General features: G+C 39.7%; 53 protein-coding genes, 1 pseudogene, 1 riboswitch and 1 other annotated feature (1 of these 56 only partly in view). Of the genes and pseudogenes, 50 read left to right on the top strand and 4 right to left on the bottom strand.

The genetic code is table 11. The features are described 5' to 3' along the window. Nucleotides 1-319 carry the 5' portion of a DDE-type integrase/transposase/recombinase gene (locus K364_RS0108480; RefSeq protein ID WP_028307679.1) on the bottom strand. Its footprint begins 1,115 nt before the window's first position, so the window shows 319 of its 1,434 coding nt (coding positions 1-319); the start codon lies at nt 317-319; its stop codon lies beyond the left edge, outside the window. Between the two features lie 175 nt (nt 320-494). On the opposite strand from K364_RS0108480, the gene tig reads away from it, so the two are divergent. The 7 genes from tig (at nt 495) to yihA (ending at nt 10,418) form a co-directional block, all read left to right on the top strand. Then, nucleotides 495-1,871 (top strand): trigger factor, encoded by a 1,377-nt coding sequence (gene tig, locus K364_RS23305; RefSeq protein ID WP_084295615.1) that lies wholly within the window; start codon nt 495-497, stop codon nt 1,869-1,871. Between the two features lie 55 nt (nt 1,872-1,926). After that, a complete protein-coding gene (gene clpP, locus K364_RS0108470; protein ID WP_028307678.1) occupies nt 1,927-2,529 on the top strand; it encodes an ATP-dependent Clp endopeptidase proteolytic subunit ClpP in 603 nt (200 codons plus the stop codon). A 43-nt stretch (nt 2,530-2,572) separates the two neighbouring features. Then, nucleotides 2,573-3,820 (top strand): ATP-dependent Clp protease ATP-binding subunit ClpX, encoded by a 1,248-nt coding sequence (gene clpX / locus K364_RS0108465; protein ID WP_028307677.1) that lies wholly within the window; start codon nt 2,573-2,575, stop codon nt 3,818-3,820. 281 nt (nt 3,821-4,101) lie between these two features. Continuing rightward, nucleotides 4,102-5,562: a transposase gene (locus K364_RS0108455; protein WP_242841672.1), complete on the top strand. Its 1,461-nt coding sequence runs from the start codon at nt 4,102-4,104 to the stop codon at nt 5,560-5,562. Nucleotides 5,563-5,619: 57 nt separating this feature from the next. After that, entirely contained in the window at nt 5,620-7,314 is a 1,695-nt protein-coding gene (gene lonB, locus K364_RS0108450; RefSeq protein ID WP_028307675.1) for an ATP-dependent protease LonB, read from the top strand. Nucleotides 7,315-7,471: 157 nt separating this feature from the next. Beyond that, nucleotides 7,472-9,841: an endopeptidase La gene (gene lon, locus K364_RS23300; RefSeq protein ID WP_051533888.1), complete on the top strand. Its 2,370-nt coding sequence runs from the start codon at nt 7,472-7,474 to the stop codon at nt 9,839-9,841. After that, a complete protein-coding gene (gene yihA, locus K364_RS0108440; RefSeq protein WP_028307674.1) occupies nt 9,828-10,418 on the top strand; it encodes a ribosome biogenesis GTP-binding protein YihA/YsxC in 591 nt (196 codons plus the stop codon). The genes lon and yihA overlap by 14 nt, the downstream gene beginning before the upstream one ends. A gap of 2 nt (nt 10,419-10,420) precedes the next feature. Here the strand turns inward: yihA and K364_RS0108435 are convergent, their stop codons facing one another. Together K364_RS0108435 and K364_RS0108430 are read right to left on the bottom strand one after the other, a co-directional pair. Continuing rightward, nucleotides 10,421-11,587 carry a PP2C family protein-serine/threonine phosphatase gene (locus tag K364_RS0108435; protein ID WP_028307673.1) on the bottom strand — a complete coding sequence of 389 codons (1,167 nt, stop codon included), beginning with the start codon at nt 11,585-11,587 and terminating at the stop codon, nt 10,421-10,423. Next, entirely contained in the window at nt 11,584-12,483 is a 900-nt protein-coding gene (locus tag K364_RS0108430) for a DMT family transporter (protein WP_028307672.1), read from the bottom strand. The genes K364_RS0108435 and K364_RS0108430 overlap by 4 nt, the downstream gene beginning before the upstream one ends. A 158-nt stretch (nt 12,484-12,641) precedes the next feature. Here K364_RS0108430 and K364_RS23295 point away from each other — a divergent pair, with 158 nt between their 5' ends. From K364_RS23295 to K364_RS25510, 37 genes are all read left to right on the top strand, one after another. After that, entirely contained in the window at nt 12,642-13,049 is a 408-nt protein-coding gene (locus K364_RS23295) for a hypothetical protein (RefSeq protein WP_035268420.1), read from the top strand. 56 nt (nt 13,050-13,105) lie between these two features. Then, the gene (gene meaB, locus K364_RS0108420) at nt 13,106-14,077 is read left to right on the top strand and encodes a methylmalonyl Co-A mutase-associated GTPase MeaB (RefSeq protein ID WP_028307671.1); all 972 of its coding nucleotides are present in this window, start codon (nt 13,106-13,108) and stop codon (nt 14,075-14,077) included. A gap of 8 nt (nt 14,078-14,085) precedes the next feature. Next, nucleotides 14,086-14,295 (top strand) — a binding site (T-box leader). A gap of 89 nt (nt 14,296-14,384) precedes the next feature. Then, on the top strand, nt 14,385-17,030 hold the full coding sequence (locus tag K364_RS0108415) for a valine--tRNA ligase (protein WP_028307670.1): 2,646 nt from the start codon (nt 14,385-14,387) through the stop codon (nt 17,028-17,030). Nucleotides 17,031-17,046: 16 nt separating this feature from the next. Then, nucleotides 17,047-18,354 carry a bifunctional folylpolyglutamate synthase/dihydrofolate synthase gene (locus K364_RS0108410; RefSeq protein WP_028307669.1) on the top strand — a complete coding sequence of 436 codons (1,308 nt, stop codon included), beginning with the start codon at nt 17,047-17,049 and terminating at the stop codon, nt 18,352-18,354. 95 nt (nt 18,355-18,449) lie between these two features. Then, the gene (locus K364_RS0108400) at nt 18,450-19,082 is read left to right on the top strand and encodes a redox-sensing transcriptional repressor Rex (RefSeq protein WP_028307668.1); all 633 of its coding nucleotides are present in this window, start codon (nt 18,450-18,452) and stop codon (nt 19,080-19,082) included. Nucleotides 19,083-19,165: 83 nt separating this feature from the next. Continuing rightward, a complete protein-coding gene (locus tag K364_RS0108395) occupies nt 19,166-19,747 on the top strand; it encodes a Maf family protein (protein ID WP_028307667.1) in 582 nt (193 codons plus the stop codon). Between the two features lie 39 nt (nt 19,748-19,786). Continuing rightward, nucleotides 19,787-20,446, top strand: a complete 660-nt coding sequence (gene radC / locus K364_RS0108390; RefSeq protein WP_035268808.1) for a RadC family protein — start codon at nt 19,787-19,789, stop codon at nt 20,444-20,446. 98 nt (nt 20,447-20,544) lie between these two features. Then, nucleotides 20,545-21,591 carry a rod shape-determining protein gene (locus K364_RS0108385; protein WP_028307665.1) on the top strand — a complete coding sequence of 349 codons (1,047 nt, stop codon included), beginning with the start codon at nt 20,545-20,547 and terminating at the stop codon, nt 21,589-21,591. 18 nt (nt 21,592-21,609) lie between these two features. Continuing rightward, on the top strand, nt 21,610-22,485 hold the full coding sequence (mreC, locus tag K364_RS0108380) for a rod shape-determining protein MreC (RefSeq protein ID WP_028307664.1): 876 nt from the start codon (nt 21,610-21,612) through the stop codon (nt 22,483-22,485). After that, complete coding sequence (mreD, locus tag K364_RS0108375) at nt 22,482-22,985, top strand: rod shape-determining protein MreD (RefSeq protein WP_028307663.1); 504 nt, start codon at nt 22,482-22,484, stop codon at nt 22,983-22,985. Before mreC ends, mreD begins: the two co-directional genes overlap by 4 nt. Nucleotides 22,986-22,990: 5 nt before the next feature. Next, on the top strand, nt 22,991-25,057 hold the full coding sequence (locus K364_RS23290) for a penicillin-binding protein 2 (protein ID WP_051533887.1): 2,067 nt from the start codon (nt 22,991-22,993) through the stop codon (nt 25,055-25,057). A 197-nt stretch (nt 25,058-25,254) separates the two neighbouring features. Continuing rightward, entirely contained in the window at nt 25,255-25,692 is a 438-nt protein-coding gene (minC, locus tag K364_RS0108365; RefSeq protein WP_084295784.1) for a septum site-determining protein MinC, read from the top strand. Nucleotides 25,693-25,722: 30 nt separating this feature from the next. Continuing rightward, nucleotides 25,723-26,514: a septum site-determining protein MinD gene (gene minD, locus K364_RS0108360; protein ID WP_028307661.1), complete on the top strand. Its 792-nt coding sequence runs from the start codon at nt 25,723-25,725 to the stop codon at nt 26,512-26,514. 23 nt (nt 26,515-26,537) lie between these two features. Further along, a complete protein-coding gene (minE, locus tag K364_RS0108355; protein WP_028307660.1) occupies nt 26,538-26,801 on the top strand; it encodes a cell division topological specificity factor MinE in 264 nt (87 codons plus the stop codon). Nucleotides 26,802-26,917: 116 nt separating this feature from the next. Next, the gene (gene rodA / locus K364_RS0108350; protein WP_035268416.1) at nt 26,918-28,063 is read left to right on the top strand and encodes a rod shape-determining protein RodA; all 1,146 of its coding nucleotides are present in this window, start codon (nt 26,918-26,920) and stop codon (nt 28,061-28,063) included. A gap of 11 nt (nt 28,064-28,074) precedes the next feature. Beyond that, a riboswitch (TPP riboswitch) is annotated at nt 28,075-28,178 on the top strand. Between the two features lie 70 nt (nt 28,179-28,248). Next, nucleotides 28,249-29,061 carry a bifunctional hydroxymethylpyrimidine kinase/phosphomethylpyrimidine kinase gene (gene thiD / locus K364_RS0108345; protein ID WP_156946426.1) on the top strand — a complete coding sequence of 271 codons (813 nt, stop codon included), beginning with the start codon at nt 28,249-28,251 and terminating at the stop codon, nt 29,059-29,061. Continuing rightward, entirely contained in the window at nt 29,058-29,699 is a 642-nt protein-coding gene (gene thiE, locus K364_RS0108340; protein ID WP_028307657.1) for a thiamine phosphate synthase, read from the top strand. The genes thiD and thiE overlap by 4 nt, the downstream gene beginning before the upstream one ends. Beyond that, complete coding sequence (gene thiM, locus K364_RS0108335) at nt 29,696-30,493, top strand: hydroxyethylthiazole kinase (protein WP_028307656.1); 798 nt, start codon at nt 29,696-29,698, stop codon at nt 30,491-30,493. Before thiE ends, thiM begins: the two co-directional genes overlap by 4 nt. 5 nt (nt 30,494-30,498) lie before the next feature. Then, entirely contained in the window at nt 30,499-31,500 is a 1,002-nt protein-coding gene (gene thiL / locus K364_RS0108330; RefSeq protein WP_028307655.1) for a thiamine-phosphate kinase, read from the top strand. A 105-nt stretch (nt 31,501-31,605) separates the two neighbouring features. After that, on the top strand, nt 31,606-32,283 hold the full coding sequence (locus tag K364_RS25515; RefSeq protein WP_051533886.1) for a murein hydrolase activator EnvC family protein: 678 nt from the start codon (nt 31,606-31,608) through the stop codon (nt 32,281-32,283). 12 nt (nt 32,284-32,295) lie between these two features. Next, nucleotides 32,296-33,156 carry a M50 family metallopeptidase gene (locus tag K364_RS0108320; protein ID WP_028307654.1) on the top strand — a complete coding sequence of 287 codons (861 nt, stop codon included), beginning with the start codon at nt 32,296-32,298 and terminating at the stop codon, nt 33,154-33,156. A gap of 191 nt (nt 33,157-33,347) precedes the next feature. Then, the gene (locus K364_RS0108315; RefSeq protein WP_242841671.1) at nt 33,348-35,219 is read left to right on the top strand and encodes a TIGR03960 family B12-binding radical SAM protein; all 1,872 of its coding nucleotides are present in this window, start codon (nt 33,348-33,350) and stop codon (nt 35,217-35,219) included. Further along, nucleotides 35,203-35,901, top strand: a complete 699-nt coding sequence (locus tag K364_RS23280; protein ID WP_051533885.1) for a TIGR03936 family radical SAM-associated protein — start codon at nt 35,203-35,205, stop codon at nt 35,899-35,901. The genes K364_RS0108315 and K364_RS23280 overlap by 17 nt, the downstream gene beginning before the upstream one ends. A 6-nt stretch (nt 35,902-35,907) precedes the next feature. Next, nucleotides 35,908-37,578: an Rne/Rng family ribonuclease gene (locus K364_RS0108305; protein WP_028307652.1), complete on the top strand. Its 1,671-nt coding sequence runs from the start codon at nt 35,908-35,910 to the stop codon at nt 37,576-37,578. 134 nt (nt 37,579-37,712) lie between these two features. Beyond that, nucleotides 37,713-38,024: a 50S ribosomal protein L21 gene (gene rplU / locus K364_RS0108300; RefSeq protein WP_028307651.1), complete on the top strand. Its 312-nt coding sequence runs from the start codon at nt 37,713-37,715 to the stop codon at nt 38,022-38,024. A 7-nt stretch (nt 38,025-38,031) separates the two neighbouring features. After that, on the top strand, nt 38,032-38,364 hold the full coding sequence (locus K364_RS0108295) for a ribosomal-processing cysteine protease Prp (protein ID WP_028307650.1): 333 nt from the start codon (nt 38,032-38,034) through the stop codon (nt 38,362-38,364). A gap of 3 nt (nt 38,365-38,367) precedes the next feature. Then, nucleotides 38,368-38,646 carry a 50S ribosomal protein L27 gene (gene rpmA / locus K364_RS0108290; RefSeq protein ID WP_028307649.1) on the top strand — a complete coding sequence of 93 codons (279 nt, stop codon included), beginning with the start codon at nt 38,368-38,370 and terminating at the stop codon, nt 38,644-38,646. A 138-nt stretch (nt 38,647-38,784) separates the two neighbouring features. Next, nucleotides 38,785-39,345, top strand: a complete 561-nt coding sequence (locus tag K364_RS0108285) for a Spo0B domain-containing protein (protein WP_028307648.1) — start codon at nt 38,785-38,787, stop codon at nt 39,343-39,345. Nucleotides 39,346-39,363: 18 nt separating this feature from the next. Next, a complete protein-coding gene (gene obgE, locus K364_RS0108280) occupies nt 39,364-40,629 on the top strand; it encodes a GTPase ObgE (protein ID WP_028307647.1) in 1,266 nt (421 codons plus the stop codon). A 17-nt stretch (nt 40,630-40,646) separates the two neighbouring features. Then, complete coding sequence (gene yhbY, locus K364_RS0108275; protein WP_028307646.1) at nt 40,647-40,940, top strand: ribosome assembly RNA-binding protein YhbY; 294 nt, start codon at nt 40,647-40,649, stop codon at nt 40,938-40,940. A 72-nt stretch (nt 40,941-41,012) separates the two neighbouring features. Further along, nucleotides 41,013-41,183, top strand: coding sequence for a hypothetical protein (locus tag K364_RS26630; protein WP_156946425.1), 171 nt, complete (start codon nt 41,013-41,015; stop codon nt 41,181-41,183). 10 nt (nt 41,184-41,193) lie between these two features. Further along, nucleotides 41,194-41,853 carry a nicotinate-nucleotide adenylyltransferase gene (nadD, locus tag K364_RS0108265; protein ID WP_277995559.1) on the top strand — a complete coding sequence of 220 codons (660 nt, stop codon included), beginning with the start codon at nt 41,194-41,196 and terminating at the stop codon, nt 41,851-41,853. Next, nucleotides 41,831-42,400 (top strand): bis(5'-nucleosyl)-tetraphosphatase (symmetrical) YqeK, encoded by a 570-nt coding sequence (gene yqeK, locus K364_RS0108260; RefSeq protein ID WP_028307644.1) that lies wholly within the window; start codon nt 41,831-41,833, stop codon nt 42,398-42,400. Before nadD ends, yqeK begins: the two co-directional genes overlap by 23 nt. A gap of 6 nt (nt 42,401-42,406) precedes the next feature. Then, nucleotides 42,407-42,763 carry a ribosome silencing factor gene (gene rsfS, locus K364_RS0108255; protein ID WP_028307643.1) on the top strand — a complete coding sequence of 119 codons (357 nt, stop codon included), beginning with the start codon at nt 42,407-42,409 and terminating at the stop codon, nt 42,761-42,763. 104 nt (nt 42,764-42,867) lie between these two features. Beyond that, nucleotides 42,868-45,342 carry a leucine--tRNA ligase gene (leuS, locus tag K364_RS0108250; protein WP_028307642.1) on the top strand — a complete coding sequence of 825 codons (2,475 nt, stop codon included), beginning with the start codon at nt 42,868-42,870 and terminating at the stop codon, nt 45,340-45,342. Between the two features lie 172 nt (nt 45,343-45,514). Continuing rightward, nucleotides 45,515-46,093 (top strand): helix-hairpin-helix domain-containing protein, encoded by a 579-nt coding sequence (locus tag K364_RS26625; protein ID WP_028307641.1) that lies wholly within the window; start codon nt 45,515-45,517, stop codon nt 46,091-46,093. 33 nt (nt 46,094-46,126) lie between these two features. Next, entirely contained in the window at nt 46,127-48,478 is a 2,352-nt protein-coding gene (locus K364_RS25510) for an MASE3 domain-containing protein (RefSeq protein ID WP_051533883.1), read from the top strand. Nucleotides 48,479-48,667: 189 nt separating this feature from the next. Here the strand turns inward: K364_RS25510 and K364_RS0108235 are convergent, their stop codons facing one another. Beyond that, entirely contained in the window at nt 48,668-49,582 is a 915-nt protein-coding gene (locus K364_RS0108235; RefSeq protein ID WP_028307640.1) for an AEC family transporter, read from the bottom strand. A 233-nt stretch (nt 49,583-49,815) separates the two neighbouring features. Here K364_RS0108235 and K364_RS0108230 point away from each other — a divergent pair, with 233 nt between their 5' ends. The 6 genes and pseudogenes from K364_RS0108230 to K364_RS27075 all read left to right on the top strand — a co-directional run. Further along, entirely contained in the window at nt 49,816-52,281 is a 2,466-nt protein-coding gene (locus K364_RS0108230) for a DNA internalization-related competence protein ComEC/Rec2 (RefSeq protein ID WP_028307639.1), read from the top strand. A 346-nt stretch (nt 52,282-52,627) separates the two neighbouring features. Beyond that, nucleotides 52,628-54,052 (top strand): extracellular solute-binding protein, encoded by a 1,425-nt coding sequence (locus K364_RS23270; protein ID WP_207640838.1) that lies wholly within the window; start codon nt 52,628-52,630, stop codon nt 54,050-54,052. A gap of 27 nt (nt 54,053-54,079) precedes the next feature. Then, entirely contained in the window at nt 54,080-55,741 is a 1,662-nt protein-coding gene (locus K364_RS23265; protein ID WP_051533882.1) for an ABC transporter permease subunit, read from the top strand. 31 nt (nt 55,742-55,772) lie between these two features. Beyond that, a complete protein-coding gene (locus tag K364_RS0108215; RefSeq protein WP_028307638.1) occupies nt 55,773-56,861 on the top strand; it encodes an ABC transporter ATP-binding protein in 1,089 nt (362 codons plus the stop codon). 247 nt (nt 56,862-57,108) lie between these two features. Beyond that, a pseudogene (locus tag K364_RS27560) lies at nt 57,109-57,318 on the top strand (MBL fold metallo-hydrolase RNA specificity domain-containing protein); the annotation flags it as partial. Nucleotides 57,319-57,468: 150 nt separating this feature from the next. Next, nucleotides 57,469-57,671 (top strand): hypothetical protein (locus K364_RS27075; protein WP_035268406.1); only part of this gene is annotated, 203 nt, incomplete at its 3' end.

Genomic DNA, 57,671 nt, shown 5'->3' with positions numbered 1-57,671 from the left:
CGTAAAGATAAGTATGAGGAGCACCACAGCGGTGGCAAGTAACATCAGCTGATACAGGACTACCACCACGGGACTTTACAGGCTTAAGTTCCTTCCCGTGCTGGGACGAATACTCACGAAGTAACTGCTTGTAATCAAGCTTCTCCGGTTGCTTGATAAAAGGGAGCCTGTCCACAGTATGTTTACAATACTTTGGACTATAGATATCTTGCTTAGGGCCCTTTAAAGGAATATTTCTCACGATAAATAAAAGTAACTGACGAATTTGTTTAAGTAAAAATTGATTATATAGCAGTAAACCTGATATAATTGAGCTCACAATGACACACCCTTTCTTGGGATTTTTGTTTGGTGAGACACTCAATTATACCAAAAACAGGGGGGTCATTGTTTTTATTTACTAAAAAAACTTGAAACCCTTGATATATAAATGTTTTATTGTCTAGAGATTTAAAATAGGTTTACAAAACGGAATAGAATTAAGGGGGAACATAATGAAAACTAGTATTAAAGAAAAAGTAAACGGCAAAATCACACTAGAGGTTGAATTAGAGGCTGCAGAATTTCAAGTTGCAGTAAACAAGGCTGCCAAAAAGCTGGCAAATAAAGTTAACATACCTGGTTTTAGAAAGGGGAAGGTTCCCAAAACTGTTCTTGAGAAATTTATTGGAAACGAAGCCATATGTGCCGAGGCAGTTGATGATATCTTACCCAACACTTACATAAAAGCACTTGAGCAAGAAAAAATTGAACCAATTGATCAACCAAGCATAGATATGGTTCAGTTTGAAGAAGGGAAACCAATGGTATTTACAGCTGAAATACCAGTTAAGCCTGATGTGGAACTGGGAGAATACAAGGGCGTTGAAGTTGAGCATAAAAATGCAGTAGTAACTGAAAAAGAAGTGGAAAATTACCTTGGCACAATGCAGCAAAGACATGCTCAAATTGAAACTGTACCTGATAAGGCTTTAGAAGAAGGAGATACTGCAATTATAGATTTTGAAGGCTTCTTGGATGGAGAGCCTTTTGAGGGTGGCAAGGGAGAAAATTACAACCTACTAATTGGTTCAGGAACATTCATTCCTGGCTTTGAGGAACAATTAATTGGAATGCAGCCTGGAGATGAGAAGGAGATTGTAGTAACTTTCCCGGAGGATTATCAAAGTGAAAGCTTAAAGGGAAAAGAGGTAGCCTTTAAGGTCAAGCTTAATGAAGTCAAAATAAAGAAATTAATGCCTATTGATGACGAATTTGCAAAAGATATCAGCGAATTTGAAACCTTAGAGGAATTAAAGCAGGATGTGGAGAATAGATTAAAAAAGATTGCTGAACAGGAAAATGAGCAGCAGCTTCGAAATAAAGTATTAGGCAAGGTAGCCGAACGCTGTGAGGTGGAGGTTCCAAATATTTTAATTGACAGAAAAATTGATGATTTAATTAAAGAAATGGAATTTCGTATTAGACAGCAGGGATTAACTTTGGAAAACTATCTAAAGTTTACTAATAGTAGTATGGAGCAATTAAGGGAACAGTATAAAGAAAGTGCTTCAACCAGTGTTAAAGTGGACTTGATTTTAGAAGCTATTGCCAAGGCAGAAAACATTGAGGTTACTGATGAAGAGCTAGATCAGGAAATTGAAAAGATTGCAGAGCAGAATAATCAGCCGCCTGATCAGATTAAGCAGTACTTATTGGTGCAGGGAAGATTTGATTCCTTTAAAGAAAGCCTAACTTTTGATAAGGCTGTTAGATTCCTTTTAGAACATGCAAAGGTTATAGAGCCCCAGGCTGGAGAAGCTAAAGCTGAAGAAACCAATAAAGAAGAAATTAAAGAAGAAATTAAAGAAGAAATTAATAAGAAAGAGTAACCTAATTGATGTTTAATAATAAAAATACAATTAACAGGAAAGTTGGTGTATTACTATGTCTGTGCTTGTACCAATGGTAGTTGAACATACTAACAGAGGAGAAAGGGCTTATGACATATATTCCAGGTTGCTCAAAGATAGAATTATATTTTTGGGCAGTGAAATAAATGATTATGTAGCCAACCTGGTTATAGCTCAATTGCTTTTTTTAGAAGCAGAAGATCCAGAAAAGGACATACACCTTTATATTAATAGTCCTGGTGGATCCATTACTTCTGGAATGGCTATTTTTGATACAATGACATATATTAAACCAGATGTACAAACAATCTGTGTTGGTTTAGCAGCCAGCATGGGTGCTTTTCTACTTGCGGCAGGAACAAAAGGAAAAAGATTTGCTTTGGCAAATAGTGAAATAATGATTCATCAGCCCTTGGGAGGAACCCAAGGTCAGGCAGTTGACATTGAGATTCATGCTAAAAGAATTATTAGGATAAGACAAAGACTAAATAGCATACTGGCTGACATTACTAAAAAATCAATAGAACAAATTGAAAAAGATACAGATAGAGACTATTTTATGACTGCTGAAGAGGCAAGGGATTATGGTATAATAGATAAGGTAATGACAACAAGGGATTTGACGGGGAAGAAATAGTGAGCTCTTAAAAGGCGTGCTAAAAAGTTGGTGAGGTGAAATAATGTATAAGTACACCGATGACAAAGGGCAATTGAAATGTTCATTTTGTGGTAAACTACAGGATCAAGTTAAAAAACTTGTAGCCGGACCTGGGGTATATATTTGCGATGAGTGCATTGAACTATGTAACGAGATCATCGAAGAGGAGCTTAGCGAAGAGCTGGGTTTAGAGATGGGCGATGTTCCTAAGCCAAAAGAGATTAAGGAAATACTTGATCAATATGTAATTGGACAGGAAAGAGCAAAAAAGTCCCTGGCTGTAGCTGTATACAATCACTACAAGCGAATTAATATGGGGATGAAAATTGATGATGTTGAGTTGCAAAAAAGCAACATTGTAATGCTTGGTCCAACTGGTAGTGGTAAAACTCTTTTAGCTCAAACATTGGCTAAAATATTAAATGTGCCCTTTGCCATTGCAGATGCAACTTCCTTAACAGAAGCAGGTTATGTTGGAGAAGACGTAGAAAATATTTTGTTGAAGCTAATACAGGCGGCGGATTATGATGTTGAAAAAGCAGAAAAGGGAATTGTATACATTGATGAAATTGATAAAATAGCTCGCAAATCTGAGAACCCATCTATAACAAGGGATGTTTCTGGTGAAGGTGTTCAACAAGCCCTGTTGAAAATTTTAGAGGGTACAGTAGCTAGCGTACCTCCTCAAGGCGGTAGAAAGCATCCTCATCAAGAATTTATTCAGCTTGATACTACCAATATTCTCTTTATTTGTGGTGGAGCTTTTGATGGAGTTGACAAAATTATTGGCAACAGAATTGGCAAAAAGGGAATTGGTTTTGGCTCAGAAGTAAAGGGTAAAAAGGATAAGAATATAGGGGAGATATTAAACAGCATTCTACCCATTGACTTATTAAAATTTGGCTTAATACCTGAATTTGTGGGCAGATTGCCTGTGATTGTTACCCTAGAAGCGTTAGATGAACAGGCCCTTGTACGGATTCTTACTGAGCCTAGAAACGCTCTGGTCAAGCAGTACCAAAAGCTCTTTGAAATGGACTCTGTTAACTTGGAGTTTGAAAAAGAAGCTTTGGAAGCTATAGCCAAGGAAGCCATTAAGAGAGAGACAGGTGCGAGAGGCTTAAAGGCCATACTAGAGAATATCATGTTGGATGTAATGTACGATATCCCGTCTAAGAAGGATATTAAGCATTGTACCGTGACTAAAGCAGTTGTAGACGGCAAGAAGGCGCCCATATTAACATTAGAGAAAAAGGAAGAAACAGCATAATATAAAAAATAAAAAAAGAAGGTTCTCACATCAAGTTGAGAGCCTTTTTGTTTGCTAGACTACAAAACCTGTTTATCTATTCGGATAAAAAACATCCCATTGGCAATAATATTTAAATAACAGGACTTATGCAGTTGATGGAAAATAACACCAAAGCATAATCCAAAAATATTTTCAAAATGCAACCAGATAATCCCAAAAACACTTGACAATTGCAAAATGTCCCCATAATCGAAATGGATGGTATTATTTACCATACCCTAACGATATGGGTGATGCAAATGAAAAAACTCTGTAAACCAACTTTCAAAGAGAAGGATCACGGTCAAGGTGCCGGGATTCCAGTACTTAAGACCATCTGGGATTTGTTTGATCTTTCTTTGCTCTTTTCTCAAACAGGAATCCGTAAGCACTCCGGGGTTCCAACATGGCTTTTGGCTTTTGCCTACATCTGTGGTCTGGTAAGTAATGCGAGCTCTGCAAACCAAAATGCTAAGTTTTCAGCGGATGCCCCTTTCTTAAAACAGCTTCTTTCCGGGCAATTAATCTCGCAGAGTGCTTTTAGCCGGTTCCTGTCTAAGCCTTTTCAGTGGCTTCAGTTCTCTATTGGTAGAATTTCTAGACTGCAGGAACGTACAGAGACCCGGTTGACCGACGGTGATATAATTGCCTTAGACGATACTAAAATTGAACATCCTTATGGTAAAAAAATCCCCTTTCTCTGTTGGCTTTTTGATAGTTCAGATAAGCGACATGTATGGTGCATTAATCTTGTATCGACTCTAGCTGTCTTAAAAAACGGCCTTGAATATCCTATGTTGTGGCGTTTCTGGGTTAAAAAAGACCAGGATAATGAAAAACAAACCAAACTCAATCTTGCTATAGAGATGTTAAAAGAGCTACGTCAATTTAACAACGCTAGACTATGGGTTGCCATGGACCGCTGGTTTTTATGCAAGAAGTTTTTAACTTGGCTTATGGATAACAATTTTGATTGGGTTACCAAGGCTAAACGCAACACAGTATTATTTAGGAAAATCTATGACCCTGTTCTAGGTAAGGAGCGCTTTGTCAAACTTAATGCTAAACAATTACTGCAAGAGATTTATCCTAAAATTAGGGTTATTGGCAAAAACTCAGTTCTTAGTATTCCCGATATTTACATCAAAGTGCCTTATGAGACACTGACCCGCAAAGGAAAACCTATTACCAGACAACGATTTTTACTCGTTGCTGCAATTGGGGCCACTTATGGGGAACAGGTGGTTGGGAAACTTGTGGTTCTTCCAGAAGAAGAATACCAGGTGGCAACCTTTAAAGGTACGTATCTCCTGCTAAGCAATCGAGCAGATGCACCAGAAGAAGCAGCTAAGGCCTATACTAAACGATGGAAAATTGAAGTTTTTTATCGTACAGCTAAGCAGAACCTAGGATTAACTTCATGTTATGCTCAATCGGAACCAGCTCACTTCGCACATGTGGAACTATTGTTTACGGCGCAAACTCTTCTTTGTTTTGCTACTTGGGAATGCAATAAAGAAGGCGTCGAACAAGCCCCATCCCTCTGCGAAGTGGTAAGGTACTTTTTCAACGCCGGTTGTCGGATCCACTGTCACAATCAGCTGATCCAAGTCTATTTTGACATAGCAACCGAGCGCTTTGCAAGGATTATTGATAAATTTTGGCCAAAATTTTTATCACTAAGGTTATGGAACTGGGATTATTATCCTGGAAGTGCATAACTACTGTAAATAAGGGAAGATAAAAGTTTTATTGGGAAAAGGAGTTGTTTTGCAGCCATGTATCCATATGGAACAGGATTGGGAAGTATACTGGGTTTTGTACAAATATTTTTTGCCATTGTTATAGGGCTCTATTTCTGGAATCTCTTGAAGAATCAACAGGGTAATAAAATTGCTGTAGAAAGAGAATCAAAAAAGGAGCTGGAAAAACTCCAAAAAATGCGTAGGGTATCCCTAAGTCTCCCACTTTCAGAAAAAACCAGGCCTACCTGTTTTACTGAAATTATTGGCCAGGAAGAGGGACTTAAGGCTTTAAAAGCAGCCTTATGCGGACCTAATCCCCAGCATGTGATTATCTACGGGCCACCCGGTGTAGGAAAAACTGCCGCGGCAAGACTGGTGCTGGAGGAGGCAAAAAAATCTGCGGATTCGCCTTTTAATAGTGACGCAAAATTTATAGAGATTGACGGGGCTACTGCAAGATTTGATGAGCGGGGAATAGCAGACCCTCTAATAGGGTCAGTTCACGACCCAATATACCAGGGCGCCGGCGCCATGGGCATGGCGGGAATTCCTCAACCCAAGCAGGGTGCAGTTACCAAGGCCCACGGTGGAATGCTCTTTATAGATGAAATAGGGGAATTACATTCTATTCAAATAAATAAGCTTCTTAAGGTACTGGAGGATAGAAGGGTCATTTTAGAAAGTGCTTATTATAGCTCTGAAGACAATAACATACCTAGCCATATCCATGATATATTCCAAAATGGTCTGCCGGCAGATTTTCGCATGGTTGGAGCCACCACTAGACTGCCAAATGAAATTCCACCGGCAATAAGGTCAAGATGTATGGAAGTTTTTTTTAGGCCTTTATTAAGCAATGAAATAGAGAAAATAGCCGGTAATGCAGCCAAAAAAATAGGTTTTGAGATAGAACAAAATGCAATTAGGGTAGTTGCCCGATACGCTACTAATGGTCGTGATGCTGTAAACATAATACAAATAGCTGCTGGCTTGGCTCTTGGTGAAGGACGCAAGAAAATTTTCTGCTCAGATGTAGAATGGGTTGTAAATAGTGGACAATATTCGCCAAGACCAGATAAGAAAGTGCACCCCAAGCCCCAGGTTGGACTTGTTAACGGTCTTGCTGTTTGCGGGCCTAGTGTTGGAATGCTGTTGGAGCTAGAGGTAAGTGTTTTACAAGCAGAAAAGGGACAGGGTAAGGTCATAGTTACAGGTGTAGTGGAAGAAGAAGAAATGGGTTCCATTGATGGTAAGAAGCTCCGTAGAAAAAGTATGGCTAAAGACTCTGTTGAAAATGTTTTAACAGTACTTAGAAAAAATCTTGATGTAGATCCCTATAATTATAATATTCATGTAAACTTTCCTGGAGGTGTACCCATAGATGGTCCATCTGCCGGAGTAACAATAGCTACGGCAGTATATTCAGCTATAAAGGACCTTCCGGTAGATAATAAGGTTGCCATGACTGGAGAAGTATCAATAAGAGGCTTTGTTAAGCCTGTGGGTGGAATTGTAGCTAAAGTAGAGGCTGCTCGTCATGGAGGGGCTCAAACAGTAATTATACCAAAGGATAATTGGCAGGAGATGTTTAGCCTTCTAGATGACATAGAGGTGAGACCTGTAGAAACCCTTGAGGAAGTATTAGAAATAGCTATTCCACAGGCAAATCTACAAAAATCCCATGACGCCGCACCAAAGGTAGAGGTGCTGTCAGCCTCCCAAATGTAATTTAAGCTTTATGCATTATTAATCCAACAAAGGAAACCTTTGCAGGAAATATTAATATCATGTAGAATAACACTAGGATTGTTTTCCCTGGGTATTTAAATCTAACTGTTATATATTTTGACCATTTATTTACTTGAAGTCACCAGGAGGTGTTCATATGAAAATTAAAGCATCTAATGTAAGAAAAGGCATTCCATTACTTCCATTAAGAGGGGTCTTAGTATTTCCATATATGGTTATCCATTTAGATGTTGGCAGGGAAAAGTCAATCAGTGCAATTGATGAGGCAATGCTGACAGATAGAGAAATCTTATTGGTAATGCAAAAGGATGCCCAGACTGATGAACCTGCAGTTGAAGATATTTATCATACCGGGACTATTGCTGAAATAAAACAGTTGTTGAAGCTGCCTGGTGGTACAATTAGAGTGCTAGTTGAAGGAAAAGCAAGAGCAAGAATAATTAATTTCATAGAAAATGAAGATTATCTGCAGGTTGATGCAGAAGAATATCCTGAGGAAACTACTATAAACCCTGAGGTTGAAGCCTTAATGAGAACCTTGGTGGACAAGTTTGAGAACTATGTAAAGGTCAGCAAAAAAATACCACCCGAAGCTGTAGTATCAGTTGTTACTGTGGATGAGCCTAATAGGCTAGCAGATGTAGTAGCAGCTCATTTAACCCTAAAACCCAATGACAAGCAGCTGGTATTAGAAAAACTTGTTATTACTGACCGACTAGAGTTTTTGTGTGAAATTATTACCAAAGAGATGGAAATCCTTGAACTTGAACGAAAAATCAACATGCGTGTAAGAAAACAAATGGAAAAAACCCAAAAAGAGTATTATTTAAGGGAACAAATGAAAGCTATTCAAAAAGAACTTGGGGAAAAGGATGATTTAAAAGCCGAAACAGAAGAGCTAAAAGAGAAGATAGAAAAGGCACGCATGCCAAAAGAAGCCAAGGAAAAGGCATTAAAGGAATTAGACCGTTTGGAAAAAATGCCTCCAATGGTTGCAGAGGCGACAGTTGTAAGAAACTATCTTGACTGGATGCTGTCAATTCCATGGCATAAACAAACCAAGGACAGACTTGATATTAACAGGGCTCAGGCAATACTTGATGAAGACCATTATGGACTTGAAAAGGTCAAGGATCGTATTATTGAATATCTTGCTATTAGACAGCTTGCCAAAAAGATGAAGGGACCTATAATATGCTTTGTTGGTCCACCTGGGGTTGGAAAGACATCATTAGCAAAGTCTATTGCCAGGGCCTTACAGAGAAACTTTGTAAGAATGTCCTTGGGGGGTGTAAGGGACGAAGCTGAAATAAGGGGGCATAGGAGAACCTATGTAGGAGCCATGCCAGGCAGAATAGTCCAGGGTATGAAGCAGGCAGGTACAAAGAATCCTGTATTCTTATTGGATGAAATTGATAAGATGAGCATGGATTTTAGAGGAGATCCATCTGCTGCACTTTTAGAAGTATTAGATCCTGAACAGAATAGTACTTTTAGTGATCATTACATAGAGGCTGCCTATGATCTATCCAAGGTAATGTTTATTACAACGGCCAATGTTCAGTATAATATACCTAGACCTTTATTGGACAGAATGGAAATTATTTACATTTCAGGCTATACTGAAGAAGAAAAACATAAAATAGCAAGTATTTACCTGCTGCCAAAGCAGTTAAAAGAGCATGGTTTAACTGAACAGCAGTTGGACATATCCGAAAATGGTCTGCGTAGAGTCATTAGAGAGTATACAAGAGAAGCAGGTGTAAGGAATTTAGAAAGAGAAATTGCCACCATATGCCGCAAAACTGCCAGAGATATTGTTGCCAAAAAAGAGGAAAGTGTTAAGGTAACTGCTCAAAATGTTGAAAAGTATCTTGGGGTTCCACGGTACAGATATGGGATAGCCGAAAAGGAAAGTGAAGTAGGAGTATCTACTGGTTTAGCATGGACAGAAACAGGGGGAGATGTTTTATTTGTTGAAACTACCCTGTATAAAGGAAAGGGTAATTTAATGCTAACTGGTAAATTAGGGGATGTTATGAAAGAATCAGCATACGCTGCCTTTAGCTATATTAAGTCTAGAGCTGAGAAGCTGGGTCTTGATCCTACGCAGTTTGAAAGTCAAGATATTCATATTCATGTTCCTGAAGGTGCAATTCCCAAGGATGGGCCTTCAGCAGGTATTACAATTGCAACTGCAATGGCATCTACATTATCAAACAAGCCTGTGCTAAAGGATTTGGCAATGACAGGGGAAATAACCCTTAGAGGTAGGGTACTCCCTGTGGGAGGAATAAAAGAGAAGGTTATAGCTGCCCATAGAGCAGGAATTCGAAAAGTGGTTCTTCCTAAAGAAAATGAAAAAAATCTTGAGGATGTACCTCAATCAGTTAAGAGAAGGATGGATTTTCACTTGGTGGGACATATGGACGAAGTCCTATCCCTTGCTCTATTAGAAGCATCAACAGAAAAAGCAGCTAAAGAGGGAGAAAATGAAGGTAAATAGTGCTAGTTATATAGGAAGTGCTGTAAAAAAGGAACAGTATCCTTTAGGTGAAAAACCGGAGGTTGCATTTGTAGGAAGATCTAATGTAGGTAAGTCATCCCTTATTAATACTCTGGTGAACAGGAAGGGACTTGTAAAGACCAGCGGAAAACCTGGCAAAACCCGTACCATTAATTTCTTTGATGTAAATGGTGAACTTAATATGGTTGACCTTCCAGGGTATGGATATGCTGCTGTATCTGGAGGTATTAAAGAACAGTGGGCGGGATTTATAGAGGAGTACTTAAAGAAAAGGGAAGAATTAAGGCTGGTTATACAGCTTATAGACATTCGTCATGAGCCTACAGTCCTTGATGTGCAAATGCATTCATGGCTGCAGAGCTCTGGAATATCCTATTTGCTGGTTGCCACAAAAGCTGATAAAATAGCCAGGGGAAAGTGGGCAAAACATTTAAGTGATATAAAGAAAAAACTGTTACTGCCAACTAACTTCAAGATTATACCCTTTTCATCAGCAAATGGTGAAGGAAAGGCAGATGTATGGAAGGTCATAATGGATCATATAAAAACTCCGTGATTTCAACGGAGTTTTTGCTTTCTTTTTATTACAATAAGGTTTCTATCATCACTTGGTGCTTCCTGACTAACAGCTTCAATATATTTAATAATGGAATTAATTGTATCATTGGCACTTAAATCCTTTAATTCCTCAAGCTTGGCATAAAGTTTTTCAATTGAAAGCTGCTGGTCCCTTGCAATGTTAATCTCAAAAAAACCATCTGTAAACATGCTAAGCTTACCTCCTACAGGGAAGGAAGCAACAGCTTCTTCATAATGAATGTCTTTGAAGATGCCTATGGGCAGGGTGGTGGTTTTGTTAAGGATGTGGCTGGCAGAATCACTCTGTAAAATTGGTTCAGGGTGCCCACCATTTACTATTCGTATTTTCCAGTTTTTAGTATCAATAATCAAATATAAGGCTGTAATAAAACTGTCACTATCTGTAAGAGAGAAAAAGTCCATCAGTCCATAGTTTAATGATTTAATTAATCCCTTGGGTGAGTTCCACAAGTGTTTATTCTGAAAAAGTCTGTCCTTTAACACCATGCTTTTCATTGCGGCAGAAACACCATGTCCGGAAATATCTGCCATAAAAATGCCAAGATTATGCTCATCTATTTCCATAAAATAATAAAAATCACCACCAATTTCAATGCTGGGCTCATAAAAAACAGCAATGTCTAATGAAGCCATATCTGGAACAGATTGTGGAAGGAGGCTTTCCTGTAAATATTTTGCCATGGCAAGCTCTTCCTTTAACAACTTAAAATGATTTTCCAGGTCATCATAGAGTGATTTTGTAAGAAGCAGAGACTTAACCCTTGTAATAAGCTCAATTCTATCCACAGGCTTGGTGAGAAAATCATCTGCGCCTACTTCTATTCCCTTGATTTTATTCTCCTTATCGTTTAATGCTGTAATTAGTATGACCGGTAAAAACCTGGTTTCTGGATTGTTTTTTATTGTTGCACAAACATCAAAACCATTTATTTCAGGCATCATTATGTCTAATAGGACTAAATCAGGCCTGTGCTTTGAAACCTTTTCTAAAGCCTGAGAACCGTTAACTGCGCTGATAAGCTCATAATTCTCATTGGCAGCTGTCAAAAAGGCCTCTAATAGACTTAGATTCATTGTATCGTCATCAACTATTAGTATTTTATTTTTCTTAGGAAGCTTTTTCATGTATCAACTCCTCCCTGGACTTTGTGATTAACTTCCTGTGTCTCCCCTTTAAATTCAACTAGCAGAATACCCATGAGCATAAGAACAGCACCTAGGAGGTGTCTGGTGGTAAAAATCTCTTCCAGAAGCATATAGGCAAATAAAGCAGCAAAAACAGGCTCAGTGGTTATAATAATAATGGTTCGTGTGGGTGTGGTAAATTTTTGGGCCCAGGTTTGTATCATGAATGCCAGACATGTAGCAGGAATTGCACAAACAAGCAAGGCTATTATTATTGCTGAGGTCATGGTTACTGATGGGGTTTCCAGTGTAAGTGAGCATATTAGGCTTAAAAAGGCTACAACAAAAATTTGCATGGCTACCAACGGTATAGTATCAAACTGCGGAGAATATTTTCCCAGGAGTAGGATATAGACTGCAAAACAAATAGCGCCAAACAATGTTATTATGTCTCCAATGTTATAGGTTAAGGTACTGTCCACAGAAAGAAAGAATAAGCCTGCGGCTGCCAATATCGCTCCAGCTATGCTGTACATACCCGGCAGTTTTTTTGTAAATATTGTAGCAAAAAGAGGCACAAAAACTACTGCCAGACCTGTAATAAATCCAGAATTAGATGCAGTTGTATACTGCAGACCTATTGTTTGAGAGCTATAGCCAAGAAATAGAAAAAAACCTATTATTGTACCAATTTTTAGTAAAGGCCCGTCAAACTTGATTTTGTAGAAGATACATATAATAATCATGAAGATTCCTGCAATCAAAAATCGATAAGCATTAAATGTAAATGGTTGAATATCATCAAGAGCATTTTTTACCACTACAAAAGTCAAACCCCATATTGCTGCTACAACTAACAAAAGAAAATCTGCTTTTACCTGTCTAGTAATTACCATTTAAACGCTCCTTTTTACATGTTAACCTAGGTTCAATTTTTTCATATAGTTATTTAAAAAGTCAAGAAAAAGAATTATTATATATCCTCCATGGGCATAAAATTTATTAAATCATTTTGACAGCCAATAATTTTCACACTAACAGAGGAGGGATCCCCTTGTGTAAAAGGATAAAGCTTAGCCTTATTATTATGTGGATGGCCACTATTATTTTCGGTACTTTAATTTTACTGCTCCAACTGCCCCTTGAGGAAGGATACATTCATTTAGCTGCATGGAATAATGTCCTGTGGAGTATTTTACTAGTAGGGTTGGGTGTTTTAGGATATATTTTGGGAGATTGGAAGAACCTGCCCATGTATGCCAGTACAGCTTTATTATATCAACTACCTTTTGCTCTATTGTATTTAATTTTTGGCGTAATGCCCTTAGAAATTGGAACTGATTTTTTAACCAAAACTTTTTTGGGGATAGGGGCTGGAGTTTGTGGTTCTAATCTAAAGAGGCTTAATATTATAGAAAAAAGAAGCGAGAAGCTCAAAAAGAAATACTCAGTAAAAATATAATTAAAAAATAATATATGTTACAATAAATAAAGTAATTGAGCATAGGTGGTGAACACATGAAAATAGTAGATTCTTTGCTGCAGGGTAACGTTAGAGCCCTAGCTAAGGCCATAACTGCTGTTGAAAACGGTCTGCCCGAAGCAGAAGAAATTTTAACTGCTTTGTTTCCCTATACAGGGAAGGCTCATGTTATAGGAGTTACAGGGTCTCCCGGTGCCGGCAAAAGCTCCATGGTGGATTGTATGATAGCATACTACAGAAAATTGGGGAAAACTGTAGGTGTTGTTGCTGTGGATCCAACAAGCCCCTTTACTGGTGGTGCCCTTCTAGGAGACAGGATTAGAATGCAGGAGCATTTCTTGGATGATGATGTTTTCATAAGAAGTATGGGTAGTAGAGGTGGTTTGGGAGGCCTGTCTCAGGGTGCAAAAAATGCTGTAAGGCTTCTAGATGCCTTTGGCAAGGATATTGTAATTGTTGAAACTGTTGGTGTGGGACAATCTGAAGTGGAGATAATGAATGTAGCTCAAACAACCCTTGTAGTCCTTACTCCCAATGCAGGGGATACTATACAGGTACTAAAAGCCGGAGTTATGGAAATAGCTGATATTTTTGTAATAAACAAGTCAGACTTAGATGGTGCACATACAGTCAAAATAGAAGTAGAGGCATTTCTGCACCTTAAAGAAAAGCTTAAAGACAAAGATGAGTGGGATATTCCTGTTATGCCAGTTGTATCAATTAAAAATCAAGGCATTGACAGCTTATGTACCAGTATAGAAAAACATAAAGCCCATCTATTTAGTACCGACAAATGGCTAGAAGAGCAAAAGCTAAGATTGAGTAGAGAAGTTCAGGACATGGCGGCCCTAAAAATTAGAGAACATATTTTCAATGAACTTAAAAATAATGCCCAATGGGAACAATTACTGGACAAGCTCTACAGTAAATCCTTGGGTCCCTATGAGGTAGTAGACTATATTCTTGACAATTTTTTTAATTCTGTATATGATAACAGATATAAATAAAGAGTAGAAATTTGTCAATGATAGGGAGTAGTATTTATTTTTTAAGCTTCTACAGAGAATTGGTCCTCTGGCTGAAAGACCATGAAGCTAGTAATAAAGAAGTCACCCTGGAGACTAAATACTGAAATCAGTAAGTATTTTCGGGTCAGTCCGTTATCGCTGGGTAAGTGTCATTTAATATGAAATTAAGGTGGTACCGCGAAGCTTTCGTCCTTAAAAGAGGATGAAGGCTTTTTTTGGCACCTTTTACATACCTGGTGTTTACTAGAATTACTTAAAAGAGCTTTGAAAATAGGAGGAAGATTTAATGCAAAAAACACTAGATACTAAATATGATCCTAAACAGGTTGAGGAGAAATGGTATACCCATTGGGAGCAAAGTGGGTATTTTCATCAGGAACCCCAAAAAGATAAAGACCCATACTGTATAGTAATGCCCCCTCCAAATGTCACAGGCTCTTTACACCTGGGCCATGCTCTCAATAATACACTGCAGGACATCCTAATAAGGTTTAAAAGAATGCAGGGCTATAATACTCTCTGGCTCCCTGGAACTGATCATGCAGGTATTGCCACCCAGGCCAGGGTTGAAGAGCATATTTCCAAGGAAGGTTTGGACAAGTATCAGTTAGGCAGGGAAAGATTCCTGGAAAGGGTATGGGATTGGAAGCATGAATATGGAAATACAATTACTAGACAATTAAGGCTGTTGGGTGCTTCCTGTGATTGGCAGAGAGAAAGGTTTACAATGGATGATGGATGCTCAAAGGCAGTTCTGGAGGTTTTTGTACGCCTTTATGAGAAGGACTTGATATATAAGGGTAACTATATTGTAAATTGGTGTCCTAAATGCAAGACTACAATTTCAGATATTGAGGTTGAGCATAAGGATTTACAGGGAAAGATATATCATATTGCCTATCCCTTTGCCGATGGCAGTGGGCATGTGGTGGTTGCAACAACTAGACCTGAAACAATGCTTGGGGATACTGCTGTAGCAGTTCATCCAGAGGATGAACGTTATAGTGCTTATATTGGCAAAAATGTAATCCTACCGCTGATGAATAGGGAGATTCCAATTGTTGCAGATACCTATGTAGATCCTGCATTTGGTTCGGGTGCTGTGAAAATAACTCCAGCCCATGACCCAAATGACTTTGAAGTAGCCTTAAGACATGACTTGCCCCATGTTGTTGTCATAGGCAAGGACGCATTAATGACTGAGGAAGCAGGCCCCTATAAGGGAATGGATAGATATGATTGTAGAAAGCAGATAGTTGAAGACCTGGCTAAAGAAGGGTACCTAATTAACATTGAAGAGCATGAGCATGCAGTAGGTCAATGCTATCGTTGTGATACTGTTATAGAACCCCTGGTATCCCCTCAATGGTTTGTAAAAATGAAGCCTTTAGCCGAGCCGGCAATGGAAGCTGCCAGAGCTGGCCAGGTGAAATTTGTGCCAGAGAGGTTTACCAAGATCTATCTTGGATGGCTGGAAAACATTCGTGACTGGTGTATCTCTAGGCAGCTGTGGTGGGGACATAGAATTCCAGTATGGTACTGTGATGAGTGCGGCAAGGAAATATGCAGCCGTACAGAACCTGCAAGCTGTGGTGATTGTGGTGGAAGCCTAACCCAGGATCCAGATGTGCTGGATACGTGGTTTAGTTCAGCCTTGTGGCCCTTTTCAACACTAGGATGGCCTGAAGCCACTGAGGATTTAAAGCATTTCTATCCCACAAGTGTACTGGTTACTGGAAGAGACATTATTTTCTTTTGGGTGGCCAGGATGCTGTTTATGGGAATCGAGTTCATGGAGGAAGTGCCCTTTGATGATGTTTTTATACATGGTCTAGTATTGGACAGTCAAGGCAGAAAAATGAGTAAAAGTCTAGGCAATGGTGTTGATCCAATAGAGGTTATAGACAAATATGGTGCAGACACCCTCAGGTTTATGCTTATAACTGGAAACACTCCCGGAAATGATTTAAGATTTCATTTTGAAAGACTAGACGGGGCAAGAAATTTTGCTAATAAGATCTGGAATGCCTCTAGATTTGCCCTGATGAACCTGGAAGACTATGACCCAAAGCAGACTAACGGCAGCAGTAACTACACCCTTGCAGACAAGTGGATTTTAACTCGTTATCAGGAAATAGTAAATAGGGTAACTGAGTCCATGGAAAAATATGAATTAGGGGAAGCCGGCAGGAATATTTATGAGTTTATCTGGAATGAGCTATGTGATTGGTATATAGAAATAGTTAAGCCCCGATTATTTGGAAAAGCTAGTATTGAGAGCAAAAGGACTGCCCAGGAGGTCTTGAATAAAACATTATCAGGTGCAATACAGCTGCTCCATCCCTTAATGCCCTTTATTACAGAAGAAATCTGGAATCACCTTCCCGGCAAGGATGGTAGTATTATGCTGTCAGACTGGCCAGAGGTTAGAGATGTTAATGACAAGTCAGATGTTGCAAAAATGCAGCTGTTAATGGAAATTATCAGGGGAATTAGAAATATACGCAATGAGATGAACGTACCTCCTGGCAAAAAGGCAGAAGCTATGATACTTATTAAATCTCCTGAGGCCAGGGCTGCCCTTGAGGGTAACCTGTCATACATTGAAACCCTTGCAGGGGCTGCTCCAATAAACATAATGGATAATGTGGAAGAAAAGCCCCAGAAAGCTGCTGCAGTTGTTGCCTATGAAGTGGAAGTATATGTACCCCTGGAAGGCTTAATTGATATACATGTTGAAATAAAACGCCTGGAAAAGGAAATGGCGAATATCAGCAAGGATTTGGAAAGGGTTACTAAAAAGCTTGGCAACGGGGAATTCCTGAGCAAGGCTCCAGATGAGGTAATAAATAAGGAAAGGGATAAGGAAAAAGAACTTACAGCAAAATATCAAGGTCTTAAGGAAAGACTATCAATATTTCAGCGAGGATAGGAGAGTTTGATACTAGATGAATTATCAGGAAGCTCTTGATTATTTGAGGAATTTAACTACATTTGGCATGAATTTTGGCCTTGATCGGATTAAAAAACTCATGGAGCTGCTTGGAGACCCTCACAAGAACTTAAAGGTTGTCCATATAGGTGGTACAAATGGTAAAGGGTCTACGGCTTCCATGTTAAGTGCAGTTCTCGCTGAAAGTGGATATAAGGTGGGCTTGTTCACCTCGCCACATATCCACTCATATAGGGAAAGATTTAGAATAAATGGAGAAATGATAAGCCGTCATGAAGTAACTGCTTTAATTACCATGATAAAGCCTCTCTTAGAAAAAATGGTTGAAGAAGGTTACGAGCATCCAACAGAGTTTGAAGTAAATACTGCAATGGCGTTTCAGTATTTTTACCAGGAGAATGTGGATATACTAGTGTTAGAGGTAGGTCTGGGTGGTGAAATAGATTCTACAAATGTCATAGATAATCCATTATTATCAATTATTACAAATGTGGCAATGGACCATATGGATTATCTTGGTGATACAATTAAAGAAATTGCCACGGTAAAGTCTGGAATTATTAAAAAAAACAGACCCATCATTACTGGTTCAGACAAACCAGAGGCTCTGGAAGCTATTGAAAAAAGAAGTAAACTATGTGTCAGCCCATTGTATATACTTGGCAGGGATTTTAATTACCAAACAGATGCTTTAAGCAAAAAAGGCTCCATTTTTTCTGTTGCAGGATTAAAGGCTAGCTATGGAAAAATTAATCTGCCCTTGCTTGGAGAGCATCAGGGTAAAAACCTTGCCTTAGCTGTAAGTGCAGTAGAACTGCTGCAGGAGATGGGATATTCCAAAATTACCAAAGCTTCAATATTTGCAGGCTTAAAAAAGGTTGTCTGGAATGCGCGCCTGGAAATATTTAGGCAGGAGCCGCTGATAATAATAGATGTAGCTCACAATGTGGATGGAATAATTACCTTAAAGGAAGCTGTAAAGAGTATTTTTCCAGAATATAAGTTAACCCTGGTAATAGGAATGCTTGCTGACAAGGAAAGAGAAAAGGTAGTTGAAATAATAGCGCCTTTAGCAGAGAAAATAGTAGTAACTAAGCCTTTAAGTCCACGGGCCGGAAACTGGGAAGAGTTAAAGATATTAGCACAAAAGTATTGCCCCGAGGTCTTATTGGAACCCAATATAGGATCTGCACTAGAATTGGCGTTAAGTAGCATCCACCCAGCTCAGGAGGAAATGATTATTGTTACAGGATCTTTTTATATGGTTAGCGAGGCTAGAAAATGGCTGCAGGAAAATGTATAAAACTTGTACCTTAGTGCACAAACATCTGATATAATAAATGTGACAGATGGTACAAATAGAAAAATGGCTGTAAAAAAGGGGGGCATGTTGGCCGCATGAAAGCTTTAAAAATACCAGAAGCAACAGTAAGTAGATTGTCAGTTTATTCTCGATTTTTATTTCAAATTGACAAAAAGGGCATTATTACTATATCCTCAGGTGATATTGCTCAAGGAGTTGGGGTTAGTCCAGCCCAGGTTAGAAAGGATCTGGCTTATTTTGGGGAGTTTGGCACAAGGGGTGTAGGTTACAACGTAAAGGATTTGCATAATAATATTCTAAAAATCCTAGGACTTAATAAACGGTGGAAGGTTGTCCTGGTAGGTGCAGGCAATCTTGGGTCAGCACTATGCATCTATGGTGGTTTCAAAGAAAGGGGATTCGATATAGTAGGCATTTTTGATAATAATCCCAAAAAGGTTGGCTTTAAAGTAAATGATTTAGAAATCATGCCCATGGATGCATTGCCAGAAGTAATAAAAGAAAATCAAGTTAAGATAGGCATTATTACAGTACCTAGTGAATATGCACAAGATGTTGCAAACCTTCTTATTGAAAATAATGTAACTACCCTATTAAACTTTGCACCAAAGGTTCTTTCTGTGCCAAGGGGTGTTATTGTAAGAACTGTTGATCTATCAGTCAACCTGGAAATACTAACCTTTAATATTACTAATCAGAAAAGGTAAGAAGAATAAAAGGGGAAACACCCCTTTTTTTTGACCATTTTTTATACCATTTTTTAGAATATTATGCAGGATGGTGACATTTTATGGCGAAATTAATATTAGCTTCAGCCTCCCCAAGAAGACGAGAGCTGCTCAGACAAATAGGAGTAAGCTTTGAGATTTTTCCAAGTGAGGTTGATGAAAATATATCTATTAATGACCCAATGGAATATGTAGAGGATTTGTCTTATAAGAAGGCGTTATGGGTAGCAGAGAGGGTATCAAAGGGAGTTATTCTAGCTGCTGATACAATAGTAGTTCATAAGGGGGAGATTCTAGGTAAACCAACGGGGTGGAAAGATGCAAGAGCCATGTTAGAAAAACTAAGTGGAGATACCCATGATGTGATAACTGGAATCGTATTACTTGATATGGAAGGAACGAAAAAACAGGTTTTAGACCACTGCATTACTAAGGTTCAATTTAAGGAGCTGACAAAAGAAACTATTGATAATTATGTTGCCACCGGTGAGCCCATGGACAAGGCTGGTTCATATGCAATTCAAGGTTACGGGGCAGTGTTAGTTGAAGAAATCCAGGGTGATTACTTTAACGTTGTGGGTTTGCCTATATCCAAACTGGTAGATTACCTGCCAGTATTTAATATTAAGGTTTTTGGGGGTTGATCTTTAGTGAGTGAAGAATACCGACTGACGGTAAAGGAAATGCCTGAGGATACTCGACCCAGAGAGCGTTTACTACAAAAGGGAGCCGCAGCATTAAACTCTAGTGAGCTTCTGGCAATTCTGATAAGGACAGGAAATAGAAAAGAAACAGCTATTGATATGGCTAATAGGATTTTGCATCATTGTAGTGGTTTAAAGGGACTAGCCAATATATCTATAGAAGAACTTAGCGGTTTTCAGGGGATAGGTTTGGCAAAGAGTGCCCAGATCAAAGCAGCAATTGAGCTTGGACACAGAATATATAAGGAAGCAGGTATGGCGGCTAAACCTAAAATCACAAGTCCATTAGATGTGGTTGATTTGGTCATGGAAATGCAGTTTTTGGATAAGGAGCATTTCCGGGTGATCAGCTTAAGTACAAAAAACCACGTTATTGGTATAGATGAAATTTCCATTGGAAGCTTAAATAGCTCCATTGTTCACCCAAGAGAGGTTTTTAAAAAAGCCCTTGAAAAAAGTGCGGCTTCGGTAATATTGGCCCATAATCACCCAAGTGGTGACCCTGAGCCCAGCAGAGAAGACATACAGGTAACCAACAGGCTTGTTAAAGCAGGGGAAATATTGGGAATAGAAGTTCTTGACCATATTATTATTGGGGCGAAAAGGTACAAGAGCTTAAAAGAATTATCGATAATTTAGTCCCAAATCTTACCCCTTGATAGCAGATTCAATGCTATACTATAATTGTCTGTAGCAAATAATCTAGAGCAGCCTAACTTGGAGAGGAGTAAATATACATGTTTTTTGCAAAAGATCTAGGAATAGACTTGGGTACAGCCAATACGCTTGTTCATTTACGTGGAAAAGGTATTATATGCACAGAGCCTTCTGTTGTAGCTATTCAAAGAGAGACAGGAGCAGTTTTGGCAGTTGGAGAAGAAGCCAAGAAAATGATTGGTAGAACACCAGGTAACATTGTTGCCATTAGACCCATGAAGGATGGCGTTATTGCTGATTTTGACATAACATCAGCCATGCTTCGATATTTTATCAACAAGGCATTAAACAGAAAGGGCAGAAGCACCATTGTAAGACCCAGAGTGGTGGTTTGTATTCCTTCAGGTATTACTGCTGTTGAAGAAAGGGCAGTGAGAGAAGCTGCAATGCAGGCAGGAGCCAAAGAGGTTTATTTAATAGAAGAACCAATGGCTGCAGCCATTGGAGCCGGGCTTCCGGTTCATGAGCCTACCGGCAATATGGTTGTTGATATTGGTGGAGGTACTACGGAGGTAGCTATTATTTCGTTAGGTGGTATAGTTACATCCAGGTCCATTCGTATTGGTGGAGACGAAATGGATGATGCAATTGTTCAGCATATTAAAAGAAACTATAACCTCATGATTGGTGAAAGAACAGCAGAAGAATTAAAGATACAAGTAGGAGCAGCATATTTCCCACCACATGACGGTGAGGGAAGGGCTAACATGGTAGTTCCCGTAAGGGGTAGGGATTTAGTGGCAGGCCTCCCAAAGACTATTGATATAACAGCAAAAGAAATTAAGGATGCATTAAATGAACCTGTAACAGCCATTATTGAGGCTATTAAGGTATGCCTGGAAAAAACCCCGCCAGAGCTTGCGGCAGATATTATGGATAGAGGTATAGTCATGGCTGGGGGCGGTTCTCTCTTATGGGGACTAGACGCACTAGTCAGCCGTGAAACAGGTATGCCTGTTCACCTGGCTGAAGAACCATTATCGGCTGTTGCCAATGGAACTGGAAAGGTATTAGAGAATATTGAGATGCTTAAGAGAGTATTAATACCTAATAAAAAACTGGGTTAGAGATGTAGGTGTGTGTAAATGGCGCGTAAGATTTCCAGAAAAAAAAGTATAATTGCAGGCGTTATGCTTGTAGTTATACTCCTTGCTGGTATTAGATTTACTGCAACAACCAACAGGACACAGTTGACCCAACTAGAAATTATTCTTCGTGATTTTATAGCCCCGCTGTATAGCGGGGTTATGCAGGTTTCTAGTACAATAGTGAATGTAAGCAATAGTATAACCCTATACAATGAACTTTTGGAAGAAAATAGATATTTAAAAGAGCAGGTTAGGCATTTATCCTTGCAAAACAGCACAATGGAAGAATACCGTTTGGAAAATCAACGGCTTTCTAATCTTTTAGGTTTTAAAGAGACCCATGGAGATCAACTAAATCTGGTTGCTGCAAAGGTGATAGGCAGAAATCTAGGCAATTGGTTTGATACAATTATTATAAATAAGGGCACAAATCATGGTATTAGAGTTAACATGGCGGTTATTAATCATCAGGGCCTGGTGGGTAGAGTAGTTGCCACTTCAAGAAACACTGCTGAGATAATGCTTTTATCAGATAGAGAAAGTGCTGTTGGCTCAATGGTTCAAAGAAGCAGAACTCTTGGAGTGGTTGAATCCACTACTACTGGAGATTATCCGTTGCAGATGATTCATATGACCCATGATGCCCCTGTGGACGTGGGTGATGTTATCATAACGTCCGGCTTAGGAGAAATTTTCCCAAAGGGATTGAAAATCGGTTATGTTGCTGAAGTAAAAATGGCACCTACAGGTCTTGTTAAACAAGCAATGGTAATTCCCTATGTGGAATTTAATAAATTAGAAGAAGTAATGGTTATTACGGAGGTTAAGGAGCTCCCAGATGATGAAGAATTGGGAGAGGGTGAAGATCATTGAAGCATGGATTTTGGATGGGATTTTTGCTGGTTTTAAGCCTGGTGCTGCAGGCAACTGCATTTAACTATCTAACAGTAGCTGGAGTAAAGCCTGATTTGCTGTTGATTATTGTAGTTTTATATGGACTCCTTTACGGAAAGAAGGCAGGGATTCTAGGTTTTATTTATGGTTTAGTGGAAGATCTGGTTGTTGGCAGATTCATAGGCTTTAATGCTATAACCAAGGGGCTAATGGGATTATTAATTGGATATTTGGAACCAAAGCTTTTCAAGGACCATATCCTGGTGCCCGTTGTAGTCCTGCTGCTGGGAACCTTCGTATATGGAGCATTTGCCTATATAATTGGCCTTGTAGTTGGATTGTATTCAACTTTTGAATATGAAGCCTATTTAAGAATTATAATTCTGCAATCCATATATAATGCTTGTTTAGCTCCCTTTTTATATGGGAGATACTATAAGATTAGCATGGAAAGATTTGTTAAAAAATTGAGGAGGTAAGGGCCATGACCCTTTCTCGTAAAATACTACAAAAAAAATTAACTGTATATATATATATAACCGTTCTAATATTTGTGATTCTCATTGCACGACTTTTCCAGCTGCAGGTAATAAATGCCCATGAGTTCAGAACACAATCTGAAGAAAATCGTATTAGAATCATTTCCAAGGAAGCAAGACGGGGAGATATAATTAGTACTGATGGTAAAGTTTTAGCCACCAGCATGCCAGTCTTTACCATATCTATTTCTCACTTGACTGATAGGAATAAGCTGCAGAAGGTGATTGAAAACCTGGTTGAAATTCTAGACGACCCTAATATAGACGAAGAGATTATTAATGAAAAATTAAAAGGCCACACAAGAAAATTTGAGCCTTTAGAAATAGTTACCTTACAGTGGGATGAACAAGGGATTGAAACCATTACACGATTAGAAGAGAGAAGGGGTGACCTGCCAGGAGTTGTAATTGAGGAAGTGCCCCAGAGATATTATCCCTTTGATAGTATTGCCGGGCATATCTTGGGGTATGTAGGACAAATTAGTCAAAGGGAGTTAGAAATATTTCAAGAGCATCATTATAGTTTGAACGATAGAATCGGTAAGACAGGGATAGAGAGGGTGGCGGAATTAAGGGAAATTAATGGGACTCCTGTAGGATTAAGGGGCAAAAAAGGTGTACAACAAGTAGAAGTTAATGCCGGCAATAGACCCATTAGAGAGCTTGTTAATATTCCATCAACACCAGGAAATAATGTTCTTCTTACCCTTGATATTGAATTGCAAAAGGTAATGGAAACTGCCATGGATGAGGTTATTGAAAGGGTGAAAAAAGAGAATCCCAAAGCCGGTGCAGGTGGTGCCGTGGCTATAGATATTAAAACAGGTGCCATCTTGGCCATTGCCAGTAAACCAGATATGAACCCAAATGATTTTGTTGACGGCAGCTTTAATGAAAAAAGAGATTATTACAATGATCCCGCAATCAAGCCGGAGTTTAACAGGGCTGTTCGTGGTACCTATCCTCCCGGTTCGACATTTAAGATGATTACCCTTTTGGCGGCCCTGGAAGACAAAGCTGTTAACCTAAGTGATGCCGTTGTGTGCAGTGGTGCGTACTGGAGGCCTCCCTTCATCAAGTGCTGGGGAGTTCATGGCAGGGTAGATTATCATAGGGCATTAGCCGTATCCTGCAACACCTATGTACAAAACGCGGCCCACCTTACGGGAATTGATAGTATTGTCAGCATAGGCCAGCAGTTTGGCCTGGGTATGAAAACAGGCTCTCCAGATATACTTGGTGAGGAGGCAGGAATCTTGCCTTCTCCTGAATGGAAGAAAGCCATAAGTGATATATTGGTTAAAAGAAAGTTTGAAAATAGAAGAGATAATATAGAAAAAAAATATCAAACCTTAAGGGGAGAGGCCAAGACCTTTGAAGAGTTTCAAGAGCTTGATAGACAAAAGGATAGAGAGCTTGCAAATCTAGAGGCACAATATAGGATTGAATATAACTTTGAAACTAACTGGCATCCCTTTGATACCTATAATACATCAATAGGCCAGGGTTCAGTAAACCTTACTGTACTACAGCTTGCAAATTATACAGCAGCCATTGCCAATAGGGGTACCAGATATGTTCCCTACCTTATAGATAAGATTTTATCTCCACAGGGTGATGTTGTGGTGGATTATGAGCCAGAAATAGCTGGTGTAGCTGAAGTTTCCGCAAGAACCATAGAAGAGGTCATAGAGGGTATGCATGATGTTGCCAGGCCTGGAGGAACAGCTTATTATTTGTTTAGAGAGTTTCCACCCCATGTCACTGTTGCAGCAAAAACAGGAACTGCACAGACTGGTAGAGTGGGAGATGATAAAAGGAAGGATTTCCATGGAGTTTTTGTAGCCTTTGCTCCAGTTGATGATCCTCAAATAGCCTTTGCAGGGTTAATTGAATATGGCCGAACTGGTGGTGGTAGTGCAGGATATGTTGCAAAAGCCGTATTTGAGGAATATTTTGGACTGAATAAAACTGAATTGGATGAAGAAATGTTAATGAATTTAGTAGAATAACCAGGAGGTTTCTCCATGCTGTCATAAATTGATGTAAAAACAAGGAATTTTGTTCCTTGTTTTTTTCTCAATTTGCAGGAATTGGTGTTTATTCGTAGAAAGTTAATTTAGTCCATTCATGGAGCGTAGAAGCATAAAGCAAGAAAGGAGCATTTAGTTTTGCATTTTGCCTTTTGCTGGAGGAGCTGGTGAATATTATGTCAGATAAAAAAGCAGATTATGTAAAACAGGAGATGACAGAGCTGGCAAAAATAACAAGTAATTGTAATATTCCAGACAATGAAACAATTTTGGTGCAAAGAACTATTCGTTCTGGACAAACAGTTCAGTATTCAGGACATATTGTCATACTGGGAGATGTTAATCCTGGAGCTGAAATTATTGCCGGTGGTAATATTATGGTACTGGGCTGTTTAAGGGGAATTGCACATGCAGGTGCCCTTGGTAACCAATTAGCAGTTGTAGCTGCTTTTAGGCTAGAACCTACCCAGCTTAGGATAGCCAATCATATTACTCGGGCACCAGATGGAGAAAAGTGGCAGCCCCAGCAACCTGAGGTAGCCAGGATCAAAAATGGAGTAGTGGTTATAGAAAAGCTGCAATCACTGGGTGAACGTTACCTGAATTTTTGTTAACTTAAACTACTAACTTAAGGGGGAAATAATATGGGAGAAGTAATAGTTATTACATCTGGCAAAGGAGGAGTGGGCAAGACTACTACAACAGCCAATATTGGGACTGGGTTAGCATCTTTAGGTTACAAGGTTGTTATGGTTGATACAGATATTGGATTGCGTAACCTTGATGTTGTTATGGGATTGGAAAATAGAATTGTTTATGATATTGTTGATGTTGTTCATGGGCACTGCAGATTAAAACAAGCCTTAATCAAGGACAAGCGCTTTGAGGATTTATTCTTATTGCCTGCTTCCCAGACCAGGGATAAAACCTCAGTAAATCAAGAGCAAATGCAAAAGCTGTGTAAAGACCTCAAGGAAGAATATGACTATGTTTTAGTTGACTGCCCAGCGGGAATAGAGGGTGGGTTTAAAAACGCTATAGCAGGTGCTGATAAGGCTATTGTAGTTACAACTCCCGAGGTGTCGGCTGTAAGAGATGCTGACAGGATAGTTGGCTTATTAGAAGCTAATGATTTGAAAAATCCCAAGCTAATCATTAACAGAATCCGCCCCCACATGGTGAAAAAGGGCGACATGATGGATATTGATGATATGATTGAAATTCTGGCAATTGAGCTTTTAGGTGTTGTGCCAGAAGATGAATTTATAGTTGTTTCAACCAATAAGGGTGAGCCTGCTGTTTTGGACAAGGATTCAATGGCTGGACAAGCCTATAGAAATATTTCTTTAAGAATAACTGGCGAAAATGTTCCCCTTATGCAGTTAGATGCTAATGTAGGGATAATGAAGAAACTTCGTAAACTTATAGGATTTTAAAGAACATAAAGGGGGCGTAGGTTATGCTACAGTTATTACAGCGGATATTGGGGGTTGGTTCACCCTCAAGCAAAACAATTGCAAAGGAAAGGCTACGCTTGGTATTGCTCCATGACAGGACAAGCATTCCACCCCATGTAATTGAGGCTCTTAAAGGGGATTTAATACAATGCATTTCAAAATATATGGAGATAGATGAAAATAATCTTGATGTTAGTCTGAGTGATAGTGATGAATCTGTAGCCTTAGTTGCAAATATTCCAATACTAAAGGTTAGACAAATGTAATACATATTAAAAACACACTTAAGTCCCTGTACAGTGCAGGGATTTTTAATTCCAATTTTTCTAATACTAAATGTTCCTTTCCATGTGGTATAATTACATGGATGGGGGTATGGACCATGAAGCTACCTGAAAAAAAGATGCTGAAAAATATAGATTACCTTTTTGTTTTGACCCTGTTGGCTATTCTTGGGCTAAGCATTGCTGTAATGCCAAGTGCATCAGCAACAATCACAAGTGATTCAACCTACTATGCAAAGAAACAATTAAGCTGGATATTTATTGGCATCATAGCAATGATCTTTGTTTTATCCATTGACTACAAACAGCTGCAAAAGTACTCAAAATATTTATATGTCTTAAATATAATTATTCTGCTTTTAGTTTTAAGCCCTCTAGGACATACAGCAAAGGGTGCTCAAAGATGGATTAATATTGGACCCTTTGTATTTCAGGCATCAGAATTTGCCAAAATACTAGTCATCATTACCTTTGCTGATTTCCTTGCCAAAAGGCAGGGCAAGCTGGAAACCTTTAAACAGTTCCTACCCTGTTTTATTTTTGTTGGCATACCAATGCTGCTGGTGCTAAGGCAGCCTGATTTAGGAACATCTCTTGTCTTCATTGCCATCCTTATTGGTATGATGTTTATAGCCGGTGCAAATCCAAGGCTTCTATTTGGCTTGGTCACAGCAGGTGTAGCAAGTGGTATAGGGCTTATACATGCACACCTAAAATGGGGAATATGGCTGCCTTTAAAGGATTACCAGCTTATGCGGCTAATAGTATTTTTAAACCCCTACGAGGATGGTATGGGAGGCAGGGGTGCAGGCTACCAGCTTATTCAATCTCAGGTGGCTGTGGGATCCGGTGGACTAACTGGTAAGGGATTGTTCCAGGGTTCCCAGGTACAGTTAAATTTTCTGCCAGAGCATCATACAGATTTTATTTTTTCAGTAGTTGGGGAGGAGCTTGGCTTTATAGGAGCGGTAATAATATTGGCCTTATATTTTTTCTTAATCTATAGAAGCATCGATATTATGGCCCATGCCAAGGATATGTTTGGGGTGTTAATGGTAGCAGGTGTAACATCCATGTTGGTGTTTCATATTCTTGTAAATGTAGGCATGGCAATAGGCATTATGCCTATAACAGGATTGCCCTTGCCCCTGTTTAGCTATGGCGGCAGCTCAATGCTGGCCAACCTGATTGCCCTGGGAATAATTCTAAACGTTAATATACGGCGAAAAAAGATTATTTTTTAATAAAACTGAATCTTTTCCACTAGGGGAGCCAAGAGGCTGAGACAAAAACTTAGGTTTTTGACCCTTTGTACCTGAACTGGGTAATACCAGCGTAGGAAAGTGGTGCTATAGAGAGTTTGGCACCACAGTATGGGACCTGTGGTGTTTTTGTTTTTTATTTAATTTGAAATGGAGGTAAAGTAGGTATGGTAATGAAAAAAGTATTGACAATTGCAGGTTCAGATTCCGGAGCAGGGGCAGGGATACAGGCCGATTTGAAAGCTATTGCTGCCATAGGTGCGTATGGTACTACGGCCATTACATCCATCACAGCACAAAACACCCTGGGTGTAAAGGGTGTTTACAATTTGCCTTTGGAAATGATAGAAGCCCAAATAGATGCGGTTATGGAGGATATATCTGCAGATGCAGTGAAAACAGGAATGCTTGCCACAAGGGAAATAATACTCCTTGTGAGCAAAAAGGTTAAGGAATATAAAATGGATAAGCTGGTTGTTGACCCTGTTATGGTAGCAACAAGTGGCGATATTTTGCTGGAAAATGATGCCGTTGATACATTAATCCAAGAACTAATGCCCCTGGCAGAGGTAGTTACACCTAATATAAAAGAGGCTGAAGTTTTATCCGGGCTTACCATTGATACTATACATGATATGGAGGCTGCAGCAAAACAAATAGCAAAAATGGGCCCTAAATATGTAATAGTTAAAGGGGGCCATAGAAGAGAAGATGCCATGGATATTCTTTATGATGGAAAAGAAACCTTTTATTTTCCAGGCGAAAGGGTAAATACTAATAATACCCATGGTACAGGCTGCACTTACTCTGCTGCCCTGGCCGCTTGTATTGCCCAGGAAATTACAATGATAGATGCAGTTGGCAGAGTAAAACAATATATTACAAAGGGCCTAGCTAATTCTTTAGCCATAGGAAAGGGAAGTGGCCCTGTAAATCATTTTTGGATGCTTAATACGTTCTGCAGGGAGGGAAAGATTTGAGAAACTGGCATGTGTATCTAATTACTTCTCAAGAATTATCCGGGGGCAGATCAACTCTCGAAGTTGTTAAGGAAGCTGTAGCTGCTGGAGTAGATGTTGTTCAGCTCAGGGAAAAGACCATGGAAGGTAAGGAATTATTGGAACTCGGACGAAAAATACGTGAGATAACAAAAGAAGCTGGTGTAAAGTATATTGTAAATGATAGGGTTGATATTGCACTACTAACTGATGCTGATGGGGTTCATCTGGGTCAAGGTGATATTCCGTATAATTATGCCCGCTCCCTTGTGGGTGAGAAAATGATTATAGGAATATCTGTTGATACAGTGGAACAGGCAGTAAAGGCAGAGAGAGAGGGAGCAGATTATATAGGAGTAGGACCTGTATATGCCACAAACTCAAAAAATAATGCAGGACCTTGCCTGGGTCTTGAAAATCTTAAGAAGATTCGCAGCAATTCAACCATCCCCATTGTAGCTGTTGGGGGAATTAACCAAGGAAATGCCACAGAGGTTATTCTAAATGGTGCAGATTGCTTATCAGTCATATCTGCAATTACCCAGGCAGAAGACATACAAGCAAGTGTTAGAGAATTAAAAAGACAAATAATATCTGGGAAGGGTGAGTTGAACAAATGACAAAGGATCTGTTAAAGCTGGTAAGGGAAAAGAAACCCCTGGTACATCACATTACTAATGATGTAACTGTAAATGACTGTGCAAACATTACCCTAAATACAGGTGGCCTGCCTGTAATGGCCTATTCCATTGATGAGGTTCATGAAATGGTTAAGGTTGCTGGAGCCCTGGTGCTAAATATTGGCACATTAAATAAGGACCAGATTAAGGCCATGATAAAAGCAGGAAAGGCTGCCAATGAAGCAGGTGTACCTGTAATACTCGATCCTGTGGGAGTAGGGGCCACTACCCTTAGAACTGAAAGTGCATTGGAAATACTAAAAGAAGTTAGAATAGACATTATTAAGGGCAACAAGGCGGAAATAAATATCCTGGCAGGTCAGGGCGGACAAATCAGGGGTGTAGAATCAATTGGGGATTATGATGATATGGAGGATGCTGCTTGCAGTCTTGCAAAAAAATATCAATGTATAGTAGTAGCGTCTGGAGCAAGAGATATTGTAACTGATGGCGAAAGAATTATCTGGGTTGCCAATGGCCATGAATTAATGAGCCGGGTGGTAGGAACAGGCTGTATGGCAGCTTCTGTTTTGGGCTGCTTTGCCGCTGTTCATGAGGACAAGCTGAAATCCTCAACAGCAGCTCTTGTGACATTTGGAATAGCTGGTGAAATTGCAGCTCAAACAGAGGGAGTTAAAGGTCCTGGAAGCTATAAGATTGCCCTGTTTGACAGCATGTATAATCTGGATTATGAGCAAGTTGAAAAGAGAATGAAAATAGAAATGGTAGTGTAGCTAAAATGAAAATTTCTGAGTATGGGGAATTTAAGTTAATAGAGAAAATTGCCGGGGACACCATTTATGACAGCCAGCGTGTTATTGTGGGAATAGGTGATGATACAGCTGCAGAAAAGGTTAATCCAGGACATTTACTTTTATCCACATGTGATGCCCTTGTGGATGGTGTTCATTTTCTCCTTGATAAAATATCTCCCGGGCAGTTGGGAAGAAAGGCTGTTGCAGTTAATTTAAGTGACATTGCTGCCATGGGAGGAAGACCAACTTCTATACTTATAACACTGGCTCTACCCAGGGATACTGCTGTGAACTGGGTAGAGGATCTATATGTTGGCATCAAGGAAATGTGCAGCTTATATAAGGTCAATATTATGGGTGGGGACATGGTTTCCTCACCGGTTGTCTCTATAAATATAACAGCCCTGGGAGAGGTTAAACCAGAAAATATCATAAAAAGAGCAGGGGCTTGTATTGGAGATGCTATCCTGGTAACTGGGCCTCTGGGTGATTCAGGGGGTGGTCTAGAAATAATAAAAAGGGGTTTGGAAAAGGATCCTTACTGGAGCAAACTGGTGGAAAAACATCTAAACCCAATGCCCCAGGTTCTTGAAGGCCAGTTTCTAGCAAAGACAGGCTTTGTAACATCCATGAATGATATTAGTGATGGATTAGCTTCAGAAATCAGGGAGATCTCAGATGCAAGCAGGGTAGGTATTGAACTCTGGGAAGAAAGCATCCCCTACAGCAGCCTTCTATTGGAAGCTGCAGAGGAATTTGCAATTCCTCCTATTAATCTAGCATTATCAGGAGGAGAGGATTATCAATTAGTATTTACATGTAAGGGAAAACGGGTCAAACAATTGATGAAAGGCTTTGCCCAGGAATTTTCCAGAGAAGTGCATCTCATTGGTGAGATCAAACCAGTGGAATATGGAATTAAATTAAGACATAACAATGGTCAATGCCAGGAGTTACTTACAAAGGGATACAATCACTTTGCTTAATGCAATCATTAATGGTTGCATTTTTTTCTTTAATGGAAGCATATTCCTTTAAAACATGAATATATTTACTATTGAACTTGCCTGTCCGAGGAGGGAATATGCTAAATGGATAATTGGGGTTTTAAACGAAATGATACTAATAGATTTTTTGCAAGGGGCATAGTAAAACAGCTCCTGACAGCTATAGTAATATTCATTATTTGTGTGGGAATCTTAAGCTTTGACGGAACTTTTTCAAAAAAATTTCATAGGCAGGTTGCATATTATTTGACATCCCAGGAGGGTGATTGGGCTCCTGCCATTGAAACAATGGTTGCTACAGGCCTGTGGATGGACAGTATAAACAGGGGTGCCTTCCAGGTGGTAGCCCCCAGAGATGATACATTATATTTAACCCTGCCTGTGTCAGGTACAATTGTTAGAGAATTTGGATGGATAGAGGCTGCTGGCGGCAGCCAAAAGCTCTTTCATTCGGGAATTGATATAGAAACAGAAATAGGCACACCAATTAGAGCAGCACTTGACGGTCAGGTTGTCAAGGTTGAGGTAAATGACAGCCTTGGCAGACTAGTTATGGTAGAGCATAGAGGTGGACTTACTACAGTTTATGCCAACTGTAGTGAGGTCCTTGTTAAAGAAGGCGACGTAATAACCCAAGGCCAAATTATTGCCAAGGTAGGAAAAAGCATTTCTGGAATGGGGCAGCTCCATTTTGAAATCAGGGAGGGGCAACAACCGGTAGATCCCCTGAAATATCTAAATTTCTTAAATGAATCACCCTAGGAGCTGTTATAAGTGAAACTATTTCAATATCAAGGAATAGATGTCAAGGTAGATAAGCTGTTTTTGCTTATGATGGTGTTTTATGGCTTTGCAAAGGTACTTCCCCAGGCACTAATTATCTTTCTGGTGGTTTTGATCCATGAACTGGCCCATACAATAGTTGCAAGGGGTCATAAGGTAAACATTAAAGAAATAGAGCTGTTTCCCTTTGGTGGAGTGGCGAAGCTGGATTTTCTAGAAGTGGATTCCAATGAAGAGATACGCATAGCTTTAGCAGGTCCCCTAACTAACTTTTTTATGGCTGGTCTAGGTTTGGCAGCCCAGTATTATTATAATACAGATTACTGGCTGCCATTTTTTATAAGACTAAATATTATAATGGGCTTATTTAACCTTATACCAGTTTTGCCCCTTGATGGAGGCAGAATATATAGAGCCTGGCATGCCAAATCAGTGGGTGTATTTGCTGCTACCAGAAAAGCAGCTTACCAGGGAAAATTAATGGCTGTGCTTATACTATTAGTAACTGTTAGCGGCTTATATTTAAGACTATGGGACCTTAATGCTGTTACCATGGCCTGCTTCTTGTTTTATTCAGCAGGTGAGCAGGATAAGACTGCCTCTTTTCATTTCATCAGGTATCTCCTGAAAAAGAGGGAAATCATTTCAAGGGAAAACATCCAACAATTAAGGCCATATTATGTAAGAGAAAGCACACCCATTGGAGAGTTATTGCCCCATCTCCATCCGAATTCGTATAATGTTTTTCATGTTTTCAACCAATCAGGAGTACAAATAAAAACTGTTTCAGAAGAAAAGCTGATAGAGGAATACTTTAAAAAGGGTGATCAAATCCTAATGAGGGATATCTAAACAAGACACTCTGACGGTTTTCTGTCTTATTTTTCATTGTTAGAAGTATAAATTTTCACCACAATAACATTTATTAAAGGAAATATTTATAGTGTGGCGAATAGCCTTTTGGTAGACTACTACTGAGAGGTTATTTTTTATTGTATTATATAATAATAGAGTTATAACATAAGTTAGGAGGATTGGCTTTCGTGAAGAATATTTTGGAATCTGAAGTGCTGCCTTTGGTTGAAAAGCCTGCCAGGTATTTAGGCAATGAATATAATTCTGTACATAAGGATTGGGACCAGGCACGGGTTAAGATGGCTTTTTGCTTCCCGGATGTTTATGAGGTTGCCATGTCTCATCTGGGTTTAAGAATATTATATGGTTTAGTAAATGAAAAAGATGATTATTTAATGGAAAGGTGCTTTGCGCCCTGGGTGGACATGGAAAGTGAGCTGAGAAAAAGAGGGCTGCCCCTTTTTAGTCTGGAATCTTCAAAACCATTAAGAGATTTTCATGTGATAGGTTTTACTCTGCAATACGAAATGAGCTATACAAATATATTAAACATGCTTGATATGGCAGGGATTCCCCTATTGCAGACTGAAAGAGATGAAACCTATCCCCTTGTAATTGCAGGAGGTCCATGTGCCTTTAATCCGGAGCCCCTGGCAGACTTTATAGACTTTTTTTTATTAGGGGATTCAGAAGAACTACTCCTTGAGGTCCTTGCCCAGGTTAAGGACAAATATCTCCAGGATGGAATGAAAAGGGATGATTTCCTGAGAGAAATTGCCAGTGTTCCTGGAGTATATGTTCCTCATCTATATGAATTTAAGTATAGTGAGGAAGGAACCATAGAAGCTATCGTGGATGCCACTGGAATGGGTGCTGTCAAAAGGAGAATAGTAAAGGATTTAGATAGCGCTTACTTTCCAACCAACCCTGTGGTTCCCTTTGTAGAAGCTGTGCATGATAGGGTGATGCTGGAGGTTGCAAGGGGCTGTACCAGGGGATGTAGATTTTGTCAGGCGGGCATTGTCTACAGGCCTGTTAGGGAAAAGTCTCCTCAAACCCTGCAGAAACATGCCCAGCTGTCCATTGAAAATACCGGCTATGAGGAAATTTCTCTTACATCTTTAAGCTCTGCAGATTATTCGTGTATTGAACAGGTGACCCGGGGGCTGCTTAACCAATATGAAGGTGACAGGGTAAGTCTCTCACTGCCATCCTTAAGGGTTGATGCTTTTTCAGTTGACCTGGCCAGGGAAATACAAAAGGTTCGCAAAACGGGCTTAACCTTTGCCCCTGAGGCGGGAACCCAAAGACTAAGAAATGTGATTAATAAGGGTGTTACCGAGGAAGACCTGGAAAGGTCTGTTACAGGAGCTTTTCAAGCAGGCTGGGATGCTGTTAAGCTCTATTTCATGATTGGTCTGCCAACAGAAAGAGAGGATGATTTAAAGGGTATAGCTGAGCTGGCTTATAAGGTTCTAAGCATTGGCAGAGAAGTTAAGAAGAGGCAAAACTCCAGGGGAACCCTGAAAATAACAGTAAGTGTTTCATCCTTTGTTCCCAAACCCCATACTCCCTTTCAGTGGGAGCCCCAGGACAGAATAGAAGTTCTAAAACAAAAACAAAAGCATTTAAAAGAATTACTTAGAGATAGAAAGATAGTCTATAATTATCACAGTCCTGATATTAGCTTTCTGGAGGCTGTTTTTTCCAGGGGAGACAGGAGATTATGCAGGGTGCTCAAGCTTGCCTGGGAAAAGGGCTGTAAATTTGACAGCTGGGATGAATTTTTTAATTATCAAAAGTGGATGGAAGCTTTTAAGGAAAGCAATATAGACCCTGAATTTTACGCTTATAGGAAAAGGGATAAAGATGAAATTTTCCCATGGGATATTATTGATGTTGGGGTTACCAAAAGCTTTCTATTTAAAGAGTATGAAAGGGCAATGGTTGAGGCCAGGAGCTATGATTGCCGCTATGAACCCTGCAGTGGTTGTGGAGTTTGCCCCAGATTTGATGTTAAGCTTGACATAAAGGGGGAGCATAATGAAGTTACGGGTTAAATATTCAAAGATGGAAAGTGCTCGCTTTTTGTCCCATCTGGAGCTGATGAAGGCAATGGAGAGAGCCTTTCGAAGAGCAAGGATTCCCCTGGCATTTTCAGAGGGCTTTAATCCACATCCGAAAATAAGCTATGCATCTGCCCTTTCAGTAGGCACAGCTAGTCGAGGTGAATATTTGGACATAGAGCTAGGTACCAGGGTGGATTTAATTGCTTTCAAGAATCAGGTAAACAATAACCTGATAAAGGGCATAGAAATATTAGATGTGAAAGAAATTAAGGATAAAGTTAAATCATTGACAGCCATAATAGAAAGGGCAGAATATACAGCAATATGCCCAGTTGAGAAGAAATTGACAGTTGGAGAGTTGCAGCAACTAATTGAAGATTTTCTTGGGCAGCCAGAGATTCTAGTCAACAGGAAATCTAAGGATAAAACTAAGGAAATTAACATAAAAGAAGGAATTTATCATCTGGGCGCTGAATTTAATGATATGAATTTGGTTATTAATTATATTGTAGCTTCAGGAAGCAAAGGTAATGTAAGGGCTGGGGAAGTTTACCATGCTATTATTACATTTTCAAAGATTAAAACACAAGGCACCCCCACTCTTATAAGGGAAGACCTGTATGCAATAAAGAATGGTTCTTTATGTACTCCAATGGGAATACTGGAAGGGTGAATTCAATTGCAAAAAGAATTAATGGTAGACGTTCAGGAAGAACAGATTTTAGTTACCATAGTTGAAGACGGGATACTAATGGAGGTTTATGTAGAAAGAGAGTTTAATAAAAGGATAGTAGGGAACATCTATCTAGGGGTTGTGAAAAATGTACTTCCAGGCATGCAGGCAGCTTTTGTTGACATTGGTTTAGAAAGAAATGCATTTTTGTTTGTAGAGGATGCTGTGCCATCCAAAAATATGCTGGATGACTCCTTTAAGGGGCCGCAGATAAGTATTTGCGATGTATTAAGAGAAGGTCAGCAAATCCTCGTTCAGGTGTCCAAGGAGCCAGTCGGCTCTAAAGGAGCCAGGGTAACAACTAATATTACTATACCTGGCAGATATACGGTATTAATGCCCTACGTGGAGTATGTGGGTGTATCAAGAAGAATTGAGAGTGAAGAAGAAAGGGATAGGCTTAAAAAAATAGCAAGCAGGGTCAAGTCAAAAAGCATGGGCATGATAGTACGTACCGTTGCTGAAGGTGCTGGAGAAAAAGAGCTTGAGGCGGATTTACAAAACTTACAGGCGATATGGGGTAAAATAGAAAAAAGACTTACAAGAACGGCTGCTCCAAGGGTTATATATAAGGATCTAGGTCTGACACAGAGAATGGTTCGAGATCTCCTTGATGAAAAGGTTTCCAGGATAATTGTAAACTGTCCTGAGGTTAAGGAGCAAATTCTCGAAGCCATGACCCTGTTAGATTGTCAGCATAAATATAGGGTTGTTTATGAAGAAGGAGATATTTTAGAAAGGTATTCAATTCTAAGTCAATTGGACCAGGCCTTCAATAAAAGGGTTTGGCTCAAATCAGGAGCCTATATAGTAATAGATCAAACAGAAGCATTAACTGCAATTGATATTAATACAGGAAAATACATAGGCAAGGATGATCTTCAATCTACCGTTCTTAATACCAATTTGCAGGCAACTGCGGAAATTGCCAGACAGTTAAGGCTTAGAAATATTGGTGGAATAATTATTATAGATTTTATTGATATGGAAAAACCTGAACACAAGCAATTGGTCATAGATTCTCTGGAAAGAGAATTAAAAAATGACAAAACAAAGACAAATATTATGGGGATTACCAGCCTGGGGCTTGTGGAAATGACTAGAAAAAAGGCCCGCATGGGCTTAGAAAGTCTTATGCTAAATGACTGTCCATACTGTGAAGGCAAGGGCAAACTTCTATCAATAGAGACAATAGCTTTAAGAACCAAGAAAAGAATTAGAAACATGGCGGGAAGAACATTACAGGCTGCACTTTTAATAAGGGCTAATCCAATAGTGGCTTCACAGATAATTGGGAGCAATGGAGTTTCTTTAAAAAGACTTGAAGAAAGTACAGGAAAAACAATTGTAGTTAAGGGAGATGAAAGCTTCCATATAGAACATGTAGAAGTGCGCAGCATCTCTGATAAGGAAATGGAGGCATACCTGCCGGTTAAAGAAGGAGATGTAATTGATATCAAAGTAGAAGAGCCTCAAAGTGGTGATGGGAAGGATGGAATAGCAAGGTTGAATGGTTATGTAATAAGTATAATAAATGGCTCCCCTTTTGTTGGTCAGGAGGTTACAGTTAAAATAATTAAAGCGTATAGAACCTATGCCAGGGGTGAGATTATTTGACATTTGTAAGAGCCTATGATATAATTCATGATTGTTAGTAATAAAAAAAGTGTCGTTCAAAACCGCATAAAAAAGGTATAAGGGTACACTTACCCACCCTTTTTAGCGAGTCTTTACGAGGAGGAAATTAAAAAATGTACGCAATTATTGAAACTGGTGGAAAGCAGTACAAGGTTAAAGAAGGAGATCTAGTTAAGGTTGAGCTTTTGAAATCCCAGGAGGGCAGCACCCTTGAGATTACTGATGTTTTAGCTGTTGTAAATGGTGACAGCTCTAATTTTGGAACTCCCAGGGTTGATGGCGCAAAGGTTGTATGTTCCGTAGTGAGACATGACAAGGCCAAGAAAATAATTGTTTTCAAATATAAGCCCAAAAAGAACTACAGGAAAAAGCAGGGCCATCGTCAGCCATATACTTTGTTGAAGGTTGAAAAGATCCAGGCATAATAGTGCTATGGTAGAAGTAAGATTTTTTTATAGAGGCAATAAAGAAATTAGCGGTTTTCAAATAGAAGGCCACAGTAGTTTTGCGAAAAAGGGTCAGGATATAGTATGCTCGGCTATTTCAGTACTGGCACAAACTGCTGTTATAGGATTAGGTGAGTATTTGCAGGAAGGCAGCTTTAAGTATTCAATTAGTGATGGCTATTTGAAATGTACTTTACAAAATAATTTAACAGTAGAAGAAAACAAAGCTGCACAAATTATATTAAAAACCATGTATCTTGGCATTAAATCCATTGAAGAGGGTTATGCAGCACATGTTAGAATTCTTAAGGAGGTGTAAATGATGCTTAAAATAGATCTTCAATTGTTTGCACAGAAAAAAGGTGTTGGTAGTTCAAAGAACGGTCGCGATAGTGAAGCTAAAAGACTTGGAGTTAAAAGACACGATGGTCAGGTAGTATTAGCCGGAAATATTATTGTGCGTCAAAGGGGAACTAAAATCCATCCAGGAACTAATGTTGGAATAGGCAAAGATGATACTTTGTTCGCATTAGCTGATGGCGTTGTAAGGTTTGAGCGAAAAGGTAAGGATAAGAAACAAGTTAGTATTCATGCTGTATAAGACTAACAAGGTCCCTGGACTATTTTCAGGGGCCTTTTTTGCACGTATCAGTAAATTATAACTTTCATAAAACTTAAAGGAAATTCATGTTAATTTGCAGAAGTCTACGATACAAATTCTTTTTTTGGAGTGAGCTGCTTGAAAGAAGACATGTATAGGCACGAAGCCATTAAATTGCTTAGACTACAAAAACATGATATGGTAAATTATCTCCAGGTTATTCTTGGTTATATTCAATTAAATAAGGGCAATGAAGCCCAAAAGCACATAAAGCAGGCAATGTATGAACTGCAGCATAAGGGAAGTATTTTAAGGATAGCATATCCCAAACTTGTAATATCACTGATGTCACAAGCAGACAAGGTATTCAGGCTGGGCATTCCCCTGTCAATAGCATGTAAAAATGATTTGAAGAATATTCATGTTGACGAGGAATTATTAACAGAGCTCCTTGAGAAGATCTGGGATGAAATAATTGCCTCCCAATTAAGATATCCTCCAGGAGAACGGCACATAGATTTTATGGTGGATGATGATGGCAGCTTTGTCTTTTCTGCTGTTAAGATAAAAACATACATAAAAACCGGGGACTTAAATGAATTAAATATCTTATTTTCAAAAGCTGGTTATGAGCTGGTATTGTCGGATGAAAAATTAATAATAAGAAATATTATAAATAGAGTAAATACGCCTATATAGAAGTGCAGGTGACAATAAATGTTTTATGATAAAGCAAAAATTTATGTAAAAGCTGGAGACGGTGGTAATGGTATAGTGGCCTTCAGAAGGGAAAAGTATGTGCCTGAGGGCGGCCCCAATGGCGGGGATGGTGGAGATGGTGGCAGTGTTATCTTAATTGGAGATAAGGGCCTGCGAACCCTGGTGGATTTCAAATATAAACCCCATGTAAAAGCAAAAAAGGGTGAGCATGGTCAAGGGAAAAACAGGCATGGAAGAAATGCAGAGGATACCATTCTAAGTGTCCCCCTAGGCACTATAGTGAAGAATTTTGATACAGGTGAATTAATTGCAGATGTTACAGAGGATGGTCAGCGTGTAGTTGTTGCCAGGGGAGGCAGAGGTGGAAGGGGAAATGCCCGTTTTGCCAGTGCAAAGAATAGAGTGCCTGTTGTTGCAGAAAAGGGTGAGCCTGGTGAAGAGGTTACCCTGTTTTTAGAACTCAAGCTGCTGGCTGATGTGGGACTAATCGGAATGCCTAATGCTGGAAAATCCACCTTAATATCTGTAATATCGGCGGCCAAGCCCAAAATTGCAGACTATCCCTTTACAACCCTTAAGCCCAATCTGGGTGTTGTTTCGGTGGATGAAGGCAGCAGCTTTGTTGTGGCTGACATTCCTGGTCTAATTGAAGGAGCCCACCAGGGAGCAGGCTTGGGCCATGAATTCCTGCGTCACATTGAAAGGACCAGGATATTTGTGCATGTGTTGGATCTGACCCCTGTTGAGGATAAAAATATTATAGAAGCTTTCAACACTATAAACAAGGAGCTAGTTTTATACAATCCCAAGCTAGCTGATAAAAAGCAGATAATAGCTGCCAATAAAATGGATGTATCTGGTGCTGAGAAGAACCTGGAGCTTTTAAGCAAAGAGTTGGAAGGAAAATATGAAATCTTTCCCATATCTGCAGTAGCAGGGACAGGCCTTAAACCGCTAATTGGCAGGATAGCCCAGCTAATTGATGAGATTGAGCCTGAACCTTTATATGCTGGGGACGAAATTAAAATCTTTTGTGAGCCTGAGGAGAGGTTCACCATTGACCGGGAGGATGGTATATTTGTGGTGAAGGGTAAAGAGGTGGAAAAGCACTTTGCAATGACAGATTTTAATAATGAAGAAGGTGTAAGGAGATTCCAACGCATTTTAAAAGTAATGGGCGTTGAAAATGCGCTCCTGGAAAAGGGTATTAATTATGGAGACACTGTAAGAATTGGTGACTTGGAATTTGAGTTTGTTGAATAGGAGTGGAAAATAAATTTATGTTAACAGGAAAACAAAAGAGATTTTTAAGGGCCCTTGGCACTGAATTAGATCCTATAGTTCAGATAGGAAAGGGTGGAGTTAATGCAAATGTCATAACACAGATAGATGAGGCTTTAGAAGCCAGGGAATTAATTAAGGTTAGGGTTTTGACAAATAGTGAAGATGGGCCAAAGGAAATTGCACCACAAATAGCAGAGCAGGTTCAGTCTCAATTAGTTCAAATTGTTGGCAGGAACTTTCTTCTTTACCGAAAATCTACTAAAAAAGACATTATAGAGCTTCCGAAGTAAAACTTCTGAAGCAAAAAATTCCAGGAACCTTTTGCATCATAATTTATATGCTGAATATAAGAGGTGATGATTATGCAAATAGGTGAATGGGTCCATGTAAAGGGCTGTGGAAGGAGTCTAACCTTCCAAATCTTTGCATTTACTAGAAACAGAAAGGGCAAAAAATTAGCTATTCTTAAAAACAATGAATATACAGAATATGAGTTTAGGTTTGTACCTGTGGAACAATTAGAGGCATTCTAAGGGGGCGATGTTGCTGGCAGCAAAAAAAATCAAACGGCTTGGCATTATGGGAGGGACCTTTGATCCGGTGCATTATGGACACCTGGTTACAGCAGAGACTGCCAGGGCCCAATTTAATTTTGACAAGGTTGTATTTGTTCCATCAGGGTATCCGCCCCATAAAATAGGGCAAAAAATAACTGAAGCTCGTCACAGATATTTAATGACTGTTTTAGCTGTCACCACTAATATATTTTTTGAGGTAAGCCGAATTGAGATCGATAGACAGGGCTACTCTTATGCTATTGATACAGTTTCCCAGATCAAGGAGAAATACGGCCAGGAATGGGAAATATACTTTATAACCGGTGCAGATGCGGTTTTAGAGATTTTAACCTGGAAGAATATTAAAACCCTGATAGAAATGTGCACCTTTGTGGCAGCTACAAGACCAGGATTTGACCTGTCTGTCCTTGATAATAAACTAGAGCAGATTTCATCTCTTGCCAAGGACAAATTCTTAACCTTTGAGGTGCCGGCATTATCAATTTCCTCTACAGACATTAGACAAAGGGTTGCTAGCGGCAAGCCCATAAAATATTTACTTCCTGAATCTGTGGAACGATACATATTTACAAACAATTTATATAAGGAAGGAAAAGAGTTTATTGCTGCCAACAGTCAAACTTGAAAAAATATTAAAAAAATATTTATCTTCCAAGAGAATAGCCCATAGTCAGAGGGTGGCCAACCTTGCAAGGGATATGGCAGAACAGCACCATGTAGAATGGCATAAGGCTTATACAGCGGGTTTGTTACATGACATAGCAAGGGATATGGAAGTGGCAGAATTAGTATCCCTTGCCAAAGAACATAACCTTTATCATAATCCCACAGATGTTGACATGCCCATTTTACTTCATTCCCATGTTGGCGCATGGCTTGCTGCAAATGAGCTTGGGATTAAAGATGAATCAATTCTGGAGGCTATTAAACTGCATACCCTGGCTGCTCCCCAGATGGGTAATCTTGCCAAGATATTATATATTGCGGATATGCTTGAGCCTGGAAGGAACCTTCCTGGGGCTGATGAATTGCTGGAAACAGCAAGGGTTGACCTGGACAAAGCCATGCTGTACTGCCTAAACGGCACTTTAAAATACCTTATTGATAATGGTATGATAATTCATCCCTTGTCAGTTGAGGCAAGAAATTATTTTTTAAATAGACAGGAGTGATAGTTTTTGTCGGATATTTTAAATATAGCAAGGGAAGCAGCAAAAGCTGCACTAGACAAAAAAGCAAGAGATGTGGTTATTCTAAAAATGGATGATGTTACAATCATAACTGACTATTTTGTCATATGTACTGCTACAAATAGAACCCAGGCCCAGGCTATTGCAGATAATATTGAGGATGTTATGAAAGAAAACGGTATGAAAATCTTGCATAGAGAAGGTTTAAAAGAGGCTGCATGGATTTTATTGGATTATGGCAGTGTTGTAGTCCATATATTCCAGGAAGACATGAGGCGTTTCTATGATCTGGAAACCTTGTGGGGTGACGCCGCTGCTGTGCAGGTTAAGTCGGAGCTTGGTTGACTTTTATATATAGGTAATCTATAATTTTACCAGTAATGTTACCACTGCTTCCCTTTGTAATAGGGATTTTTTCTTTATTTTAAACAGTATAAGAGGTGAATTTAATGCAAGAAAAGTACAACTTTGCTGATTTAGAACCTAAATGGCAGCAAAAATGGGATAATTCAAATCTATATGCAGTTCATGAGGACAAGTCCAGGGAAAAATATTATGTTTTGGAAATGTTTCCTTACCCATCAGGGAATTTACATATGGGCCATGTAAGAAACTATTCAATTGGTGATGTTGTTGCACGTTTTAAGACCATGCAGGGATATAATGTGCTTCACCCAATGGGATGGGATGCCTTTGGATTGCCGGCTGAAAATGCAGCTATAAAACATGGTATACCACCTGCAAAATGGACCTGGGAAAATATAGATAATATGAAAGCTCAGCTTAAATCAATGGGAATAAGCTATGATTGGGAGAGAGAAATTGCCACATGCCATCCAAACTACTATAAATGGACTCAGTGGTTATTTTTGCAGCTCTTTCATAAAGGGTTGGCCTATAAAAAGTATGCCCAGGTAAACTGGTGTCCAAGCTGCAGCACAGTACTTGCAAATGAACAGGTTGTAGACGAGGGATGCGAGCGCTGTGGGACACAAGTCATCAAAAAAAATCTTGATCAGTGGTTCTTTAAAATCACTGACTATGCTGATAGACTCCTGGAAGATTTAGAAAAGCTGCCTGGATGGCCCGATAAGGTTAAAATCATGCAGAGAAACTGGATCGGAAGAAGTGAAGGAGCAGAAGTAAAATTTACCACTGAAATGGGTCATGAGCTGAAGGTGTTTACTACCCGGCCAGATACCTTATTCGGAGCGACTTATATGGTTCTAGCTCCAGAGCATCCCCTTGTAATGGAATTAACAAGGGGTACAGAAAAGGAAGAGAAAGTAAAGGAGTTTGTTAATAAAGTTTCAAAGCTAAAAGTAGAAGATAGAACCTCCGAAGAAGGAGAAAAGGAGGGTATTTTCACTGGTTCCTATGCCATTAACCCCATGAATGGGGAGAAAATACCCATCTGGATAGCAAATTATGTTCTCATGGATTATGGTACAGGTGCCATAATGGCAGTACCTGCCCATGATCAAAGGGACTTCGACTTTGCAAGAAAATACAGCCTGCCAATCAGGGTTGTTATCAGTCCCAGGGACCAGAACCTTGATGGAGAAACCATGTCAGAGGCCTATGCGGGACCTGGGCAAATGGTCAATTCAGGAGAGTTTAACGGTTTGAGTGTTGAAGAAGGTATTTCCAGGGTAAGTGATTATCTTGAAAAGACCAATAATGGTATAAAACAGGTTAATTACAGGCTAAGGGACTGGCTTATTTCCAGGCAGAGATACTGGGGTGCTGCCATACCTATAGTTTACTGTGATAAATGTGGTGTAGTTCCAGTTCCTGATGACCAGCTGCCTGTAATATTGCCTGAGCAGGTAGAATTTAAGCCATCAGGGGAATCACCTCTAAAAGATCCTTCATTTTGGAAAACCACCTGCCCAACTTGTGGTGAGGAAGCCAGAAGAGAAACTGATACAATGGACACCTTTGTCTGTTCATCCTGGTACTTTTTGCGCTATGCAAGTCCAAAATCAGATGAATATGCCTTTGAGAGGGAAAAGGTTGACTATTGGATGAATGTTGATCAATACATAGGTGGTGTTGAGCATGCTATCTTGCATTTAATGTATGCCCGCTTTTTTACAAAGGTCATGTATGATCTTGGCCTGGTGTCAGTTGAGGAACCTTTTCAAAATCTTCTTACCCAGGGAATGGTGCTTAAGGATGGAGGCAAAATGTCCAAGTCCAAGGGTAATGTTGTCAGTCCCGAGGAAATCATCTCCAGGTACGGAGCAGACACAGCAAGGCTGTTTATCCTCTTTGCGGCACCACCTGAAAGGGATTTGGAATGGAGTGACCAGGGAGTAGAGGGCTGTTTCCGCTTCTTAAACAGGGTCTGGAGATTGGTATATGCTTATCACAATCATTTAGATGAAATAACAGGTCCTCCAATAATTGATAATAAAGCAGACAAGGATTTATACTATGCATTAAATGTTTCCGTTAAGAAGGTTACAGATGATATTAATGAGAGATTCAACTTTAATACAGCAATCAGCTCAATAATGGAGTTGATTAACTCCCTGTATCATTACAAGGATAATGTGGCATTTACACAACAAAACTTACCCTTAATTAAGGAATCTCTAAACAAGCTGACCCTTTTACTTGCCCCCTTTGCACCCCACATTGCGGAAGAGCTCTGGCATGTGTTAGGCAACCATGGAAGTGTTCATTCCCAGAAATGGCCTTGTTATGAGCCTGCTGCCCTGGTGCAGGACGAGGTTACAATAGTTATCCAGATTAATGGAAAGGTCCGCGGCAAACTTACCCTTCCTGTGGGTACAAGTGAGGAACAGGTTAGAAAGGCAGTTATTAATGATGAAAAGATAAGCAAACAGCTGGATGGAAAGGATCTTGTAAAATTTATCTATATAAAAGGAAAGCTGGTTAATATAGTTGTGAAATAAAGCAGACCTTTTAAGCAGATCCAAGCAAACATTGGGTCTGTTTTTTATTTATGCCCCATGTCCATCCTGCCTGTGATAAGACACCTCTTTATGTAAAAAAGAAGGATATTTGTATATTAATGTAGTATTTTGTTTACAGGGTATTCCAGGTATTTTGTAAAGAGGTGAGCAGATGAATTTTCAAAAACCACATATAATACTTGTTATTCTAGCCGCTGCAGTAATATTTAGCTCCGGTGCATATTATGCAAGGATGAACAATACAAATGAACCTGTAGTTTTTAAAGAAAAAGCTGAAATGGAAGCTGAGGCAGCCACAGGGCAGGTTGTGGTACATGTTTCGGGCCAGGTTGTAAACCCTGGTATTTATGAATTTTCCAGGGATAAAAGAGTTGATGACGCAGTTAAAAAGGCCATTCCCCTTCCTGATGCGGATTTGGATAAATTGAACCTGGCAGAAGTGTTAAGGGATGGACAAAAGATCCATGTTCCATCACTTGTCAAGAACAGCCAAAATGTGCAAAAAGCTGTTCAAGGAAACAACTCTGGCAGCAGCCAACTAATAAATATTAATACAGCCTCACAAAATGAGCTGGAGAAGCTGCCGGGAATAGGTCCTGCCCTGGCATTAAGGATTATAGACTATAGAGAGCAAAACGGCGGTTTTAAGAATATTGATGAGATAAAGCAGGTATCAGGAATTGGTGAAAAAAAGTATGCAAGTATTAAAAACCTGATAACAACCTACTAATTAAACAACCTGCTAATGAAAGGACATTAAAATATGAAATCTTTGCAGGATAAACAACAGGTTGACATTATTAATTATAAAAAGATAGTATTTATAAGCATTTTACTTGCCGTGACTTCCTTTATACTTATGAGCTTAAACTTTATTTTATTTCATACCATTATAGAATTGTTTGCAATACTTGTGGCTTTTTCTATTTTTATAATAGCTTTAAATACCTATAACATTGCCCAGAACAGCTACTTTATGTTTCTGGGAATTTCTTATGGTTTTATAGGATTTTATGATTTGCTGCATACCCTTGCATATAATGGAATGGGCGTATTCCCGGGAGATACTGCAAATCTAGCGACCCAACTGTGGATTATAGCCAGATATGTTGAAAGTATATCCCTGTTCCTTGCCATTGCATTGCTTTTTAAAACCATAAGGCCAGCTGTCATAGTTGGGGGACATTTTGTATTGGCAGTTGCCCTTTTATCAAGTGTGTTTTACTGGGGTATATTTCCGGAATGTTTTGTTCCCGGTGAGGGCCTAACCGACTTTAAAATTTATAGTGAATATATTATATCCTCAATCCTGCTGTTAACAGCGTATTTGCTTTATAAATATAGAGGGCGTTTTCATCATAAAGTTATAACACTGCTAATAGCTGCATTAATCTTTACAATTATTTCTGAGCTTGCATTCACTTTCTATGTAGATGTCTATGGACTGTCAAATGTTTTCGGCCATGTATTTAAGGTTATTTCCTTTTATCTTATTTATAAAGTAGTAGTAGAGACTAACCTTAAAAACCCATATAACCTTTTATTCTACCAGCTGAAGCAGACAAAGGATGCTCTAGAAGCAACAAATGATAGATTGACAAATGAAATTATCAAACATAAGGAAGCAGAGGCTTTAGCCAAAAAACTAAATAGTGCTGTGGAGCACAGTCCTGCCATTGTTGTTATCACAGATTCTAAAGGAAGCATTGAATATGTTAATTCAAAGTTTACTGAAATTACTGGTTATAAAAGTGAAGAGGTTCTTGGAGAAAACCCAAGAATACTTAAGTCCGGCAGATCAAAAAAAGAGGACTATCAGGAACTATGGGAGACAATAACCGCTGGCAGGGAATGGAGGGGTGAATTCCTTAATAAGAAAAAAGACGGAGAGCTTTACTGGGAACATGCCTCTATATCATCTATCTCAAATTCTCAAGGAGAAATTACTCATTTTGTTGCAGTTAAGGAAGACATTACAGAACATAAACATTCTGAAGAACTTTTAAAAAGATATCAGCTCTTATCTAATAATGCTAGAGACATTATTTTGTTCATTGCCTCTAATGGGGAAATTTTAGAAGCTAATAAGGCAGCAGTTGAGGCATATGGCTATGAGTATGAAGAGCTTATAAAGCATAAAATCCAAGACTTACGTTGTGACGATGATACTTTTATAAGGTCACAAATGCAAGGTGCTTCCGAAAGAGGAATTCTTATGGAAACTGTTCACCGCCGCAAGGATGGTACTACCTTTCCTGTAGAAGTCAGCTCCCAGAGTATGATTTGTGGGGATGACCATATTCTATTAAGTATTGTTCGGGATATAACTAAACGAAAGGAAATTGAAAATGAACTAAAAAAAGCCAAGGAAGCAGCTGAAACTGCCAACCGTGCAAAAAGTGAGTTTCTAGCCAATATGAGTCATGAGATTCGTACTCCCATGAATGCTATCATGGGCATGACAGATTTGGTCCTGGATGGTGAATTAGAACCTAACCAAAGAGAACGCCTTACAATAGTTAAAAAAGCCTCTGTTGCTCTCTTGAGGATAGTCAATGATATCTTGGATTTCTCCAAGATTGAAGCCGGCAAGCTTGATTTGGAAAGTGTAGATTTTGATGTTAAAGGATTAACCAGGCAGGTAATTGAGACTTTTTCCGCCAGGGCAAGGGAAAAAAGCTTAAAGCTGGATTGCTATGTAGACCCCAGGATACCTGTCATGGTGACAGGTGACCCAATAAGGCTGCAGCAAGTATTAAATAATCTTATTGATAACGCCATAAAATTTACAGATGCAGGCAGGGTATATATAAAGGTCAGCGTGGAGGAGCTTGTGGAAAGCAGTATTAGTTTAAAATTTGATATTTCAGATACAGGAATAGGGATTCCAGAGGAAAAGAAGCATCTCCTCTTCAAAAGCTTCAGTCAGGTTGATGGTTCCTCCACTAGAAGATTTGGAGGTACTGGATTGGGTCTAGCCATATCAAAAAAACTGGTGGAAATGATGGGTGGCAGTATAACCTATACTAGCGAGTTAGGAGTAGGAAGCACCTTTTCTTTTAATGTAACCCTGTCCGTTCCAGCTAGCAACCAGGGGGACGGTTCTTCTGGCTAAATTTTTAGCAATATTTCAATTCTATAATGGTTATCTATAATGGTTAGATAAGTCTACATGCATAAAGTAAAGGTTTCTCTAGGCAACCAGCCTGGTCTTTGAAACCTTTTTTACATGAAAATTTATATTTTCAGGGCAGAAAAATAAGTTTTTTAATCTAGATGGTGGTTGACTGCAGCATAGTGTCCATTAGATCAAAAGCATTATCAATGGAATGGTGACAATACAAAGCATGGTTGTTATAAATACTGCCGAGGTGGAAAATACAGCATTGCCTATATAGCGCTGATACAAAAGGGGCGCTGCTACCATGGTGGGAGTAGCTGTCTCCAACAGTATTACTCCTGCCACCACACCTGCAACACCGAAAAGCTTGATAAATACAACCATTACCAGGGGAATTAAGATTAACCGGGTTAGCACAAGGCTGGTCATGGCCTTGACCTGGTACTGCATCTTTCCCACTTGAGAAAGCATTCCACCTACAAATAGCATTGCCAGGGGGGGTGCCATTGCTCCTAACATATTAATACCCGTCATTACTAAAGATGGTATGGGTATATTTGTCGAGGCAAAAATTAGACCCACAATAAATGCAATAATTGGGGGATTTATCAAGTTCCTAAAGGCTTCATGTATGCTGCCGCGCTTGCTGCCTAACAGTACAAACAGGCCCAGACTGAAAACTACAAAGGTCATGCCAAAATCAAATACAGCAGCAAGAAGGGCACCTTCTCTTCCAAAAACAGCAAGGCACACAGGAATTCCAATAAACCCTGTATTGCCATAAACTGATGCAAGCAAAAACTCGGGCTTCATTTCCTTGTCAATTTTTCCTGCCTTAATAACCAGGAAGCTTACGCCGTAACCCACAAGAGCTGACCCTACTGCAAATAGCAAAACTGTTGACATTGACAGAAGCATATCACTATTAAACTCTAAAACAAAAGCTGAAAAAATTAAAGCAGGTATTCCATAGTCTACCACCAGCTTTGCAATATCTTCTAAGCTCTCCCTTTTTGGTTTAGCAATGTATCCTAGAATTATCATGGCAAACATAATCCCAAGATTGCCCATTAAGTTAACAGAAAAAGATAAATCCATTTTAAGTAATCCCCCAGTCAAATATTAATTCTATAAATTGTTAGGCAAATAAGTTTGGAGCGCACATGAAGCGCACATTTCAATAATATTTGACATATTAGTGTTTTTTCCTTTTTTCTTTTAACAAAATCTCAAAAATGTTAAGCTGTTGAAAATTTAGGGAATAAAAGGAAAAATATTGAGTTGTGTCGAATTAATAAAATTGATAAATAAAAGCATTACTGGGGTTACTTATGGCTTTTAAAATAGTACTTGGAATGTTAATCTTTTATATTCTTGGCATTGCTATCAGTGCTGGCATTTCCTCTTTTATTTCCCATGTTTCCCCACATGGGTCCTTATCATCTGTTGTGCCTTTATTCCTTTTTATCCTAATTGCTTTCTTTATTTATGCTATTGCTAACTTCAATAAGAGAAAAATCTTTGGGCTGGTTTTAATAACCTTTTTCATACCAGGCTTTCTACTTACAATGCATAAAACAACTTATGATTCGCCCTTTATAGAACACACTGGCAGCATTGTTGAAGTTGAAGGGATGGTTTCAAGATATACTGTTTATCCTAACAGAACAGTATATTGGCTGGAGAACCCACTGGTTAATATTGGGGGTGACAGGGTTTCTGGTAAAAAACAGGAAAGGATACAGCTTTCCATTTACAATCCTACCTTTACTTATTCTTATGGAACAGTAATAAAAGCCAGGGGAGTTTTGAGAGAACCTTCTTCCCAAAGAAACCCAGGAGGCTTTGATTATCAAAAGTATTTGGAGAGAAGAAATATATTTACCATAATTAATGTCCAGGAACCCCAGGTTACGAAAGTAGGGGAAAGGACTGGCAATCCTTTGCTAAGGGTTGGTCTAGATATGAAAGAGAGACTTTCCAGATTATCATATACTTTAAAGGACCATGAAGGGGGTATTTTTCGAGCAATAATTCTAGGGGAAAAAAGTGGGCTTACACCGGAAAATAGGCATGTATATCAAGGACTGGGTGTGATGCACATCTTCGCAGTATCTGGCCTGCATGTTGGATTTGTAATGTTCCTGCTGCTTAGTATAACTTCAGTTTTTAGAAAACCCTCTTCTTCATCAGTAACAGCACAGCCGCCATCTGCAAACAGCAAAGGTATAGCTGCTGGTATAGGAGCATTACTAACATCTCTTTTTAATACCAATAATGTTATAAATATTTTTATAATATTATGCTTGCTGATTTATTGTGCCGCCACTGGTTTTTCATCTCCAGTAATGCGTGCAAGCATCATGCTGGGGATTTATCTCTGGGGAAGGAACAATTGGAATAATGTACAGACAGCAAACTCTCTTTTTCTGGCAGCCCTGGTTTTACTTCTGCTAAACCCTTTACTTATTTTTGATGCAGGCTTTCAATTTACCTTTACAGCAACAGCCTTTATTATCTTTCTAACTCCTATTTTAAAAGCAAATAAGTATCTTGGCAGTGATCTTATAGCCGTACCCCTTGCAGCATGGTTGGGAACCCTACCCCTAACTGCCTATTATTTCAACGTGTTTTCACCCCTGGGAATTGTTATGGCCTTACCTGCAGGTTTAATGGCAGGAGGTGTTGTGATTCTTGGTTTTATCGCTTTTATCCTAGACTTTATATCAGTGCAGCTTTCCCAGTTTCTAATAACCTCAGTTGGGGGAATAATATTTTATGCAAATCACTTCTTGCAGCTGTTTTCAAAGCTTCCAATAATAGGAGAGGGTATTACCGTTGCAACTCCCAAGCTCCCAAGCATGTTCCTGTACTATCTTGCTTTTATCCTGGCTTTTGCAGCCTATTATCATCGTTACAATCCTCATTTAAGGTTTTTTATCCTTAAAAAATACAAACCTATAATAGCCCTTGTCCTGGTATGTTTACTTGTATTATTAAGCTTGCAAGTATTTGCACCATCATACCTGGAAGTAGTTTTTTTAGACGTGGGACAGGGTGACTGCATATTTATAAAAACTCCTAATGGAAGGGTAGCATTAATAGATGGGGGAGGAGTTAGAGGTACCCATAACTATGGAGACCTGGTGGTCATACCCTTTTTAAAACATCTTGGCATAAAGAAAGTGGATGTAATTATCAATACCCATCCACACACAGATCACCTTGCAGGCCTGTATCCAGTTTTAAGACAGTATCCTGTTGACTTAACACTTATCCCAAAGGGGTTTGATGAGGACTATGAATACCTAATGGAGATCATTGAGGAAAGAGGCCTAAGCTATGCCTATGCTAGAGAAGGCCAAAGCATAGCTTTAGAAACCAACATCCACTTAAATATACTGCATCCAACATCAGATTATCCAGTCTCTCTAGGAGCAAACAACAACTCTATTGTTGCAGAACTAATCTACGACCATATATCATTTTTACTGACTGGCGACATTGAAATGGAGGCCATCAATCACATGCTGCCATACACTACACAAGCTAATGTCTTGAAATTTCCTCATCATGGCAGCTCATACTCTTTTAATATAGATTATCTAAAAAAAGTAAACCCTGAAATCGTTGTAATCCAGGTAGGAGCAAATAATTCCTTTGGACACCCCGGCAAGAATGTTCTGGAGTATTTTGCAGATGAAGGTGTACCTGTTTACAGAAATGATTTCCATGGAGCTATAACAGTTTACTCAAAGGGACAGAGGATTAATAAAGTAAATACTATGATCAAATAGGATAGGCAGTAAGAACCAAATCTAATTAACATCTTATGAATATCTAAAAAATTGCATCTCTGCATTTCCATTATGCTAATTTCTATCATTGTTGGAATTCCTGCAAATTTTATTTTATGAAAATAATCTAAGTTTGTTAAAAAAATCTTCCGCTCATCCTTAAAAAGTAATTGACAATGATTTTCATTTTTAATAAAATTAAGTCAATAATTAAAAATTACAACCATTAACTATTTGGTAGAGGAAGGAGGCACCCAGGAAAAAACAAGTATTATGTTTAATTTAAGATGGTTTTATTAAACTATCTTATCTCAGATTACCTCAAATTTAGAAAGGCGGGATAACTTTGAAATTTGGTATTAAAAATCGCAAGTTTTTTAGTAAAGTCACAGCTATAATTTTTGTTTTAGGATTGTTTCTTGGAGTTGTACCTGTAGCCTATGGTCAAACATTTGCCAACGTTAACATTGTTTTCAGTGACCAAGGCAAGTCTTTAAATGTATCTGGCAGAATAGTCAGCAATACTCTTTTGGTTCCTTATCAAGCCCTGGTGGAAAACCTTGGTGGACAATCACAGTATGAAAGTTTGGCCCGTAGACTAACCATTACCAAAGGAGATACCCAAATAACCATTACTGCAGGCAGTAGAAATGCCACCCTTAATGGCACCCGGGTAAATATGCCAGCAGCTCCTGTTATACATAATAACCAGCTATTGGTACCTTTGCGTTTTGTCGCTGAGAACCTTGACCAATTGGTTTTGTGGAATAATGCTACCAGAACAGCTACACTCAGGGAAAAGCCTGTTGCAGCCGTCAAGAAAACCGGTGGAGTAGTCAACATCTATACCAGCCGCCATTATGGCGTTGAACCGGTTTTTGCCGAATTCACCAAAGAAACTGGGATTACTGTGCGATTCACTACCGGTGGCGATGCTCTTCTAAGAGAAAGAATTAAGGCTGAAGGCAAAAATACCCCAGCTGATGTCTATATGACAGTAGATGCTGGCAACTTGTGGCTGGCTGCCCAGGATGGCCTGCTGCAGCCAATTTCCAGCGCTGTACTCAATCGAAATATCCCTGCCGAACTGCGGGATTCCCAAAACCGCTATTTTGGCCTGACTAAGAGGGTAAGGACCATTATGTATCATCCAGCCAGGGTAACTCCGGCAGAACTGGCCACCCTCCGTACTTATGCAGATTTAGCTGATCCAAAATGGAACGGACGACTGATTTTACGTCCTGGCACCCATGTGTATAATCAGTCTCTGGTGGCTAATTTAATCGCTTCTTACGGTGAAGCCAGGGCGGAACGAATTGTAAATGGCTGGATGGCCAATAAACCCCAGTTAATTGACAGCGATACCCGCATTCTTGAAACTCTTGCTGCCGGAGGTGGCGATGTAGCTATAACCAACCATTATTACCTGGGCCGTTTACTGCAAAACAATCCTGCTTTTCCAATTAAAGTGATCTGGGCTGACCAGGGTCCCAATGAAGCAGGTGTCCATGCCAATATCAGCGGCGCTGGTATTACTGCCCACGCTGCCAATAGGGAAAATGCCATTATCTTATTGGAGTGGTTAAGCAGTCCTCGCGGCCAAAGATTGTTTGCTGATTCAAACCATGAGTTTCCAGCAAATCCGGCTGTTGCCCCTCATAGTATTATCGCCGGTTTCGGGAAGTTTAGAGAAAATCCTGTTGCTAAGAGCGAATTCGGGCGCCTTCAGGCCGATGCTGTAAAGCTCATCGATCGAGCTGGTTTCAAGTAAAATTCTAAAACGAGGTTATTTTTCACCATGTTAAAAATTACAACGTCATTAAATAAAGCTAAAATTTTTGGGCGAGGGGGACCTAGTCTCCCTGCCCTTCCCTTTTTAATTGCAGCCCTGATAATTTTACCGGTAGCAGTAGTGGCCTCATCTTTGCTGTCACCTACTTGGGAAATTTGGCGCCACCTTTGGAATACTCTGCTGCCGGAAATGCTGCGCAATACGGTTGTTCTTTTGATAGGAGTTGGGATAGGCACATTTTTGTTAGGTGCAGGTTTGGCATGGTTGGTGGTGGCCTACCGGTTCCCTGGGCGGTCAATTTTTGAGTGGCTCTTTGTCCTGCCCTTGGCTGTCCCCACTTATATCATGGGATTTGTCTATATGATAACTTTTGATTTTGCCGGCCCGGTGCAGACATTTTTGCGCCAGTTGATGGGTCCGGTAAACTGGTTTCCAGAGATTCGCTCCGGTTGGGGAGCCATTTTGGTAATGACTTTGGCTCTCTATCCATATGTTTACATGCTGGCTAAAGCCGGGTTCCAAGGTTTGTCATCCACCGCTTTTGAGGCTGCCCGGGTAATGGGCTATGGCTCCTTTGCTGTCTTTGCCCGAATTGCCCTTCCTTTGGCTAGGCCTGCCATTGCTGGGGGACTGGCGCTGGCGTTAATGGAAGCACTAGCTGATTTTGCAACGGTTCGCTTTTTCAATTTTCCCACCCTTTCCGAAGGAGTTATCCGTATCTGGTACGGTTTGATGGATCTAAGAGCTGCCACCGAGCTGGCCGGTCTGCTGGCTTTCTTCGCTCTGGTCGTTATCTTGTTTGAACTAACTTTAAGAGGCCGATCCCGTTATTACCAGACTGGTGGCAAAACACCCGGAGTCCCTGCCACTGAATTGCTTGGGTGGCATAAATGGGCCGCTACCACATTCAGTTTACTGGTTGTAGGGGTAGCTTTTGGCATACCCATGTTCCAACTGGTATACTGGGCTGTTGCTGAATTTAAAACGATGCCTGCTGGAGCAGCTGAAATTTATCTAGGACTTATTGCCAACAGTTTGTTGCTGTCTGGCCTGGCAGCTGTGTTTGCAGTTATTACCGCGTTAATTCTAGCCAGTGGTGTACGGATGAACGGCGGGACAGCAGCCCGGATGCTGGGCCGGGTAGCCACAATTGGCTACGCTATTCCAGGGGCAGTAGTTGCCGTGGGAATTCTGGTAACCGTAGCCTCTTTTGATCATATGGTTGGTGATTTTCTGGCTAAATGGAGGGGTGTATCAACGGGACTGATCTTTACTGGTTCTCTGACTGGTCTGATTTACGGATACGTGGTCCGCTTTATGGCTGTGGCTTATAACAGTGTTGATGCAGGGTTGGAAAAAATCACCCCTAACATCACCATGTCTGCTCGGATGCTGCGAGCCAGCAATTGGCGTATATTATGGCGGATTCAACTGCCTTTAGTGGCACCGGGAATTTTTGCCGGGGCTGCTTTAGTCTTTGTTGATGTAATGAAGGAACTGCCAATTACTATGATTTTGCGACCTTTCGGCTATGATACTCTTGCTATCTGGGTCTGGCAGATGGCTGCCGAGTCTATGTGGTCCGGATCTGCCATTCCTGCTGTTACCATTGTACTTTCAGGGATTATCCCCATTATTTTTTTAACGCGGGCTGCCGCCAAGAAATAATTTCATTTATTAAAGGGAGGTAAAGTCATAAATGTCAGAGACTTATGAAACAAAAACAGCCATGGTGGAGCTGACCAACGTGTCGCGATTTTTTGGGGAGGTTAAAGCTGTCTGCGATTTAAGCTTTGCTATTCAGGAAGGAGAGTTTTTTTCCCTGCTCGGGCCATCGGGATGTGGCAAAACCACTACCTTAAGGCTCATTGCCGGACTAGAGCGGCCTAATTGGGGGATGGTCATTATCAATCAGAAGGTTGTAGCTAACGAGAAGGTGTGGGTTGCACCTGAAAAACGCGGAATTGGCATTGTTTTTCAAGACTATGCTTTGTTCCCTCATATGACTGTTTACCAAAACATCGCTTTCGGTTTAAATGGATTTTCCCGGGAAGAGATTCGGAAGCGAGTTATCCACATTTTAGAGGTGGTAGGTTTAGTTGGACTGGAGGAGCGCTATCCCCATGAATTGTCAGGCGGACAATGTCAGCGGGTGGCTTTGGCCAGATCTTTGGCACCTTCACCTAAGGTGATTTTACTTGATGAGCCTTTTTCCAACCTGGATGCCGATCTACGGGAAGAGCTGCGTACGGAAACCAAACGCATACTTAAAGAAAATGGCACTACAGCGATCCTAGTCACCCACGACCAGGAAGAAGCATTCTCTTTGTCAGACCGGGTCGGGGTGCTTAATCAAGGCAAGCTGGAGCAAATTGGCACCCCGGCAGAGATATACCACTTGCCTAGCAGCAGGTTTGTGGCTGATTTTGTTGGCAAGGCCGATTTTATTGCAGGAGTAGTGGATAAAGGAGTTATCCACTCGGGGATTTGTATGTTTCCAACAAGCTGTGATAAGATAATAGATAAGAGAATAGTTGCAGGCGAGGTTGACCTAATGATCCGGCCAGACGACGTTGATTTTATTTTGGATTCAGACGGAAATGCCACTATTATTGAGTCCCGTTTTCTGGGGGGGTCTATTATATACAAATTACACCTCTCCAATGGGATAATCATTCATTCCCTCAAACCTTCAACTAAGGTTATTCCTCCTGGCACCAAGGTACGTATTAGCGTAGATACTGCCCACGTGGTTGTTTTTCCTAGGAATACTAATTATGCCAGCTAACCTGTATACCGATGCTTAATTATACACAGAGAAATCGTTGTAATCCAGGTAGGAGCAAATAACTCCAGGACATCCCGGCGAGGATGTCCTGGAGTTATTTTTTGTAAAGGAAGGAGTTCCTGTTTACAGAAATGATCTCCATGGGGCTATAACAGTTTACTCAAAGGGCAGAGTATTAATAGAGTGGATACAGTTATTAAATAGCATAGGTAATAAGAACCAAATTTAGGTTTTAAAGCACCAATTAAAACAGGTTAATCTTTCCGTCCACGCTGAACAGCAGGAGATATTTGGATTTTTAACAGCAATTAAGCCCAGGAGAACAATGCTAACCCATGGCCAGGCAGAAGCCAGGGAAGCTTTAGCAGCAGCTCTTAAAAACCGCTTGGCAGTTTCCCTGCCAAATAACGGAGAAGTGGTGGAATTAGCATTTGGCCAATACAAGAGGGCAGGCTGAGCATGTATATATAAAGGCGGAAGACATTATTGGTGTCTGCGGAACCTTATCTGAAAATCCGTCAGAGATTACCAAAAACAACTAGGTAAAGTTATTATTTGCTCAGGAAGAACCCTCTGTTCAGGATTTACGTAATAAGGTGCTTGATTCATGAAACAGCTGACATGCCTGGTAAAACCTAGGTTTTTGTGTTTGGAACAAAATCAGACTAGAGAAATTTTTATCAATGCCCTGAAAAACTATAATCTGAATAAAGTGGGGATGAATACTGAAACCGGTGAAGTTATACTTTATTTTTACTTTCCACAGGCTGTACCGAAAGAAATAAACAGCTTGCTCCTTGATTTGTTAAA

This window comes from Desulfitibacter alkalitolerans DSM 16504 (assembly GCF_000620305.1).
Taxonomy (GTDB): Bacteria; Bacillota; DSM-16504; order Desulfitibacterales; family Desulfitibacteraceae; genus Desulfitibacter; species Desulfitibacter alkalitolerans.
Note: the sequence above shows the minus strand (reverse complement) of the source record. Positions and strands in the feature narration are given on the sequence as shown.

Excerpts from the sequence above, each read along its gene's own strand:
- K364_RS25515 (WP_051533886.1), top strand. The coding sequence starts at position 31,606 with ATGGATAATTGGGGTTTTAAACGAAATGATACTAATAGATTTTTTGCA.
- K364_RS0108400 (WP_028307668.1), top strand. The coding sequence starts at position 18,450 with ATGAAAGCTTTAAAAATACCAGAAGCAACAGTAAGTAGATTGTCAGTT.
- K364_RS25510 (WP_051533883.1), top strand. The coding sequence starts at position 46,127 with ATGAAATCTTTGCAGGATAAACAACAGGTTGACATTATTAATTATAAA.
- minC (WP_084295784.1), top strand. The coding sequence starts at position 25,255 with ATGTCAGATAAAAAAGCAGATTATGTAAAACAGGAGATGACAGAGCTG.
- rpmA (WP_028307649.1), top strand. The coding sequence starts at position 38,368 with ATGCTTAAAATAGATCTTCAATTGTTTGCACAGAAAAAAGGTGTTGGT.
- obgE (WP_028307647.1), top strand. The coding sequence starts at position 39,364 with ATGTTTTATGATAAAGCAAAAATTTATGTAAAAGCTGGAGACGGTGGT.
- K364_RS0108295 (WP_028307650.1), top strand. The coding sequence starts at position 38,032 with ATGGTAGAAGTAAGATTTTTTTATAGAGGCAATAAAGAAATTAGCGGT.
- K364_RS0108230 (WP_028307639.1), top strand. The coding sequence starts at position 49,816 with ATGGCTTTTAAAATAGTACTTGGAATGTTAATCTTTTATATTCTTGGC.
- yhbY (WP_028307646.1), top strand. The coding sequence starts at position 40,647 with ATGTTAACAGGAAAACAAAAGAGATTTTTAAGGGCCCTTGGCACTGAA.
- K364_RS23290 (WP_051533887.1), top strand. The coding sequence starts at position 22,991 with ATGACCCTTTCTCGTAAAATACTACAAAAAAAATTAACTGTATATATA.
- minE (WP_028307660.1), top strand. The coding sequence starts at position 26,538 with ATGCTACAGTTATTACAGCGGATATTGGGGGTTGGTTCACCCTCAAGC.
- K364_RS23280 (WP_051533885.1), top strand. The coding sequence starts at position 35,203 with ATGAAGTTACGGGTTAAATATTCAAAGATGGAAAGTGCTCGCTTTTTG.
- K364_RS26630 (WP_156946425.1), top strand. The coding sequence starts at position 41,013 with ATGCAAATAGGTGAATGGGTCCATGTAAAGGGCTGTGGAAGGAGTCTA.
- rodA (WP_035268416.1), top strand. The coding sequence starts at position 26,918 with ATGAAGCTACCTGAAAAAAAGATGCTGAAAAATATAGATTACCTTTTT.
- K364_RS0108395 (WP_028307667.1), top strand. The coding sequence starts at position 19,166 with ATGGCGAAATTAATATTAGCTTCAGCCTCCCCAAGAAGACGAGAGCTG.
- clpX (WP_028307677.1), top strand. The coding sequence starts at position 2,573 with ATGTATAAGTACACCGATGACAAAGGGCAATTGAAATGTTCATTTTGT.
- lonB (WP_028307675.1), top strand. The coding sequence starts at position 5,620 with ATGTATCCATATGGAACAGGATTGGGAAGTATACTGGGTTTTGTACAA.
- thiM (WP_028307656.1), top strand. The coding sequence starts at position 29,696 with ATGACAAAGGATCTGTTAAAGCTGGTAAGGGAAAAGAAACCCCTGGTA.
- K364_RS23265 (WP_051533882.1), top strand. The coding sequence starts at position 54,080 with ATGTTAAAAATTACAACGTCATTAAATAAAGCTAAAATTTTTGGGCGA.
- K364_RS26625 (WP_028307641.1), top strand. The coding sequence starts at position 45,515 with ATGAATTTTCAAAAACCACATATAATACTTGTTATTCTAGCCGCTGCA.
- tig (WP_084295615.1), top strand. The coding sequence starts at position 495 with ATGAAAACTAGTATTAAAGAAAAAGTAAACGGCAAAATCACACTAGAG.
- rplU (WP_028307651.1), top strand. The coding sequence starts at position 37,713 with ATGTACGCAATTATTGAAACTGGTGGAAAGCAGTACAAGGTTAAAGAA.
- K364_RS0108385 (WP_028307665.1), top strand. The coding sequence starts at position 20,545 with ATGTTTTTTGCAAAAGATCTAGGAATAGACTTGGGTACAGCCAATACG.
- meaB (WP_028307671.1), top strand. The coding sequence starts at position 13,106 with ATGAAAATAGTAGATTCTTTGCTGCAGGGTAACGTTAGAGCCCTAGCT.
- K364_RS0108415 (WP_028307670.1), top strand. The coding sequence starts at position 14,385 with ATGCAAAAAACACTAGATACTAAATATGATCCTAAACAGGTTGAGGAG.
- K364_RS0108235 (WP_028307640.1), bottom strand. The coding sequence starts at position 49,582 with ATGGATTTATCTTTTTCTGTTAACTTAATGGGCAATCTTGGGATTATG.
- thiL (WP_028307655.1), top strand. The coding sequence starts at position 30,499 with ATGAAAATTTCTGAGTATGGGGAATTTAAGTTAATAGAGAAAATTGCC.
- minD (WP_028307661.1), top strand. The coding sequence starts at position 25,723 with ATGGGAGAAGTAATAGTTATTACATCTGGCAAAGGAGGAGTGGGCAAG.
- thiD (WP_156946426.1), top strand. The coding sequence starts at position 28,249 with ATGGTAATGAAAAAAGTATTGACAATTGCAGGTTCAGATTCCGGAGCA.
- K364_RS0108455 (WP_242841672.1), top strand. The coding sequence starts at position 4,102 with ATGAAAAAACTCTGTAAACCAACTTTCAAAGAGAAGGATCACGGTCAA.
- K364_RS0108215 (WP_028307638.1), top strand. The coding sequence starts at position 55,773 with ATGTCAGAGACTTATGAAACAAAAACAGCCATGGTGGAGCTGACCAAC.
- K364_RS0108410 (WP_028307669.1), top strand. The coding sequence starts at position 17,047 with ATGAATTATCAGGAAGCTCTTGATTATTTGAGGAATTTAACTACATTT.
- yihA (WP_028307674.1), top strand. The coding sequence starts at position 9,828 with ATGAAGGTAAATAGTGCTAGTTATATAGGAAGTGCTGTAAAAAAGGAA.
- clpP (WP_028307678.1), top strand. The coding sequence starts at position 1,927 with ATGTCTGTGCTTGTACCAATGGTAGTTGAACATACTAACAGAGGAGAA.
- K364_RS0108435 (WP_028307673.1), bottom strand. The coding sequence starts at position 11,587 with ATGAAAAAGCTTCCTAAGAAAAATAAAATACTAATAGTTGATGACGAT.
- K364_RS0108430 (WP_028307672.1), bottom strand. The coding sequence starts at position 12,483 with ATGGTAATTACTAGACAGGTAAAAGCAGATTTTCTTTTGTTAGTTGTA.
- leuS (WP_028307642.1), top strand. The coding sequence starts at position 42,868 with ATGCAAGAAAAGTACAACTTTGCTGATTTAGAACCTAAATGGCAGCAA.
- mreC (WP_028307664.1), top strand. The coding sequence starts at position 21,610 with ATGGCGCGTAAGATTTCCAGAAAAAAAAGTATAATTGCAGGCGTTATG.
- lon (WP_051533888.1), top strand. The coding sequence starts at position 7,472 with ATGAAAATTAAAGCATCTAATGTAAGAAAAGGCATTCCATTACTTCCA.
- radC (WP_035268808.1), top strand. The coding sequence starts at position 19,787 with ATGCCTGAGGATACTCGACCCAGAGAGCGTTTACTACAAAAGGGAGCC.